Origin of the sequence: Sphingomonas sp. DC5200-1 (assembly GCF_049897245.1) — a bacterium.
Taxonomy (GTDB): domain Bacteria; phylum Pseudomonadota; class Alphaproteobacteria; order Sphingomonadales; family Sphingomonadaceae; genus Sphingomonas; species Sphingomonas aquatilis.
On record NZ_JAFCVW010000003.1, the window covers coordinates 224,599 to 279,396 of the forward strand.

The 54,798-nt window shown below is 68.1% G+C and carries 57 protein-coding genes (2 of these 57 cut by a window edge); 38 read left to right on the plus strand and 19 right to left on the minus strand.

Translation table 11 applies throughout. From position 1 onward, the window contains the following. The 3 genes in view from atpD to ACP7A3_RS07265 are tightly spaced (at most 1 nt apart) and all read left to right on the plus strand, a layout consistent with a single transcriptional unit that may run on beyond the window. On the plus strand, positions 1-874 hold the 3' portion of the coding sequence (gene atpD, locus ACP7A3_RS07255) for a F0F1 ATP synthase subunit beta (RefSeq protein ID WP_063687416.1). 608 nt of this gene lie to the left of the window's left edge; 874 of the gene's 1,482 nt are visible here — the last part of the coding sequence; its start codon lies beyond the left edge, outside the window; it ends in the stop codon at positions 872-874. Next, positions 874-1,056, plus strand: a complete 183-nt coding sequence (locus tag ACP7A3_RS07260) for a hypothetical protein (RefSeq protein WP_063687418.1) — start codon at positions 874-876, stop codon at positions 1,054-1,056. Before atpD ends, ACP7A3_RS07260 begins: the two co-directional genes overlap by 1 nt. A 1-nt stretch (position 1,057) precedes the next feature. After that, positions 1,058-1,309, plus strand: coding sequence for an ATP synthase F1 subunit epsilon (locus ACP7A3_RS07265; RefSeq protein ID WP_017977459.1), 252 nt, complete (start codon positions 1,058-1,060; stop codon positions 1,307-1,309). 275 nt (positions 1,310-1,584) lie between these two features. On the opposite strand, the gene ACP7A3_RS07270 is transcribed toward ACP7A3_RS07265, so the two are convergent. The 3 genes from ACP7A3_RS07270 to ACP7A3_RS07280 are packed head-to-tail and all read right to left on the minus strand — an operon-like array spanning position 1,585 to position 5,750. Further along, entirely contained in the window at positions 1,585-2,574 is a 990-nt protein-coding gene (locus ACP7A3_RS07270) for a N(4)-(beta-N-acetylglucosaminyl)-L-asparaginase (RefSeq protein ID WP_426256274.1), read from the minus strand. Positions 2,575-2,603: 29 nt separating this feature from the next. After that, entirely contained in the window at positions 2,604-4,775 is a 2,172-nt protein-coding gene (locus ACP7A3_RS07275) for a primosomal protein N' (RefSeq protein ID WP_426256300.1), read from the minus strand. A gap of 60 nt (positions 4,776-4,835) precedes the next feature. Further along, positions 4,836-5,750, minus strand: a complete 915-nt coding sequence (locus ACP7A3_RS07280; protein WP_426256273.1) for a DMT family transporter — start codon at positions 5,748-5,750, stop codon at positions 4,836-4,838. A 235-nt stretch (positions 5,751-5,985) separates the two neighbouring features. On the opposite strand from ACP7A3_RS07280, the gene proS reads away from it, so the two are divergent. After that, positions 5,986-7,515, plus strand: coding sequence for a proline--tRNA ligase (proS, locus tag ACP7A3_RS07285; protein ID WP_241890753.1), 1,530 nt, complete (start codon positions 5,986-5,988; stop codon positions 7,513-7,515). 139 nt (positions 7,516-7,654) lie between these two features. Here the strand turns inward: proS and ACP7A3_RS07290 are convergent, their stop codons facing one another. After that, the gene (locus tag ACP7A3_RS07290; protein ID WP_426256272.1) at positions 7,655-9,250 is read right to left on the minus strand and encodes a cisplatin damage response ATP-dependent DNA ligase; all 1,596 of its coding nucleotides are present in this window, start codon (positions 9,248-9,250) and stop codon (positions 7,655-7,657) included. A 51-nt stretch (positions 9,251-9,301) separates the two neighbouring features. Between ACP7A3_RS07290 and ACP7A3_RS07295 the strand changes: the two genes are divergently transcribed. Next, complete coding sequence (locus tag ACP7A3_RS07295) at positions 9,302-10,135, plus strand: metallophosphoesterase (RefSeq protein ID WP_426256271.1); 834 nt, start codon at positions 9,302-9,304, stop codon at positions 10,133-10,135. Positions 10,136-10,197: 62 nt separating this feature from the next. Here ACP7A3_RS07295 and ACP7A3_RS07300 read toward each other — a convergent pair whose 3' ends face one another. From ACP7A3_RS07300 to ACP7A3_RS07310, 3 genes are all read right to left on the minus strand, one after another. Then, positions 10,198-10,689 (minus strand): Dps family protein, encoded by a 492-nt coding sequence (locus tag ACP7A3_RS07300; RefSeq protein WP_017977466.1) that lies wholly within the window; start codon positions 10,687-10,689, stop codon positions 10,198-10,200. A gap of 111 nt (positions 10,690-10,800) precedes the next feature. Continuing rightward, positions 10,801-11,367, minus strand: a complete 567-nt coding sequence (locus ACP7A3_RS07305; protein ID WP_426256270.1) for a TMEM165/GDT1 family protein — start codon at positions 11,365-11,367, stop codon at positions 10,801-10,803. A 24-nt stretch (positions 11,368-11,391) separates the two neighbouring features. Then, on the minus strand, positions 11,392-11,727 hold the full coding sequence (locus ACP7A3_RS07310) for a hypothetical protein (RefSeq protein WP_043060516.1): 336 nt from the start codon (positions 11,725-11,727) through the stop codon (positions 11,392-11,394). 174 nt (positions 11,728-11,901) lie between these two features. Between ACP7A3_RS07310 and rpmG the strand changes: the two genes are divergently transcribed. Beyond that, the gene (gene rpmG / locus ACP7A3_RS07315) at positions 11,902-12,069 is read left to right on the plus strand and encodes a 50S ribosomal protein L33 (protein WP_017977469.1); all 168 of its coding nucleotides are present in this window, start codon (positions 11,902-11,904) and stop codon (positions 12,067-12,069) included. Between the two features lie 328 nt (positions 12,070-12,397). After that, entirely contained in the window at positions 12,398-13,141 is a 744-nt protein-coding gene (locus ACP7A3_RS07320; protein WP_426256269.1) for a MauE/DoxX family redox-associated membrane protein, read from the plus strand. A gap of 150 nt (positions 13,142-13,291) precedes the next feature. Here ACP7A3_RS07320 and ACP7A3_RS07325 read toward each other — a convergent pair whose 3' ends face one another. Beyond that, positions 13,292-13,654, minus strand: a complete 363-nt coding sequence (locus tag ACP7A3_RS07325) for a response regulator (protein WP_018250532.1) — start codon at positions 13,652-13,654, stop codon at positions 13,292-13,294. 39 nt (positions 13,655-13,693) lie between these two features. Between ACP7A3_RS07325 and ACP7A3_RS07330 the strand changes: the two genes are divergently transcribed. The 3 genes from ACP7A3_RS07330 (at position 13,694) to ACP7A3_RS07340 (ending at position 15,133) form a co-directional block, all read left to right on the plus strand. After that, positions 13,694-13,969 carry a DUF3572 domain-containing protein gene (locus tag ACP7A3_RS07330; protein WP_017977472.1) on the plus strand — a complete coding sequence of 92 codons (276 nt, stop codon included), beginning with the start codon at positions 13,694-13,696 and terminating at the stop codon, positions 13,967-13,969. Then, positions 13,969-14,604, plus strand: a complete 636-nt coding sequence (locus ACP7A3_RS07335) for an HAD family hydrolase (protein WP_295561645.1) — start codon at positions 13,969-13,971, stop codon at positions 14,602-14,604. Before ACP7A3_RS07330 ends, ACP7A3_RS07335 begins: the two co-directional genes overlap by 1 nt. Positions 14,605-14,668: 64 nt before the next feature. Next, positions 14,669-15,133: a RidA family protein gene (locus tag ACP7A3_RS07340; protein WP_241890759.1), complete on the plus strand. Its 465-nt coding sequence runs from the start codon at positions 14,669-14,671 to the stop codon at positions 15,131-15,133. A 12-nt stretch (positions 15,134-15,145) separates the two neighbouring features. Here the strand turns inward: ACP7A3_RS07340 and ACP7A3_RS07345 are convergent, their stop codons facing one another. After that, positions 15,146-16,798, minus strand: coding sequence for a thiamine pyrophosphate-binding protein (locus tag ACP7A3_RS07345; RefSeq protein ID WP_426256268.1), 1,653 nt, complete (start codon positions 16,796-16,798; stop codon positions 15,146-15,148). A gap of 108 nt (positions 16,799-16,906) precedes the next feature. Here ACP7A3_RS07345 and ACP7A3_RS07350 point away from each other — a divergent pair, with 108 nt between their 5' ends. Beyond that, positions 16,907-17,818 carry an SMP-30/gluconolactonase/LRE family protein gene (locus ACP7A3_RS07350; RefSeq protein WP_426256267.1) on the plus strand — a complete coding sequence of 304 codons (912 nt, stop codon included), beginning with the start codon at positions 16,907-16,909 and terminating at the stop codon, positions 17,816-17,818. 55 nt (positions 17,819-17,873) lie between these two features. On the opposite strand, the gene ACP7A3_RS07355 is transcribed toward ACP7A3_RS07350, so the two are convergent. Both ACP7A3_RS07355 and ACP7A3_RS07360 read right to left on the minus strand, forming a co-directional pair. After that, positions 17,874-18,251 carry a hypothetical protein gene (locus ACP7A3_RS07355; RefSeq protein WP_426256266.1) on the minus strand — a complete coding sequence of 126 codons (378 nt, stop codon included), beginning with the start codon at positions 18,249-18,251 and terminating at the stop codon, positions 17,874-17,876. 179 nt (positions 18,252-18,430) lie between these two features. Continuing rightward, positions 18,431-19,351 (minus strand): rhodanese-related sulfurtransferase, encoded by a 921-nt coding sequence (locus ACP7A3_RS07360; RefSeq protein WP_426256265.1) that lies wholly within the window; start codon positions 19,349-19,351, stop codon positions 18,431-18,433. 148 nt (positions 19,352-19,499) lie between these two features. On the opposite strand from ACP7A3_RS07360, the gene ACP7A3_RS07365 reads away from it, so the two are divergent. From ACP7A3_RS07365 to ACP7A3_RS07410, 10 genes are all read left to right on the plus strand, one after another. Further along, positions 19,500-21,719: a ribonuclease R family protein gene (locus ACP7A3_RS07365; protein ID WP_426256264.1), complete on the plus strand. Its 2,220-nt coding sequence runs from the start codon at positions 19,500-19,502 to the stop codon at positions 21,717-21,719. Beyond that, positions 21,716-22,054: a hypothetical protein gene (locus ACP7A3_RS07370; RefSeq protein WP_426256263.1), complete on the plus strand. Its 339-nt coding sequence runs from the start codon at positions 21,716-21,718 to the stop codon at positions 22,052-22,054. The genes ACP7A3_RS07365 and ACP7A3_RS07370 overlap by 4 nt, the downstream gene beginning before the upstream one ends. Before the next feature lie 186 nt (positions 22,055-22,240). Further along, a complete protein-coding gene (locus ACP7A3_RS07375) occupies positions 22,241-22,396 on the plus strand; it encodes a hypothetical protein (RefSeq protein WP_192929956.1) in 156 nt (51 codons plus the stop codon). After that, positions 22,389-23,750, plus strand: coding sequence for a DUF5935 domain-containing protein (locus ACP7A3_RS07380; protein ID WP_294316815.1), 1,362 nt, complete (start codon positions 22,389-22,391; stop codon positions 23,748-23,750). Before ACP7A3_RS07375 ends, ACP7A3_RS07380 begins: the two co-directional genes overlap by 8 nt. Further along, entirely contained in the window at positions 23,747-24,784 is a 1,038-nt protein-coding gene (locus ACP7A3_RS07385) for an acyltransferase family protein (protein WP_426256262.1), read from the plus strand. The genes ACP7A3_RS07380 and ACP7A3_RS07385 overlap by 4 nt, the downstream gene beginning before the upstream one ends. 55 nt (positions 24,785-24,839) lie before the next feature. Continuing rightward, entirely contained in the window at positions 24,840-25,853 is a 1,014-nt protein-coding gene (locus tag ACP7A3_RS07390) for a DNA topoisomerase IB (RefSeq protein WP_426256261.1), read from the plus strand. A gap of 7 nt (positions 25,854-25,860) precedes the next feature. Further along, positions 25,861-27,033, plus strand: a complete 1,173-nt coding sequence (locus ACP7A3_RS07395; protein WP_426256260.1) for a mechanosensitive ion channel family protein — start codon at positions 25,861-25,863, stop codon at positions 27,031-27,033. Positions 27,034-27,226: 193 nt separating this feature from the next. Then, a complete protein-coding gene (locus ACP7A3_RS07400; protein ID WP_172436207.1) occupies positions 27,227-27,661 on the plus strand; it encodes a MaoC family dehydratase in 435 nt (144 codons plus the stop codon). 61 nt (positions 27,662-27,722) lie between these two features. After that, a complete protein-coding gene (locus ACP7A3_RS07405) occupies positions 27,723-28,901 on the plus strand; it encodes an acetyl-CoA C-acyltransferase (RefSeq protein WP_043060506.1) in 1,179 nt (392 codons plus the stop codon). Between the two features lie 360 nt (positions 28,902-29,261). Next, positions 29,262-29,744, plus strand: coding sequence for a pyridoxamine 5'-phosphate oxidase family protein (locus ACP7A3_RS07410; protein ID WP_426256299.1), 483 nt, complete (start codon positions 29,262-29,264; stop codon positions 29,742-29,744). A gap of 60 nt (positions 29,745-29,804) precedes the next feature. Here the strand turns inward: ACP7A3_RS07410 and ACP7A3_RS07415 are convergent, their stop codons facing one another. Further along, positions 29,805-31,037, minus strand: a complete 1,233-nt coding sequence (locus ACP7A3_RS07415; RefSeq protein WP_295561665.1) for a polyhydroxyalkanoate depolymerase — start codon at positions 31,035-31,037, stop codon at positions 29,805-29,807. Positions 31,038-31,187: 150 nt separating this feature from the next. On the opposite strand from ACP7A3_RS07415, the gene ACP7A3_RS07420 reads away from it, so the two are divergent. From ACP7A3_RS07420 to ACP7A3_RS07440, 5 genes are all read left to right on the plus strand, one after another. After that, complete coding sequence (locus tag ACP7A3_RS07420) at positions 31,188-32,972, plus strand: ABC transporter transmembrane domain-containing protein (protein ID WP_426256259.1); 1,785 nt, start codon at positions 31,188-31,190, stop codon at positions 32,970-32,972. Positions 32,973-33,216: 244 nt separating this feature from the next. Beyond that, positions 33,217-34,365 carry a saccharopine dehydrogenase family protein gene (locus tag ACP7A3_RS07425; protein WP_426256258.1) on the plus strand — a complete coding sequence of 383 codons (1,149 nt, stop codon included), beginning with the start codon at positions 33,217-33,219 and terminating at the stop codon, positions 34,363-34,365. A gap of 48 nt (positions 34,366-34,413) precedes the next feature. Continuing rightward, positions 34,414-35,649 (plus strand): TIGR04063 family PEP-CTERM/XrtA system glycosyltransferase, encoded by a 1,236-nt coding sequence (locus ACP7A3_RS07430; protein WP_426256257.1) that lies wholly within the window; start codon positions 34,414-34,416, stop codon positions 35,647-35,649. After that, positions 35,622-36,296, plus strand: a complete 675-nt coding sequence (locus ACP7A3_RS07435; RefSeq protein ID WP_426256256.1) for a hypothetical protein — start codon at positions 35,622-35,624, stop codon at positions 36,294-36,296. The genes ACP7A3_RS07430 and ACP7A3_RS07435 overlap by 28 nt, the downstream gene beginning before the upstream one ends. Positions 36,297-36,398: 102 nt before the next feature. Next, positions 36,399-37,970, plus strand: a complete 1,572-nt coding sequence (locus ACP7A3_RS07440) for a spinster family MFS transporter (RefSeq protein ID WP_426256255.1) — start codon at positions 36,399-36,401, stop codon at positions 37,968-37,970. Between the two features lie 4 nt (positions 37,971-37,974). Here ACP7A3_RS07440 and bla read toward each other — a convergent pair whose 3' ends face one another. After that, entirely contained in the window at positions 37,975-38,826 is an 852-nt protein-coding gene (bla, locus tag ACP7A3_RS07445; RefSeq protein ID WP_426256254.1) for a subclass B3 metallo-beta-lactamase, read from the minus strand. Between the two features lie 99 nt (positions 38,827-38,925). Between bla and ACP7A3_RS07450 the strand changes: the two genes are divergently transcribed. Then, positions 38,926-39,819, plus strand: coding sequence for a LysR family transcriptional regulator (locus ACP7A3_RS07450; RefSeq protein ID WP_426256298.1), 894 nt, complete (start codon positions 38,926-38,928; stop codon positions 39,817-39,819). Here ACP7A3_RS07450 and ACP7A3_RS07455 read toward each other — a convergent pair. Genes ACP7A3_RS07455 through ACP7A3_RS07465 form a run of 3 tightly spaced genes read right to left on the minus strand, consistent with a single transcriptional unit; the run spans position 39,780 to position 41,271 of the window. Beyond that, positions 39,780-40,010, minus strand: coding sequence for a helix-turn-helix domain-containing protein (locus tag ACP7A3_RS07455; RefSeq protein ID WP_017977498.1), 231 nt, complete (start codon positions 40,008-40,010; stop codon positions 39,780-39,782). The genes ACP7A3_RS07450 and ACP7A3_RS07455 overlap by 40 nt on opposite strands. After that, a complete protein-coding gene (locus tag ACP7A3_RS07460) occupies positions 40,010-40,642 on the minus strand; it encodes a hypothetical protein (protein WP_426256253.1) in 633 nt (210 codons plus the stop codon). Before ACP7A3_RS07460 ends, ACP7A3_RS07455 begins: the two co-directional genes overlap by 1 nt. Next, positions 40,642-41,271 carry a hypothetical protein gene (locus tag ACP7A3_RS07465; protein WP_426256252.1) on the minus strand — a complete coding sequence of 210 codons (630 nt, stop codon included), beginning with the start codon at positions 41,269-41,271 and terminating at the stop codon, positions 40,642-40,644. Before ACP7A3_RS07465 ends, ACP7A3_RS07460 begins: the two co-directional genes overlap by 1 nt. 83 nt (positions 41,272-41,354) lie before the next feature. Between ACP7A3_RS07465 and ACP7A3_RS07470 the strand changes: the two genes are divergently transcribed. From ACP7A3_RS07470 to ACP7A3_RS07495, 6 genes are all read left to right on the plus strand, one after another. Beyond that, the gene (locus ACP7A3_RS07470; RefSeq protein WP_426256251.1) at positions 41,355-42,014 is read left to right on the plus strand and encodes an acyloxyacyl hydrolase; all 660 of its coding nucleotides are present in this window, start codon (positions 41,355-41,357) and stop codon (positions 42,012-42,014) included. A 678-nt stretch (positions 42,015-42,692) separates the two neighbouring features. Then, positions 42,693-43,859: a lycopene beta-cyclase CrtY gene (crtY, locus tag ACP7A3_RS07475; RefSeq protein ID WP_426256250.1), complete on the plus strand. Its 1,167-nt coding sequence runs from the start codon at positions 42,693-42,695 to the stop codon at positions 43,857-43,859. A gap of 16 nt (positions 43,860-43,875) precedes the next feature. Further along, on the plus strand, positions 43,876-45,351 hold the full coding sequence (locus ACP7A3_RS07480; RefSeq protein ID WP_426256249.1) for a phytoene desaturase: 1,476 nt from the start codon (positions 43,876-43,878) through the stop codon (positions 45,349-45,351). A 257-nt stretch (positions 45,352-45,608) separates the two neighbouring features. After that, positions 45,609-46,145: a septal ring lytic transglycosylase RlpA family protein gene (locus ACP7A3_RS07485; RefSeq protein WP_426256248.1), complete on the plus strand. Its 537-nt coding sequence runs from the start codon at positions 45,609-45,611 to the stop codon at positions 46,143-46,145. 38 nt (positions 46,146-46,183) lie between these two features. Continuing rightward, positions 46,184-46,765 carry a TIGR00730 family Rossman fold protein gene (locus tag ACP7A3_RS07490; protein WP_426256247.1) on the plus strand — a complete coding sequence of 194 codons (582 nt, stop codon included), beginning with the start codon at positions 46,184-46,186 and terminating at the stop codon, positions 46,763-46,765. Next, positions 46,755-47,699 carry a phytoene/squalene synthase family protein gene (locus ACP7A3_RS07495; protein WP_426256297.1) on the plus strand — a complete coding sequence of 315 codons (945 nt, stop codon included), beginning with the start codon at positions 46,755-46,757 and terminating at the stop codon, positions 47,697-47,699. Before ACP7A3_RS07490 ends, ACP7A3_RS07495 begins: the two co-directional genes overlap by 11 nt. A 52-nt stretch (positions 47,700-47,751) precedes the next feature. Here the strand turns inward: ACP7A3_RS07495 and ACP7A3_RS07500 are convergent, their stop codons facing one another. From ACP7A3_RS07500 to ACP7A3_RS07510, 3 genes are all read right to left on the minus strand, one after another. Next, entirely contained in the window at positions 47,752-48,336 is a 585-nt protein-coding gene (locus tag ACP7A3_RS07500; protein ID WP_426256246.1) for a GNAT family N-acetyltransferase, read from the minus strand. A 4-nt stretch (positions 48,337-48,340) separates the two neighbouring features. Continuing rightward, complete coding sequence (gene hemF / locus ACP7A3_RS07505) at positions 48,341-49,183, minus strand: oxygen-dependent coproporphyrinogen oxidase (protein ID WP_426256245.1); 843 nt, start codon at positions 49,181-49,183, stop codon at positions 48,341-48,343. A 362-nt stretch (positions 49,184-49,545) separates the two neighbouring features. Then, positions 49,546-50,010, minus strand: a complete 465-nt coding sequence (locus ACP7A3_RS07510; protein ID WP_426256244.1) for a tRNA (cytidine(34)-2'-O)-methyltransferase — start codon at positions 50,008-50,010, stop codon at positions 49,546-49,548. A 160-nt stretch (positions 50,011-50,170) separates the two neighbouring features. Here ACP7A3_RS07510 and petA point away from each other — a divergent pair, with 160 nt between their 5' ends. The 5 genes from petA to ACP7A3_RS07535 form a co-directional block, all read left to right on the plus strand. Beyond that, complete coding sequence (petA, locus tag ACP7A3_RS07515; RefSeq protein WP_017977513.1) at positions 50,171-50,752, plus strand: ubiquinol-cytochrome c reductase iron-sulfur subunit; 582 nt, start codon at positions 50,171-50,173, stop codon at positions 50,750-50,752. A gap of 16 nt (positions 50,753-50,768) precedes the next feature. Next, positions 50,769-52,055, plus strand: a complete 1,287-nt coding sequence (locus ACP7A3_RS07520; protein WP_043060285.1) for a cytochrome b — start codon at positions 50,769-50,771, stop codon at positions 52,053-52,055. Positions 52,056-52,079: 24 nt separating this feature from the next. Then, positions 52,080-52,943 (plus strand): cytochrome c1, encoded by an 864-nt coding sequence (locus ACP7A3_RS07525; protein WP_017977515.1) that lies wholly within the window; start codon positions 52,080-52,082, stop codon positions 52,941-52,943. 396 nt (positions 52,944-53,339) lie between these two features. Further along, a complete protein-coding gene (locus tag ACP7A3_RS07530) occupies positions 53,340-53,870 on the plus strand; it encodes an adenine phosphoribosyltransferase (protein ID WP_017977516.1) in 531 nt (176 codons plus the stop codon). A gap of 323 nt (positions 53,871-54,193) precedes the next feature. Then, positions 54,194-54,798: the 5' portion of a hypothetical protein gene (locus ACP7A3_RS07535; RefSeq protein ID WP_241890780.1), read on the plus strand. Its footprint extends 58 nt past the window's final position; the window shows 605 of its 663 coding nt (coding positions 1-605); its start codon is at positions 54,194-54,196; the stop codon falls past the right edge of the window.

A 54,798-nucleotide genomic window follows, 5' to 3' on the forward strand; every position in this document is an offset into this window, starting at 1 on the left:
CAACGACCTCTATCACGAATTCCTCGACGCGGGCGTCATCGCCAAGGATGCCGACGGCAATCCGATCAGCGAAGGGTCGAAGGTCGCGCTGGTGTTCGGCCAGATGAACGAGCCGCCGGGCGCCCGCGCCCGTGTCGCGCTGTCGGGCCTGACCATCGCGGAATATTTCCGCGATCAGGAAGGGCAGGACGTGCTGTTCTTCGTCGACAACATCTTCCGCTTCACGCAGGCGGGCGCGGAAGTGTCGGCGCTGCTCGGCCGCATTCCGTCGGCGGTGGGCTATCAGCCGACGCTGTCGACCGACATGGGCGCGCTGCAGGAGCGCATCACCTCGACCAACAAGGGCTCGATCACCTCGGTGCAGGCCGTCTACGTCCCCGCGGACGACTTGACCGACCCGGCGCCGGCGACCTCGTTCGCCCACCTGGACGCGACGACCGTGCTCAACCGCGCGATCTCGGAACTCGGCATCTATCCGGCGGTCGATCCGCTCGATTCGACCAGCCGCGTTCTCGAACCGCGCATCGTCGGCCAGGAGCATTACGACACGGCGCGCGCCGTCCAGTCGCTGCTTCAGCGCTACAAGTCGCTGCAGGACATCATCGCCATCCTCGGCATGGACGAACTGTCCGAAGAGGATAAGCTGACCGTCACGCGTGCGCGCAAAATCCAGCGCTTCCTCAGCCAGCCGTTCCACGTCGCCGAAGTCTTCACCGGCATCAGCGGCAAGTTCGTGCAGATCGAAGACACGATCCGTTCGTTCAAGGCGGTCGTCGACGGCGAATATGATCACCTGCCGGAAGCGGCCTTCTACATGGTCGGCGGCATCGACGAAGTCGTCGCCAAGGCCGAAAAGATGGCCGCCGAGGCCTAATGCCTGCGCTGCGCCGCGAGGACGCCGTCAACGCCATCTGTCCCTGGTCGGGTAAGCCGATCAGCGACGATGCCTTGACGGTCTATCGCGGCGCGGTGGTCGGTTTCTGCAATCCCGGCTGCCGGGACAAATTCGACGCGGCCATCACCGCGTTCGATCGCGTGATTGAAACGAGACTCTGACATGCTGCACTTCGAACTCGTCACGCCCGAAAAGCTCGTCCGCTCCGAGGACGTGTACATGGTCGTCGTGCCCGGCACCGAAGGCGACTTTGGCGTGCTGGAGGGCCATGCGCCCTTGATGTCCACCGTCCGCGACGGCGCGCTCTCGGTCTACCGCACCGAAGGTGGCCAGCCCGAAACCATCGCGATCCAGGGCGGCTTTGCGGAAGTGAACGCCCAGGGCCTCACCGTCCTCGCCGAACACGCGGCGTAATCGATCCGGGGCCGGCGGCGATGCAGACTGTTGGATCGCCCTCCCGCTAAGTCCCTGCGCGAGGGCGCACAATCAGCACCGGCTGTCCTACAGCCCGTTACCCCGATACAGCAGCCGGCAAACCCCGGCTCTTTCTCACCGCCGCTCACCCCATTCCCGTCACCCCGGCCCTGAGCCGGGGTCCCGCTTCTTCTGCTCGGGCGGGCAAAAAGCGGGACCCCGGATCAAGTCCGGGGTGACGACACCCAAATTTCCGCCAAGGTCTCCATCGTCGCTCACGCAGCGAACAGCGACCGCCCCTTGCGCATCACGGTCCGCCCCGCCGCATCGGTCACCGCATAGGTAAAGCCCGGCAACAGGCAGAACGCTCCCACCTCGCCCTGCGGCGACAGCGCCAGAAAGCCTACCTGCACGCCCTTGATCGCATCGCCACGCAGCTTGGCGATATGCTTCACCACCTCCTCGCACGCCGCCTGCGGCGACAGCCCCGCGCGCATCGACGCGACGACGCGGGCGGTGCCGGCGATCCGCGTCACCTCCTCGCCCAGCCCGGTGGAGGTCGCGCCACCGACGCCCGCCTCGACGTACAATCCGCTACCGACCTGCGGCGAATCGCCCACCCGCCCGCGCATCTTGAACGCCATGCCCGACGTGGTGCAGGCCCCCGCCATCCGCCCCGAGGCGTCGCGCGCCAGCAACCCGATCGTGTCGTGATCCAGCGCACCACCCAAAGGCGCGCGGCGGTTCTCGATATTGGCGACCGGCTTGTACTGCGAGGTCTTCAGCCACTCGCGCCACGCCTTCTCCGCCGGCGGCGTCAGCAGATCGACCTTGGGAAACCCCTGGTCGCGCGCGAACCGCGTCGCGCCCTCGCCGACGAGGAACGTGTGCGGCGTCTTCTCCATCACCCGCCGCGCGACCGAGATGGCGTGGACGGTATCCTCCAGCGCCGCGACCGCGCCGACGCCGCCGGCATCGTCCATAATCACCGCATCGAGCGTCACATGCCCGTCGCGATCGGGATAGCCGCCATAGCCGACCGAATGGTTCTCCGGGTCCGCCTCCGGCACCATCGCCCCCGCCTCGACCGCGTCGAGCAACGTGCCCCCCGCCTTCATCCGCGCAAACGCCGCATCGTTCGCCGCCGCACCGAAATCCCAGGTGGAGACGATCAGCGCGCGATCAGGCGCCGCTGCGACCGCGGGTAGCGCCGCCGCTCCGCTTGCCGCCGCCATGCCACCCAGAAACCCGCGCCGCGTCGTCATGCCGTCATCCTTTGGACCGGTATTGGTCCTTACAGGAAGTTATACGGATCGACGTCCACCGTCACGCGCGCTTTCGCCGGCCAGTCGAGCCCGCCCAGCCAGTCGCGGATCACGTCCTGCACGTCGAGCGCGCGCCGGGCATGCACCAGTAATCGATAGCGATGCCGCCCGCGCAGCATAGCGAGCGGGGCAGGGGCGGGGCCATAGACCGCCATGCCGTCGACGCGCGGCGCACTCTGCGCCACCGCCCGCGCCACCTCATGCGCACACGCCTGCTCCTCCGACGACACGACGATCGCGGCATAGCGGCCAAAGGGCGGGGCGCCGGCATCGCGCCGCGCTTCGGTCTCCGCTTCGTAGAAGGCCTCGGCATCGCCGGTGATCAGCGCCTGCATCACCTGCGCCGACGGACTGTGCGTCTGGATGAACACATGCCCCGGCTTGGCTCCCCGCCCCGCACGCCCCGACACCTGCCGAATCTGCTGGAACGTCCGCTCCGCCGCCCGCAGGTCGCCACCCTCCAGCCCCAGATCGGCATCGATTACGCCGACCAATGTCAGATTGGGAAAGTGATAGCCCTTGGTCACGAGCTGCGTGCCGACGACGATGTCGATGTCGCCCGCCTCCATCCGCCCCACGAATTCGGCGGCCTTGGCCGGCGACCAGATCGTGTCGCTGGTGACGACTGCGGTCTTCGCCTCGGGGAACAAAGTCGCCACCTCGTCCGCGATCCGCTCGACGCCGGGACCGCAGGCGACCAGGCTGTCCTCCGCCTTGCACTCCGGGCAGGCCCGCGGCGTCGGCATCACATGGCCGCAATGGTGGCAGGCCAGCCGGCGGGTGAGGCGATGCTCGACCATCCAGGCGGTGCAATTGGGGCATTGGAAGCGATGCCCGCAATTGCGGCACAGCGTCAGCGGCGCATAGCCGCGGCGGTTGAGGAACAGCAGCGACTGCTCGCCCTTTTCGAACGTCTCGCGCAGCGCCGTCACCAGCTTTGGCGCGATCCACGTGCCGCGTTCGGGTGGGTGCTGGATCAGATCGATCGCCTCGATCGTCGGCATTTCGGCGGGGCCGTAGCGTCCCGGCAGCTTCAGTTCGGCATAGCGGCCCAGTGCCACCTGCTGGCGCGTCTCGATCGCCGGGGTGGCGCTGGCCAGGATCACCGGGCAGCCTTCGAACTTGCCGCGCATCACCGCGACGTCGCGGGCATGGTAATGGACGCCCTCTTTCTGCTTGAAGCTCGTCTCATGCGCCTCGTCGACGACGATCAGGCCGAGGTTGCGATAGGGCAGGAACAAAGCGGACCGCGCGCCCACCGTCACCAGCGCCTCGCCGCTCGCGATCGCGCGCCACGCCCGCCGCCGCTGGGTGGAGCGCAGCCCCGAATGCCACGCCACCGGCTCGCAGCCGAAGCGGTCGTGGAAGCGCTTCAGGAACGGTTCGGTCAGCGCGATCTCGGGCAGCAGCACCAATGTCTGCCGCCCCTGCCGGATCGCTTCGGCCACCGCTTCGAAATACACCTCGGTCTTGCCCGATCCGGTGACGCCGTCCAGCAGCGTCGGGCGGAAGTCATGCGCCGCAACCCCGGCGACCAGCTCGTCCGCGGCGACCTGCTGCGCCTCGGCCAGCGTCGGCGGACCGAAGGCCGGGTCGGGGCGCGGATAGGGGCTGTCGATATCGACGCTCACCGCCTCCAGCGCGCCCGCCTTCACCAGCCCGCGGACCACCGCGTCGGACACGTCGGCGAGGGTTGCGAGCTCGCGGATCAGTCCCTGCCGGTCACCGATTCGCTCCAGCGCCTGTTCGCGCTGTGGGGTGAGGCGCGGCGGCACGGTGCCGGTGGCGCGGTACTCGGTGACGGTCCGCGCCCCCTCGAGCGCCGAGGTGGAGGCAAGCGCCATCCGCACCACGGCGGCCGGCGGCGCGAGGTAATAGTCGGCGGTCCACTCGATCAGCCGGCGCAACGGCGCGGCGAGCGGCGGCACGTCGACCACGCCGAGCAGCGGCCGCAGCCGGTTGTCGCCGACCTCGGCGTCCGACGGCATGCGCTCGGGCTCCCACACCACGCCGAGCAACTGGCGCGGCCCCAGCGGCGCTATGACCACCGATCCCGGCTCGACATGCGAGCCCGCCGGCACGCGATAGTCGAGCGGGCCGAGCGCGGAATTGAGGACGAGAACGCGGGCGCGCGACGACATGGCGTCCATATGGGGGCTGATCGACTCGACGGGAAGCGCCGGATTGCGTCGCTCCGACGGCTAGGCGACGTCGTCGGCGCTCGCCGCGATCGTTTCCTGCCGCTGGCGCACCCGCTCGCGCCACACGATGATCAGGCCGCTCGCGATGATCACCGGGGCACCGATCCAGGTCGCGCTGGCTGGCAAGGTGTCGAAGATCAGCCACCCGAGCGCGGTCGCCCACAACAGGCTAGAATAGTCCATCGGCACCACCACCGACACGGGGCCGAGCTTCAACGAATTGGTCATCGCGATCTGCGCGCATCCGCCCAGAACGCCGACCGCGGCCAGGCACGCCCAGCCGAACGCGCTATGCCCTTGCGCGACGGGCACGTAGAACAGCGTCAGCGGCACCAGCGACAGCGTCGAAAACCAGAAGACGGTGGTCAGCGCCGCCTCGGTCCGCCCGATCTGGCGCAGTAAGATGGTGACGCACGCCGTCCCGAACGCCCCGCCCAGCGCAAAGGCCGCGCCGCCCAGCGGCAGATGCCCGTCGTTGGCGGCAAGGCCCGGCGCCGCGACGATCAGCACGCCGGCGAACCCCGCCACCACCGCGCCCCAGCGCCAAACCCCGGTCGGCTCGCGCAGCACCAGCGCGCCGAGGATCGTCGTGATCAGCGGCACGGTGAAGCCGATCGTCGTCGCCTCGGCGAGCGGCAGCAGCACGATGCCGTGGAAGGTCAACGCCATCGCGCTCAGTCCCACCACCGCCCTCGCAACATGCGCCGGCAGCCGCTGTGTCGCGACGCTCGTCATGCCGGGGCCACTCGCGATGACGGCCGACACCAGCAGCGCCGCGCCGAACTGGCGAAAGAACAGGATCTCGACGACGCTCGCACCGGCATGTTCGGCCAGCTTGATGCTTGCGTTCATCGCGGCAAAGAACACGACCGACAGCAGGCGCAGGCCGATCGCGGGCAGGATGCGGTCGTTCATGCCGCGGGCTGTAGCGGGATTGGGAGCGAGGGCGCGACCTAAATTCCTCCCCCGCCAGGGGGAGGGGGACCGTTCGGCGCCAGCCGAATGGTGGAGGGGGAGGTAAACGGCGCACCGCCCTGTCACGCGTGCCGCTTACCTCCCCCTCCGTCACCGCTGCGCGGTGCCACCTCCCCCTGGCGGGGGAGGACTTGCGGGGTGACGGAAACGTCCGTCGGAGATAAGAGCCACCACCATGAAGCACGCTCTCCCCGTCACCCGCGACGCCGATTTCGCCGCCTGGTATCAATCCGTCATCACCGAGGCCGACCTCGCCGAGGAATCGGGCGTGCGCGGCTGCATGGTCATCCGGCCGTGGGGCTATGGAATCTGGGAACGCATCCAGCGCCTGCTCGACGATCGGATCAAGGCGACGGGGCATGAGAATTGCTACTTCCCGCTTTTCATCCCGCTGTCCTATTTCGAAAAAGAGGCCGAGCATGTCGAGGGCTTCGCCAAGGAAATGGCGGTCGTCACGCACCATCGCCTGATCCCCGACGGTCACGGCGGCCTGAAGCCCGATCCCGCCGCCAAGCTGGAAGAGCCGCTGGTCGTGCGCCCGACGTCGGAGACGGTGATCGGCACGGCCTTCGCCCGCTGGGTACAGTCGTGGCGCGACCTGCCGGTGCTCATCAACCAATGGGCCAATGTCGTGCGCTGGGAGATGCGGACGCGCATGTTCCTGCGCACCAGCGAATTCCTGTGGCAGGAGGGGCATACCGCCCACGCGACCGCCGACGAGGCGCGCGAAGAGACGCGCAAGATGCTCGAAGTCTATCGCGATTTCGCCGAAACCTGCCTGGCGCTGCCGGTCGTCGCGGGTGAGAAGCCGGAGAACGAGCGCTTCCCCGGCGCGGTCGCGACCTACAGCATCGAAGCGATGATGCAGGATGGCAAGGCGCTGCAGGCGGGAACCAGCCACTTCCTCGGCACCAATTTCGCGCACGCCCAGAACATCCGCTTCCAGAATGCCAGCGGCGAGCTGGAGCTGGCGAACACGACCAGCTGGGGTGTCAGCACCCGCATGATCGGCGGCGTCATCATGGTGCATGGCGACGACGACGGCCTGCGCGTGCCGCCGCGCATCGCGCCGTGGCAGATCGTGATCGTGCCGATGCTGCGCGACCAGCCCGAGGACGAGGCGCTGATCGCCTACGCCAAGGATATCCAGTCGAACCTCGCCGGCCTGACCGCGCTGGGCGAGCCGGTGCGCGCTTTGCTCGACCTCAAGCCCGCCAAGGCCGCGACGAAGCGCTGGGGCTGGGTGAAGAAGGGCGCGCCGATCGTGATCGAGATCGGCGGCCGCGACATGGCGGGCGGCAACGTCTCGGTGATCCGCCGCGACCGGCTGTATCGCGAGGACGGCAAGCTCGACGCGGCAGTGATGCCGCGCGGCGATTTCGAGGCGGATGCGCCCGCCTTGCTCGCCGCGATCCAGCAGGCGCTGCACGAGCAGGCGACCGCGCGGATGCAGGCTGCGATCGTGCCGGCGGCGGACTTCGCCGCGGTCGAGGCGCATTTCGCCGAAGGGCAGAAGAACCCTGGCTGGGTCGAGGTGCAATGGTCGCGCCCCACCGGCGCGGCGCTCGATCAGGTGGTCGAGCGGCTGAAGGCGCTGAAGCTGACGATCCGCAACGCGCCGGGCGATCAGGCCCCGGCGGACGGCGCCTGCGTCTTCACCGGCGCGCCGGCCGTCGAACGCGTGCTGCTTGCCCGGGCGTATTGATCGACAGGCGCGCCCCGGAAACGTCGCCCCAGCGAAGGCTGGGGCCTCGAACGGCTTTTGCTGGGTGCGACAACAGGGAGAGCGCTGCGTTCGCTGGGACGACGTCGCGTAGGGGGGGAGCCTGTACGTCGCTCCCGCCTTACGTCACCAGCCGCCGCAGCGTTTCGACCCGATCCGCCTCCGCTGCGGGCTTGTCGGTGCGGATGCGTGCGATGCGAGGGAAGCGCATCGCGACGCCCGACTTGTGCCGCGTGGACGTGTGAATCGAATCGAACGCGATCTCCAGCACCAGCGTTTTCTCCACTTCGCGCACCGGGCCGAAGCGCTTCACCGTATGGCGGCGGACGAAGCTGTCGAGCATGCGCAATTCCTCGTCGGTGATCCCTGAATAGGCCTTGCCGACCGGCAGCAGCTCGCCCTCTTCGGTCCAGCAGCCGAAGGTATAGTCGCTGTAATAGGACGATCGGCGCCCGTTGCCGCGCTGCGCGTACATCATCACGCAATCGGCGGTCAGCGGATCGCGCTTCCATTTGTACCACAGGCCGGCGCGCCGCCCGCCGACATAGGGGCTGTCGCGGCGTTTCAGCATCACGCCCTCGATCGCCGCATCGCGCGCGCCGACGCGGATCGCCTCCAATTCGGTAAAGCTGTCGGCCGCGATCACCTGGCTGAGATCGAAGCGATCGGGATCGAGCCGCGGCACGAACGCCTCCAGCCGGTCGCGCCGCTCCGTCCAAGGTAGCGCCCGCAAATCCTCGGGCCCGTCGAACAGGATGTCGTAGAGGCGGACGAACGCGGGATAGTCGGCCAGCATCTTCGCCGACACCTGCTTGCGTCCCAGCCGCTGTTGCAGCGCGTTGAAGCTCGCTGCCCCACCACCGTCGTCCAGCGCACCGCCCTGGAATTCGCCCTTCACCAGCAGCTCGCCATCGACCGTGCCGGGGGTGGTAAAGGCCGCGGCGACGTCGGGAAAGCTGCCGGTCACGTCGTCGCCGGTGCGGCTGTACAGGCGCGTCTGGCCCGCGACATGGACGATCTGGACGCGAATGCCGTCCCATTTCCACTCGGCGGCATAATCGGCGAGGTCGACCTGCGCATCTTCCAGCCCGTGTGCGAGCATGAAGGGGCGGAAGACCGGCACGTCCGCCGGGGTGGGTTGCGCGCCCTTTCCCTCCGCCCAGGCGAACAGGCTGGCGTAGGGCGGCGACAGGCCGTGCCACACCTCCTCCACCGCATCGACATCCAGCCCGAACGCCTGCGCCAGCGCGGTCTTGGCGAGCCGCGCCGACACGCCGATACGCAGCCCCCCGGTCGCCATCTTGAGCAGCGCGAACCGCTCCTCCGCATCCAGCCGGTCGAGCATGCCGGCCAGCACCGCGGGCGCATCGGAGCGCGACAGGTGGCGCAGCGCGTCGACCGCAGCGGTGATCGACAGCGGACCGGTATCGGGCGGCGGCACCACCGGCGCCGGCCATAGCAGCGCGACCGTCTCCGCCGTGTCACCGACATAGTCGCGGCTCATCCGGAACAGCACGGGATCGACCCGCGCCTCGATCAGCGCCCGGATCTGCGCGGGCTTCACGCCGGGCAGGTCGAGGTCGCCGGTCAGCGCCGCCATCGCCCACCCGCGATCGGGATCGGGCGTCGCGTGCAGATAATCGACGATCAGCTTGAGCTTCGCGTTGCGCCCCCGCGTGTAGATCAGCGAATCGAGAAGCGCGGCAAAGGCTTGCATGCACACACGAACGCATGGCGCCGCCGAAGCGCTCCCGCTAGGAGCCGCATCGTGAAACGTCCGCTTCTCACTGCCGCGCTGATCGTCGCCCTTATCGCCGGCGCCGTCTTCCTCATCGGCTATCTCAATGCTCGCGCCGATCCGGTCGTTCGCCGCGTGACGATGGCGCTGCCCGACTGGCCGGTCGGCAAGCCCCCGATCACCATCGCGCTGATGAGCGATATCCACATGGAAAGCATGGCGATGGACGAGGGGCGGCTTGCCCGCATCGTCGGGCAAGTGAATGCGCTCCACCCCGATCTGGTCGTGCTGGCCGGCGATTTCATCGAGGGGCGCGGCGCCGGCGAGGCGGAGCGGGCGATCCCGCTTCTGGCGCGCCCGCTGTCGCAATTGAAGGCCCCGCTGGGGGTCGTCGCGGTGCTCGGCAATCACGATCACTGGACAGATCCCGCACCGATCGCGGCGATGCTGCGGCGGATCGGCGTGGTCGTGCTGGTCAATCAGGGCGAGGGGCTCGGGCCACTCGCTCTGGGCGGCCTCGACGATCCGGCGACGCATCACGATCGCATCGCCTCGACCCAGGCGGCGCTGGCGACCCTGGCGGGCGCCGGCGTGATGGTCGCGCATTCGCCCGATGTCGCGGTGAAGCTGTCGCGGCGCACGACATTGCTGCTCGCCGGCCACACGCATTGCGGGCAGGTCGTGCTGCCGCTGTTCGGCGCGCCGGTCGAGGTGACCAATCCGCGCTATCGCTGCGGCATCGTGCGCGATCCGCATCGGCTGACGGTGGTGACGGCGGGGCTGGGCACCAGCAACCTGCCGATCCGCTTCGGTGCACCGCCCGACCTGTGGCTGGTGCGCGTCGGCCCGATCCCCTCCCGCTGACGGCCGGTCGCAGCCGTCGAACCGTCACCCCGGATCGGGTCCGGGGCGACGGACAAACCGGGTCAGCCCTTGCGGCTGGCTTCGAACAGGAACCAGGCGCGCTCTTCGGCTTGGTCGGTCCAATCGTCGACGATGCCGCTGGTCGCATTGTCCTTGGCCGCTTCGGCCGCGTCCTTCACCGCGCGGAAGCTTTCGACCAGCTTCAGATTGTCCTCGCGCAGTTCGGCCAGCATCGCGCCGGCTTCGACGAAGTCCTTGTCATTGTCGGCGATCGTCTGGCGACGGCTGATGTCGCCGATCGAGCGCAGCGTCACGTTGCCGGTCTTGCGCACGCGTTCGGCGATCGCGTCGGTCACGCCGAGAATCTGCGCGGCCTGATCGTCGAGCAGCAGGTGATAGTCCCGGAAATGCGGGCCGCTGACGTGCCAGTGGAAGTTCTTGGTCTTCAGATACAGCGCATAGCAATCGGCGAGCGAGGCATTGAGGGCGTCGGCGACCGAGCGCGTGTTCGACAGATCGGTGGGCGTGTTGAGCGCCGGATTGACGTCGGCCATGGGGAAGCTCCTGACAGAAATGGGTTCGTTGCGGAAACGATCCGATAGCGCAAACGCTCCCGGTCGGACCGGGATTTTGCATCAGGAATCATGGTCAGATTGATCGGGCGGCTAGATCAGACGCAGCGCCCCCACACCCAGCCAGAGCCCCGCGATCAGGAACAGGATGCCGATCCCGATCCGCAGCGACCGCAGCGGCAGCGCACGCCATCCCGCTTCGCCAAGCAGCGCCGCCGGCGCGATCACGGCAAGCGATCCCAGCGTCGCGCCCAGTGGCGCGAGCCACACCAGCTCCGCCCGAGCGCTCAGGGTCAGGACGATGAACTGCACGCCGTCGCCGAAGGCGAGGATGAACAGCCCGAGCATGCTGGTCGCCGCAGCGCCGAGCCGCCAGCGTTCGAGCCGGTCGGGGGCCTTGGCCGGGAACAGCGCGCCGGCGCCCTGCAGCACCAGCGCCAGCGCCAGGAACAGCTGCTTCGCCTCGGGCGTCAGCTGCGGGGCGATCAGGCCCCCCGCCGCGCCCGCCAATCCCGCGGACGCGGCAAGCGCGATGGCCGCCATCGCGATGACGAGGCCCGGTGCGCGGTAGCGATCGGCCAGGATCGCGGCGAGCCAGGCGGGGCGGTCGCCCACCTGTGCCAGCGCGGCGGCGACCAGCGCCGCCATCAGTGCATCCATGCCGTCCCGTCCCGTCGTCGGTGTTCAGCTTGCGAGGCGCACCGAACAGGCCGCCGCAAACGTGTCGCACGCCCGTACATCCTGCCGGTCGCAGGCGACCGCGTCACCCAGCATCGACAGCCAGCCATGCACCAGAGCGCCATGTTCGCCACGCGACAGTGCCGAATCGACGAAATGCGCGACCGTCACCGCGGGGTTCAGGCCATGACGATGCGCGATCAGGCGGATCTGGTTGATATCGGGCTTCAGGTCGCGTGCGCAGGTATAAGGCGCCTTCACGTCGATCGCGGCGATTCGCGCCGCCAGATCGGCGCGCACTGCGTCCAGCGCCATGTCGTTGATATGCCCCTGATGCCCCATGTCCTGCTCCCGTCATGTCATGTGGCATTCATGCGCCCGCACCGGTAACGTGGTGGTTAACGATGGGGTGGGGGCATCCGCGGTTGACTTTCCTCGCCGTCTGGCCCATGCGCCGCGACTGATCGAGCGGCGGCGTTGGTGCTGCCGCTCTCCTTGTTTTCAGGATTAGGGCTCATGGCCAAGCCGACTACCGTCAAGATCAAGCTCGTCAGCACCGCCGACACCGGCTTCTTCTACGTCACGAAGAAGAACCCGCGCACCAAGACCGAGAAGCTGAGCTTCAGCAAGTACGATCCCGTCGTGCGCAAGCACGTCGAGTTCAAGGAAGCCAAGATCAAGTAAGCCGCTGCCGGGGCGCCGCCGCCCCGCGTTGCTTGCCGAATCGAATCGCGAAGAGCCGCCGGTGCCCCGCGCATCGGCGGCTCTTCGCGTGCGTGCCTGCGTAGGGAAAGCGACGTGCGGGCAACCTATGCGTTTTCGTGACGAAGCCATGGTGGGGGCTAGGTTCGGCCACATTGCGTTCATGTTCGGTCGGCATAGCGGACCGTGGTGGCCGGACGATCCGGCCGCCCTGTATCGCGTCACTACGGGCTAAGGGCGGTCCTCTCGAATCGAGGGGGCCGCCCTTGGTTTATGCGGGGTGCTGGCGGCCTGACGGTCGTGTCCCCACATGTCGGTCATGTCGAAGCGCGCCGTCCTCTACCGCATGGTCATGCCGACCCACATCTGTCCCTATGGCCTGAAGGCACGCGATCTGCTGCGTCGCAAAGGCTATGCGGTCGACGATCGGCACCTGACGACTCGTGCCGAAACCGATGCGTTCAAGGCCGAACATGACGTGAAGACCACGCCGCAGACGTTCATCGATGGCGCGCGGATCGGCGGCTACGACGACCTGCGCCGCTATTTCGGACTGTCGGTGCCGGACCCCAAGGCGGTCAGCTATCGTCCGGTTCTGGCCGTATTCGCGATGACCGCGCTGATGGCGATGGCCGCCAGTCTCGCCGCCTTCGGATCGCCGGTCACGGTCCGCGCGGGCGAATGGTTCATCGCCTTCAGCATGGTCGTGCTGGCGATCCTCAAGCTCCAGAACGTCGATCGATTCGCGACGATGTTCCTGGGCTATGACCTGCTCGCGCAACGCTGGGTGCCCTATGCCACGCTCTACCCGTATCTGGAGGGGTCGGCGGGCGTGTTGATGATCGCCGGTGTGGCGACATGGCTGTCGGTGCCCGTCGCGCTCGTTATCGGCGGTGTCGGCGCGGTGTCGGTCTACAAGGCGGTGTATGTCGATCGGCGCGAACTCACATGCGCCTGCGTCGGCGGTGACAGCAACGTGCCGCTGGGTTTCGTGTCGCTGACCGAAAACCTGATGATGGTCGCGATGGCCGTGTGGATGATGCTGGCGGGATGACGCTGGGAACCGCGTTGAGAAATCATCGTTTTATCCACAGCTCGCAGCTCCCGCGCCCTTTTCGGGGGGTAAGGGCGCTGAGAGCGCGCGGCACCCTGTCGCGGCCCGATCGCCGCGGCAGGGTGCCTTTTTCGTGTCGCGTCGCTCCGGTCAGACCAGCGCGTTCACCGCATCCATGAATCGCGCGAGACTGATCGGCTTCGAGACATAGGATCGCGCGCCTGCCGCCCGGATCCGCTCCTCGTCGTCACGTCCCGCATAGGCGGTGACCGCCATCACCGGGATATCGCGCAGCTGTTCGTCCGCCATCAGCTCCAGGATCAGTTCATATCCCGTCACATGCGGCATCTGGATATCCATGATGATCAGGTCCGGCATCACCTCGCGCGCGCGGGCCACGGCCTCGCGTCCGTCGCGCACCGGTTCGGCGACGAACTCGTGCGCCCGCAGCAGGTCGCAGAACAGCTTCAGATTGAGTTCGTTGTCCTCGACAACGAGCACCCGTTTCGCCACGTGGGTCACCGATCCTTTCCAGTCAGCGGACGATAGGCAATGCGCGGTCGCGATACAAACACCCCCGATGCGGAATTGCTGGGGCTTCAGGCACTGGCCTGGACGCTCGGCGAACAGGCGCGTGCCGATCGCCTGATCGCGACGACCGGCCTCTACCCCGACGATCTGCGCGCCCGTGCCGGCGAACCCGCCGTGCTCGCCGCGGTGCTGGCCTATCTCGAGGCGTATGAACCCGATCTCATCGCCTGCGCCGATGCGCTGGGCGTCACCCCGTCGGCGCTGGTCGCCGCACACCAGATGCTGGAGGCTCGCTGATGACCCAGACACCCCGATTCTTGCTGATCACCGATTGCGACGAAGTGCTGCTGCATATGGTCAAGCATTTCGGCACATGGGTGCGCGAGACGCACGATATCGACTTCACGCCCGATGGCGCCGATTTCGCCAATTCGATGCGCCGCCGCTCGACGGGCGAAACGCCGACCCAGGCCGAGATGTGGTCGATGCTCGGCGGCTTCTTCCCCTCCGAAATGCACCGCCAGACCCTGGTCCCCCACGCGGCCGAGGCGCTCGCGCAATTGAGCGAGGTGGCCGACATCGTCGTCCTCACCAATCTGCTCGACAGCTGCCGCACCGCGCGCATCGACCAGCTCGCCGCCTTCGGCATTCATCACCGCGTCGAATGCAACCAGGGCGGGAAGGGCGATCCCGTATCGCGGCTGGTCGAGGAGCATGGCAATCCGGTGACGGTGTTTGTCGACGATCTGGCCGTCCACCACGAATCGGTGTCGCGCCATGCGCCGCAGGTCCACCGGCTGCACATGGTCTCCGAACCCAGCCTCGCGCCCAGCGTCGCTCCCGCGCCGCATGCCCATGCGCGCATCGATGACTGGCGCGAGGCGGCGGACTGGATCGCCGCGCGCTTCGCCGCGGGGCAACCCGCCGCCTGACGGTTTACCGCCCGCTGCGCCATCGGCTAGACGCGCGGGCAACGCATCATCGAAGGATACTGCCATGACCACGCACGTCGATCGCAAGCTCGAGGAACTCGGCCTCTCCCTGCCTGAGGCGGCGGCGCCGGTCGCGGCCTATGTCCCAGTGGTCGAGGCGGGCGGCATGCTCCACCTGTCGGGCCAGCTGCCCTTCAAGGACGGCCAGCTCGTCACCGGCCGTCTGGGCGACGGCGTGTCGCTGGAACAGGGGCAGGAGGCCGCGCGCCTATGCGGCCTTATGATCGTCGCGCAGGTCAAGAAGCACCTCGGCGGCGACCTGTCGCGCATCAAGCGCGTCGTGAAGCTGGGCGTGTTCGTCAACAGCCACGGCGACTTCACCGATCAGCCCAAGGTCGCGAACGGCGCCTCCGAGCTGATGGTCGCGCTGTTCGGCGACGCCGGCAAGCACGCCCGCAGTGCCGTCGGCGTCCCCGTCCTGCCGCTGGGCGCGGCGGTCGAGGTCGATGCGATCATCGAACTGGCGTAACGCGGCGCGGCGTCACCCCCGCCGCGCCACCGCGCTCAGCGTGGTGCCGGCGGTGATGACCTCGATATCGGTGCGGATATGCAACAGGCGCACCCCGCGTTGCGCCTGTGCCCGCGCGAGGGCCGGCGCGAAATCCTCGGTCCGCGTCACCGTCTCCGCCCAGCAGCCATAGGCCCGGCCGAGCGCGGCGAAATCGGGATTGGCCAGCGCCGTGCCCGAGACGCGACCCGGAAATTCGCGCTCCTGGTGCATGCGGATCGTGCCATATCCGCCATTGTCGATCACCAGCACCAGCAGCTGCACGTCATATTGCACCGCGGTCGCCAGTTCCTGCCCGTTCATCAGGAAACAGCCGTCGCCGGCGAGCGCCACCACCTGCCGCCCCGGATGACGTAGCGCCGCAGCAACGGCGGCGGGCAGGCCATAGCCCATCGCCCCCGCCGTCGGCGCCAGCTGCGTGCCCGGCGCGGCATAGGGCCAATAGCGGTGCCACCAGCCGCTGTAATTGCCCGCGCCGTTGCAGATGATCGTATCCGCGGGCAGCGCCTCACGCATCGCCGCGACGCAGGGCCCCAGGTCCATCGCCACGCCGTCGCGCGCCGCGGGCGTAGACCACGCCTGCCAATCGGCATGTGCCGCGGCACCACCGGCGTTCGGCGGTCCGTCGATCGCGTTCAAGCCTTCCGCAAACTCCGCCATGCCCGCGCAGATCGCGAGGTCGGTGCGGTACGTCATGCCCAGCTCGTCGGCGTCCGGGTGGACGTGGATCAGGCGCTGGCCCGGATGCTCCGGGGTGATCAGCGCATAGCCATCGGTCGTCGCCTCTCCCAGTCGCGGGCCCACGACCAGCAGCAGATCGGCGGCCTTGATCCGCGCGACGAGCTTCGGGTTCGGGCCATAGCCCAGGTTCCCGGCATAGGCCGGGCAGGCGTTGGGGATGGCATCCTGCCGGCGAAAGGCGGCGGCGACGGGCACCCCGGTGCGATCCGCCCAGGCGGCGAAATCCTGCGCCGCGATCCCATCCCATCCCGCACCGCCGACGATCGCGACGGGGCGTTCGGCGGTGGCGAGCAGATCGGCAAGCTGCGCCATCGCGCCCTCGTCGCACCCCTGCGCCGCGCGCTCGACACGCGGCCGGTCGACCGCCTCGACTGCATCGAGCAGCATGTCTTCGGGCAGCGCCAGCACCACCGGCCCCGGCCGCCCGTTCATCGCCACCGCATAGGCGCGCGCGACATATTCGGGGATGCGGGCCGCATCGTCGATCCGCGCCGCCCATTTGGCGAGCGGCCCGAACATCGCGACGAAATCGACCTCCTGAAACGCTTCGCGGTCGCGGGTGCCGCGGTCGACGTCGCCGATGAACAGGATCATCGGCTGCGAATCCTGCCGCGCGACATGCACGCCGATCGAGGCGTTGGTCGCGCCCGGCCCGCGCGTCACGAAGGCGATGCCCGGCCGGTGCGTCAGCGTGCCGTCGGCGCACGCCATAAAGGCCGCGCCGCCTTCCTGCCGGCACACCACCGTTTCAATCTGCGGCGTATCGTGCAGCGCATCGAGCACCGCGAGGAAGCTTTCGCCCGGCACGGTGAAGATGCGTTCGCAGCCTTGCGCGAGCAATTGGTCGACGAGGATGCGGCCGCCGGTTCGGGTCTGTCTCTCCATGCGCGCGACTGTGCCCCGCGGCGGCGACGATGTCGAGGAAGGGACTTGCCAGCGCCACCGCCCCTGGCGATGCTGCGGCAGCATCGACGACGTGGGAGAGGCGCGCGGATGACGTGGCGGACGGTGGCGCGGGGCCTGCGCTTTCCCGAAGGACCGGTGGCGATGCCCGACGGCAGCGTCATCCTGGTCGAGATCGCGGCCGGGCGGATCACCCGCATCGATGCGGAGGGCCGGATCGACGTGGTCGCAGAGCCGGGCGGCGGACCCAATGGCCTGGCGATGGGTCCCGACGGCAAGCTGTATTGCTGCAACAACGGCGGGTTCAACTGGCATGAGGCGGGCGGCTTTCTGGCGCCGCACGGGCAGGCCGACGATTATAGCGGCGGGCGCATCGAACGCATCGACCCGCTGCGGGGGACGGTCGAGGTGCTGTACGCCGATGGCGATTTCGGCTGTTCGCTGCGTGGCCCCAACGACATCGTGTTCGACGCGCATGGCGGCTTCTGGTTCACCGACCACGGCAAGACGCGCCCCCGGGAGCGCGACGTCACCGGCATCTTCTACGCCAAGGCGGACGGCAGCTTCCTGGAAGAGGTGGTGTTCCCGTCGGAAAACCCGAACGGCATCGGCCTGTCACCCGACGGCAGCCGCCTCTACGCGGCAGAGACCTACACATGTCGGCTGATGGCATTCGACGTGACCGCACCCGGCAAGGTCGCGCCCGGCGGCGGCCCGGGCGGGCCCGGCATCCCGGTCTATCGACCGGCGGGGTATAAATTCTTCGATTCGCTGGGTGTCGAGGCCAGCGGGAACATCTGCGTCGCGACCATCGGCGAAAGCGGGATCAGCGTCGTGTCCCCGACGGGCGACCTCGTCGAATTCGTCGCGACCGACGACGTGTTCACGACCAACATCTGCTGGGGCGGGGACGATCTGCACGACGCGTATGTCACGCTGTCGGGCAGCGGCCGGCTGGTGACGATGCGCTGGCCGCGGCCCGGATTGCGCCTGGCCTATTGATCGAAAGGCGCGCCCGGCGATCGGTCCGCCGACGCACACGCGCCTTATCGTCCGCTTACACTCGCGAACGCGGACCGAAGTCGAACCAGCCCGGACGCTGGCCTGCCGGATAGGCCGGACGGGCAGCGGTCTGACGGCGGCCGGTCAGGCGTTCGCCGATCGTCGGCGCCGTGGTGGTGACCGGCGCCGCGACCGGGCGGGTCTGCGCCGCTTCGGTCAGCCGCGCATTCTCGCGCTCCAGTTCGGCGACGCGCGCATTCGCGGCAGCCAGGCTGGTGTCGCCCTGTTTGCGATAGGTGCCATGCGCCTCGCGCTCTGCGGCATAGCGCGCCTTCCACTTCTTGCCGCCGCTGCTGCTCGCCAATCCGAAGAACCAGCCTGCGATCAGGCATAGCGCCAGCGCGGCGAATTGCGTGGTGGTGGTGAACAGCATCCGTCGAGCCTCCTGTTACGGCAGCATAACGACGATGCCGGGGGTTGGTTCATCCGACAGGCGCCGCGCTTCCTTCGACCCTCACCCTATCGACGGCTTCGCCGTCTCTTCCCTCTCCCATCGGGAGAGGGAGGGAGGCGCGCCAGCGCCGGAAGGGTGAGGGCGGGTGCGCGCCGCGCTCAATCCTCAAACCGCCGCCCGACATGCGCCTCGCCGCGCGCCTCCGCCAGCTGCGCCTGCCGATGCCGCTCCGCATAACGCGCCCGATCCGCCGCATCGCGCGCGTCATGGCAGCGCGGGCAGCTCACGCCCTCCTCATACAGCGGCGACGCGCGATCCGCTTCCGACACCGGCATCCGGCACGCCCGGCACAGGCCATGGCTACCCGGCGCCAGGCCGTGCCCCACCGCAACCCGTTCGTCGAACACGAAACATTCGCCCCGCCACGCGCTCTGCTCGGCGGGCACCTCTTCCAGATATTTGAGGATGCCGCCCTTCAGGTGGAACACGTCCGGCACGCCCTCCGCCTTCAGGAACGCCGTCGCTTTTTCGCAGCGGATGCCGCCGGTGCAGAACATCGCGACCCGCTTCGTACCGGCGAGCAATTCGTCGCGATGCGCCCGAAACCAGCCCGGAAATTCGCGGAACGACCGCGTCTCGGGATCGACCGCGCCATCGAACGTGCCGACCGCCACCTCGTAATCGTTGCGCGTATCGATCAGCACCGTGTCCGGATCGGCGATCAGCGCATTCCAGTCGGCGGGATCGACATAGGTGCCGGGATCGGTCGGGTCGACCAGCGGCTCGCCCATCGTCACGATCTCGCGCTTCAGCCGCACCTTGGTACGGTGGAAGGGCATCGTGTCCGCCGCGGAAAACTTCACCTCCAGCCCCGCACAGCCCGGCAGGCCACGAATATGCGCCAGCACCGCGTCGATCCCTGTGGCCGGTCCGGCGATCGTGCCGTTGATGCCTTCCCCCGCCAGCAGCAGCGTGCCGCGCACGCCCTGCGCCTCGCATAAGGCGAGCAGCGGGCCCTGCAGCACGGCAGGATCGGCGAAACGGGTGAAGTGATACAGTGCGGCGACGGTGACGGACATGGGTAGGCCTTTAGTCGGTTCACGCAAAGACGCGAAGCCGCGAAGAACGCAGGATGGCCTCGCTCATCCGCAACCTCTTCGCGTCTTAGCGTCTTCGCGTGAACAAACATGCGGTGACGAACCCGCCCGCGCGCCCTATCTCCGCTAAGTGGCAAAGAAACCCAGACCCGGCCTGCCGACGCAGGCGCAGATCCTCGACTTCATCACGCAATCGGAGGTTCCCGCCGGCAAACGCGAGATCGCCAAGGCGTTCGGCCTGACCGCGCAGGAAAAGATCGCGCTGAAGGCGATGCTGAAGGACATGGCCGACGAAGGCCTGATCGACAGCGCCCCCGGCCGCGCCTTCCACAAGATGGGTGGCCTGCCCAAGGTGACCGTGCTGCGCATCGCCGACGTCGACGATGGCGGCAATGTCTGGGCGGTGCCCGATCGCTGGGAGGCGGACGGCCCCGTACCGCGGCTGCGCGTCCGCGAACGCAAGCGTGGCGCGCTCGCCATCGGCGAGCGCATCCTCGCGCGCACCGAAGAGGCGGGCAACGGCTGGATCGCGCATCCGATGAAGGTGCTCGCCCGTGCCTCCGAACAGATCCTCGGCGTGCTGCGGCAAGAGGGCGAGCGCTTCTGGCTGACCGGCGTCGAGAAGAAGGAACGGCGCGAATTTCCCGTCTCCGACACCTGCGGCGCGGCGGCCGGCGACCTCGTCATGGCGGAAATGGGCGGGCGACCGCCGCGCATCACCGTCCGTGTCGTCCAGCGCCTGGGCGATCCGTTCGCACCGCGCAGCTTCTCGCTGATCGCGATCCACAAGCTCGGCATTCCGGACGTCTTTTCGGGCGATACGCTGGACGAGGCAAAGCGCGTGTCGGAACTGCCGCTCGGCGAAGACCGCGAAGACCTCACGCACCTGCCGATCGTGGCGATCGACCCGGTGGATGCGCGCGATCATGACGATGCCGTATGGGCTGCGCCACATGAGGACGGCGGCTGGCAGGCGGTCGTCGCGATCGCCGACGTCAGTTTCTACGTCCGCCCCGGCTCGGAGCTCGACCGCGAGGCGCGGCGGCGCGGCAATTCGGTCTATTTCCCCGATCGCGTCGTGCCGATGCTGCCCGAAATCCTGTCGGCGGAGGTGTGTTCGCTGAAGGAAGGCGAGGACCGCGCAGCCTTGGTCTGCCACCTCCACATCTCGAAATCGGGCAAGCTGGACAGCTGGCGCTTCGCTCGCGCCCGCGTCCGCATCGCGGCGAACCTCGCTTATGAAGAGGCACAGGCGACGATCGACGCCGATGCCGGTGCGATGATCGACGTGCTGCGTCCGCTCTGGGCCTGCTGGCGCGCGCTGGCGAAGGCGCGCGATGCGCGCGAGCCGCTCGACCTCGACCTGCCCGAACGCCGCGTCGTGCTCGACGAGCAGGGCCGGATCATGTCGGTCGCCCCGCGCGAGCGGCTCGATGCGCACCGGCTGATCGAGGATTATATGATCGCCGCCAACGTCGCCGCCGCCAAGGCGCTGGAAGCGAAGAAGGCGCCGGTGATGTACCGCGTTCACGAACCGCCCAGCCGCGAAAAGCTCGTCGCGCTGAAGGACTATCTCGAAACCTTCGACGTGCCCTTCGCGCTCGGCCAGGTGATCCGCCCGGCGACGTTCAACCACATCCTCGACCGGATCGGCGACGCGGATTTCCGCCCGCAGGTGATGGAGCAGGTGCTGCGGACGCAGACCCAGGCCTATTACGCGCCCGCCAACCAGGGGCATTTCGGCCTGTCATTGGGTAGCTACGCGCACTTCACCTCGCCGATCCGCCGCTATGCCGACCTCGTCGTCCACCGTGCATTGGTCGCGGCCTATGGTCTGGGCGAGGGCGGGCTCACCAAGGCGGATGCCGAGGCGATGGAGCAGATCGGCACGACGATCAGCGCGCTCGAACGCCGCGCGATGGAGGCGGAGCGCGACACGATCGACCGCTACGTCGCCGCCTTCCTCGCCGAGCGCGTCGGCGAGACGGTGTCGGCGCGGATCACCGGCGTGCAGAATTACGGCTTCTTCGCCACCGTCGAGGGGATCGGCGGCGACGGCCTGATGTCGGTTCGCGACCTGGGCGGCGAATATTTCCGCTTCGACGAGGCGGCACGCACGCTGACCGGCGAGGACAGCGGCGAGGAATATGCGCTGGGGCAACGGCTGGAACTCCGCCTCGCGGAGGCCAATCCGGTGTCGGGCGCGCTGCGCTTCGAACTGCCGGGCGGCAAGGGTGCCGCGCCGGGGCCGCGGCATCTCGGCAAGGGCATCAAGGGTGGCCGCAAGGATCGCGTCGTCACGCGTCGTGGTCGGCCCGGCAACATCCGCCACAACGGCAAGCGGCGGTGAGCGGCCGGCTGACGCACGTCGCGACATCCGGCCCGCGCGGCACGGTGCGCGACCGCTACCTCGTCCACGGCACGATCGTCCCGCGCTTCGTCGCCGCGCATGCGGTGATTGCCGACGACGCGATGCCCTTCACCCCCGCCGACGCGCGCGAGGCGAAGGCCTTCGCCGCGATGATCGCCGACGGATCGATCCGCGCCGTGGGGCAGGGCCGCTTCTGGTTCGACATGCATGCCTACGAAACCGCCGCCGCGGCGCGCCGGGCGAAGCGCGTGCCGGTGCTGCTGATGGTCGCGCTGCTGATCGCCGCGGTCGCGGTGGCTTTCTACCGCATCTAGTCCCACTCGTCATTCCGGCGGACGCCGGAATCCATGGACACGCGGGGTCCGTGGCGGTCACACCATCAGCGGCATCGCGACCATGGATCCCGGCGTCCGCCGGAATGACGAAGCGAGTAATCCCTTAACGCCGCATCAACCCGAACCCCCTACACCCGCCGCCTGGACAAGGAGCGCTCGCACGCGATGATCGACAATCTGTCGCTGGCGCTGACGCACGGCCTGATGCTGCTCGCCGCCTGGCGCCTGCTGCGCCGCCCCGATCTCGATTCCGAAGCGCCGCCGCCGCGCCACTGGCGCGCCCGCCGCAGCGCGCCGCCGGAGCCGCCCGCCGGTGCGTGATCTCGTCTTCGTCGCCTTCCTCGCCGCGCTCTTCGGAATGGGCCTCCGCCGTCCGTTCCTGCTGGTGTGCGCCTATGTCTATATCGACATCGTCTCGCCGCAGCGGCTGACGTACATCCTGCTCAACGCCGTGCCAATTTCGCTGATCGCGGTGGTGCTGGCGGTCGGCGGCTGGCTGCTGATGGACGACAAGAGCGACAGCCGCTTCGCGCCGCGGCAGGGCCTCATCATCCTGCTGCTGCTCTATTGCGGGATCACGACGATGGGCGCGGACTTTCCCGTCGACGCGCGCGACAAATGGGACTGGGTATGGAAGTGTCTGGCCTTCGCCGCCTTCCTGCCGCTGACGCTGCGCACGCGCCTGCGCATCGAATCGCTGCTATTGTTCATGATCCTGTCGGCGGCGACGATCATCATCGTCGGCGGCATCAAGACCGCGGCGGGCGGCGGCGGCTATGGCCAGCTCGACCTGATGGTGACCAACAATTCGGGCCTGTACGAAGGGTCGACCATCTCCACCGTCGCGATCGCGATCGTGCCGCTGATCGCCTGGTTCATGCGCTGGGGCACGATCTTCCCGCCCGACTGGAAGGTGAAGGGCTTCTGCCTGTGCCTGATCTTCGCCTGCCTGCTGATCCCGATCGGCACCTCGACGCGCACCGGCACGCTCTGCACCATCCTCGTCGCGCTGCTCTCGCTGCGCAACACCAAGCGCAAGTTCACCTATCTCGCCATGATCGGCGCGGCGGGGCTGCTCGCGGTGCCGTTCCTGCCCGCGAGCTTCACCGAGCGGATGAGCACGATCAAGAGCCATGATGCCGACGAATCCGCCTCCACCCGCATCGCCGTGTGGCAGTGGACGATCGACTATGCCAAGGCGCACCCCTTCGGCGGCGGGTTCGAGGCGTTCCGCGGCAACCACATCCGCTACGAGATCAAGAAGACGACCGCGGCGCAGGGCGATGCCGCCGCGACCGTCGCCGATCAGGCGGTGACCGACAAGGCGCGCGGCTATCACAGCGCCTATTTCGAAATGCTGGGCGAACAGGGCTATCCCGGCCTGGCCCTGTGGCTGGCGATCAGCCTGATCGGCCTCGTCCGCATGGAAGTGCTGCGCCGCCGCTATCGCGATCCCGCCGGCCCCTTCGGCTGGGCGGGCCCGCTCGCCGCCGCGCTTCAGACCGCGCACCTCGTCTATCTGCTCGGCGCGGCGTTCATCGCCATCGCCTTCCAGCCATTCATCTACATGCTATTGGGCGCGCAGATCGGCCTCGACACCTATCTCGCCCGCCGCCGCAGCGAAGAGGGCCAGGCGCCGCTGCGCAAGCCACGGGGCGACGCCATTCCAGCATGAGCGAACTGCGCGCCCTCACCTCGGCCCGCGGCATCGCCGCGTGGCTGGTCGTCCTCTACCATATCCGCGCCAGCATCGCGGGCCTGCCGCACGGCGTCGAGGCGGTGCTCGCCAAGGGCTATCTCGCCGTCGACTTCTTCTTCCTCCTGTCTGGTTTCGTCATCTGGCTGACCTGGCACGGCCGGCTGCGCGGGCAGGGCGCCGCCGGCATCGCCCGCTTCCTGCAAAAGCGCGTCGCGCGCATCTGGCCGCTGCATGCGGTCATGCTGGCCTTCGCGGTCGCCCTGGCGCTCGCGTTGCGGGCGACCGGGCGCAGCGACCCGGCCTTTCCGTTCGCCGAACTGCCGCTGCATGTGCTGCTGGTGCAGAATTGGGGCGTCACCGATGCGCTGCACTGGAACGATCCGGCCTGGTCGATCAGCTGCGAACTCGCCGCCTATCTGCTGTTCCCGCTGCTGATCCTGACGATCGACTGGCGCCGTCTGCCCGGCATCGCGCTGGTGGCCATAGCGGCGGCGATCCTCGTCGCGCTGCACATCGCGATGCAGGGCGCGCCGACGCTGGGCTGGGACATCCCGCGCTACGGCCTCATTCGCTGTCTCGCCGAATTTGCCACCGGCACGATTCTCGCCGCGCTGTTCCTGCGCCGCCCGTCGCTCGCCTGGCCGCTCGGCGTCGCCGCGATCGGCGCGGCGGCCTGGGCACTGGGCTGCCCCGAGACGCTCGCCGCGCCCGTCACGTTCGCCGCACTGCTGCTCGCGCTGGCGCTCAGCGCCGGCACGCCGCACCATCCGCTCGAGGGGCGCTGGCTCCACGCGCTCGGCGACATCAGCTACGCGACCTATCTGTCGCATTTCCTGTTGTGGAAGGCCTTCAAGCTCGTCGCCGTCCGCGATGCCGCGTCGGTGCCCTCGCCCGTCATCGCGCTCTATCTAGCGCTGGTCCTCGCCGCGTCTGTTGTCCTCTACCGCTGGGTCGAACGGCCCGCGCAACGCTGGGTCAACGCGCTCGGGCGGCCGCGCGCCGCGGGGTAGCGCTCGGAACCGCCTGCGTGGCCTGGGCATTTCCTACTAGGAAGGGAGTGCCCAATTGGCCGCACGCATAGTCTATTGCGATGATTCCAAGCCCGGCATCACGCGCCGCAAGGTTCGCAATGGCTGGGCCTATTATGCGCCCGACGGCGACCGGATCACCGATCGTGACGAGATCGACCGGCTGAACGCGGTCGGCCTGCCCCCCGCCTATCGCGACGCCTGGTTTTGCCCCAAGCCCAACGGCCATATCCAGGCGGTCGGCTGGGACGAAAAGGGGCGCAAGCAATATCGCTATCACACCGGCTTCCGCGAGGCGCAGGAGGCGGCGAAATACGAAAAATGCGCCGATTTCGGCCATTGCCTGCCCAAGCTGCGCGCCCGCGTCGAGGCGGATCTGTCCGCACGCGGACTGCCGCGCGATCGCGCCATCGCCGCGGTCGTGCGCCTGCTCGACATCGGTCACCTGCGCGTCGGCAACGAAGCCTATGCCGAAACGAACAAGAGCTACGGCGCCACGACACTGCGCAAGCGCCACGGCACCGTCCGCGGCAACACGCTGAAGCTGCGCTACAAGGGCAAATCCGGCAAGGAACGCGACGTCGCGATCACCGACAAGCGGCTCGCCGCGACGGTGCGCAAGATGCAGGATCTCGACGAACAGCATTTGTTCGCCTGGGTGGACGACGATGGAGAGGCGCACCCCGTCACCTCGTCCGACGTAAACGACTATATCAAGCGCGCGACCGGCGGCGATTTCACCGCCAAGCATTTCCGCACCTGGGGCGCCAGCGTCGCCGCGTTCGAGGCGCTGGCCCGCGCCGAGGCGGACCTCAGCCTGAAGGCGCTGCTCGAACCCGTCGTCGCCCGCCTGGGCAATACGCCCGCCATCGCGCGCAAGAGCTACGTCCACCCGTCCCTCATCGCCTTGGTGAAGACGGGGCAGGGCGCCTTCCGCCGCGCGTTGCGCCTGCCGCGCTCCGCCCGTCATCTCAGCCGCGAAGAACGGGGGCTCATCGCCTTCCTCGAAGCCGGCACGCCCAGCACGGCGCCGCTGAAAGCCGCGGCCTGATCTCCTTATGTCCAAAACCACGACCACTACCGCTTCGCCGATCTTCGACAGCAACGGCGTCCAGGACCAATTGACCGGCCTGTACACCGCCAGCGAAGTCTGGCTGCACACGCACTGGCTGCAAATCCTCATCGCGCTTGCCGTCGGCGTGGTGATCGTCGTCGCCCTGCACGGCCTGCGCCGGCTGGGCGAGCGCCTGTGCCGACGCAGGGATGTTGGCGGCGTCGCCGAGACGCTCGTCCGCCGCGGCTGGGGCGCGATCGTCGGCCGGGCGATCGCGCGCACCAACAACTTCTTCATCGTCATGCTCGCCGCCAAACTGGTCGCGGGCTATGCCGGCGCGCCGAGCCAGGTATCGACGACGATCAACTTCCTGTGGACCGTCGCCTCGGTATTCCAGGCGGCGATCTGGGCGCGCGAGCTGATCCTCGGCGCGATCGAGCACCGCACCAGCAGCGAGCATTATTCGGGCGAAGCGCTGCTCAGCGCGATGGGCCTCATCCGCCTGCTCGTCACCGTCGCGCTGTTCGCTGTCGCGCTGGTCGTCGTGCTCGACAATCTCGGCGTCAACGTCACCGGACTGATCGCCGGCCTGGGCGTCGGCGGTATCGCCATCGGCCTCGCCGCACAGGGCATTTTCGGCGACCTCTTCGCCGCGCTCGCGATCATCTTCGACCGTCCGTTCCGCCGCGGTGACAAGATCAGCTACGGCACGACCAACGGCGTCATTGAATCAATCGGCCTGAAGAGCACGCGCATCCGCGCCTTCACCGGCGAATTGCGCGTGATCAGCAACAAGCAACTGCTCGACAAGGAAATCCAGAACATCAGCGTGCGCGACCATATCCGGCTCGCCTTCACGATCGGCGTCACCTACGAAACGCCGCCCGACACGCTCGCCCGCGTGCCGCAGATCATGCGCGAGATCGTCGAGGGCGAGGGCGGCAAGGTCGCGCGGTCCAGCTTCGAAACCTTCGGCGCCTCCAGCCTCGATTTCGTGCTGCAATTCGACATCCCCGGTGACGATTGGGCGACCGCGCACCCGATGCGCGACCGCATCATGGTGTCGTTGATCCGCCGCTTTGCCGCGGAAGGGATCGGCATCGCCTATCCGACGCAGACGACCTACACCGCCGGCCCGGACGGCAAGCTCGTGATGCCCTACGCCCCCACGCCCTAGGCGTTTTCGAACATCGGGTCCGCCGCGTTTGGCGCGGTTCGTCGTGTATGGCTGCCGGGGTTCAAGCTTTCGGTCGGGAGAGGGGCTTGCGGAACGCCCCCGGCTCCGCCTACAGGATGGCGCGACGCGGAACGCCATCCGCGCGCCGCAATCGGGAGGGCGATTCTTCGTGACGACGATCACCGCGCAGGCGATGAAGGACAGGGTCGGCACCGAAACCGTGTCCGACTGGGTCGAGGTGACGCAGGCGATGATCGATCGCTTCGCCGAAGCGACCGGCGACCATCAGTTCATCCATATCGATCCCGTCGCGGCGGCGCAGACACCCTTTGGTGGCACGATCGCGCATGGCTTTCTCACGCTGTCGCTGATGCCGCTGCTCAGTAGCAAGGTGCCCGACGCGCCGCAGATCGAAGGCGCGCGGATGGGCGTCAACTATGGCGGCAACAAGGTCCGCTTCCTCACCCCTGTCCGTTCGGGATCGCGCGTGCGCGGCCGCTTCACCCTGCTCGCCTTCGATGAAAAGCGGCCGGGCCAGTTCCAGCAGACCACCAATTTCGTCGTCGAGATCGAAGGGCAGGACAAGCCTGCCCTGATCGCCGAATGGATCAGCCAGATTTTCGTCTGACGCCAACCCTATAGTCACCGAACCCGCGCGCCGCGTCGCGCCCCATCAAGGAAGCCAGCCCATGCGCTCCGCCGTCATCGTCTCCACCGCCCGCACGCCGATCGGCCGCGCCTATCGCGGCGCCTTCAACAACACGACGCCGCAGGCGCTGGCCGGCCATGCGATCGAACATGCCGTCAAGCGCGCCGGCATCGACGGCGCCGAAGTGGAGGACGTGGTGTTCGGCGCCGCGCTCCAGCAGGGGCATCAAGCAGGCAATATCGCGCGCCAGGCGGCGTTGCGCGCCGGCCTGCCGATCACCGTGTCGGGCATGTCGCTCGATCGCCAGTGTGCCAGCGGCCTGATGGCGATCGCCACGGCGGCCAAGCAGATCGTGATCGACGGCATGGACGTCGCGATCGGCGGCGGCGTCGAAAGCATCAGCATGGTCCAGACCCCGCAGATGCGCGTCGCCCCCGACAAGCAGCTGCTCGCGATGCACAACGACATCTACATGCCGATGCTGCAGACCGCCGAAACGGTGGCCAAGCGCTACGGCATCGGCCGCGAGGCGCAGGACGCCTACGGCCTCCAGTCGCAGCAGCGCACCGCCGCGGCGCAGGCGGCGGGCAAGTTCGATGACGAGATCGTGCCGATGGCGGCGACGATGAACGTCGTCGACAAGGTGACCAAAGAGGTCAGCACCAAGGACGTCACGCTGTCGAAGGACGAGGGCAATCGCGCCGACACGACGCTGGAAGGCTTGCAGGCGTTGCAGCCGGTCGTCGGGCCGGACGGCGTCATTACCGCGGGCAATGCCAGCCAGCTGTCGGACGGCGCCTCGGCATCGGTGCTGATGGAGGAAAAGGTCGCGGCCGCGAAGGGGCTGACCCCGCTCGGCCGCTACGTCGGCATGGCGGTGGCGGGCACCAAGCCCGACGAAATGGGCATCGGCCCGGTCTTCGCGATCCCCAAGCTGCTCGAAAAGAACGGCCTGACGATGAAGGACATCGGCCTGTGGGAACTGAACGAGGCGTTCGCCGTCCAGGTCCTCTACTGCCGCGACACGCTCGGCATTCCCGACGAATTGCTCAATGTGAACGGCGGCGCCATCTCGATTGGACATCCCTACGGCATGTCCGGCGCCCGCATGACCGGTCACGCGCTGATCGAGGGCAAGCGCCGCGGTGCGAAGTATGTCGTCGTCACGATGTGCGTCGGTGGCGGCATGGGCGCGGCAGGGTTGTTCGAGGTTCTGTAAGTTGAAAGTTAGGCCCGGAAAGGGTATGTAGCGACTCGGACATTGTCATTGGTGTCCTCCTTGTGTGGGCCTCGACCGCTGCTACGGTCGAGGCCCAAAACGTTTGGGGCTCGAGCTGCTACCCGAGCCCCGCCCGTGTGCTTTACCTGTTACGACTATCGACGATCTTCACGGCCAAGGCCGCAAAGGCGATGATGACGCCCAGGATCTGGCACAAGTCGGCCACCGTCATTGCAGTGTCTCCTTGTGGTGACGTCAGGATTGCCGCCGCCGGCGATCGTGGCCGATGCGGTCTTTCCGCGCAACCAACCCCCGATGCGCTCGTTCTTCCGGCCGAACCCCCGGTACAGGAGACGATGCATGGCCGATCAAGACAGCCCGCAGGAAGTGGCCGCCAAGTTCCTTGACAAGCTGAAGTCTAGCCCGTTCGTGATGATCGGCCTGATGGACGGCGAGCATTCCGAGCCGATGACCGCGCAGATCGACGACGATCAGCCCAATACACTGTTTTTCTTCGCCGGCCGCGACAACCGCATTGCCAAGGGCGGCGACGCCATGGCGCAGTTCGTCGGCAAGGGGCATGACTTCTTCGCGTGCCTAGCGGGCACCGTCAGCCGTGACGAGGATCGCACGCAGATCGACAAGCTCTGGAATAACCAAGTCGAAGCGTGGTTCCCGGGCGGGAAGGAAGACCCCAATCTCACGCTGCTGCGTTTCGACATCGACAGCGCCGAGCTGTGGGAAACCGATATCTCGATCGGCGGCCGGCTGAAAATGCTGTTCGGCGGCACGATCCGCAGCGACGAATCGAGCAGCCACGCCGTGGTCGGTTCGGTCGCCTGAGGCGTCTGGCCTTATAAACGACGAGAGGGGCGGTTCCGACGGGAGCCGCCCCTTCGCATATCAGGCATGTGCCGCCATCCATTCCTCGACGATCGGTGCGACCTTGTTGCGCCAGCGCGAGCCATTGAAGATGCCGTAATGGCCGGCACCCTCGGCCATGTAATAGCGCTTCTGCTCGGCCGGCAGGTTGGTAGCGAGCGTCAGCGCCGCCTTGGTCTGACCCAACCCCGAAATGTCGTCGCGCTCGCCCTCGATCGCCAGCACCGCGACGTCGGTGATCGCACCCGGATCGACGCGGCGCCCGCGATGCAGCATCTCGCCACGCGGCAGGGCATGCGTCTGGAAGACCAGATCGACCGTCTGCAAGTAGAATTCCGCGGTCATGTCGCAGACCGCGCGATATTCCTCATAGAAGTTCTTGGTGGCCTGCGCGCTTTCGCCGTCGCCCTGGACCAGATGCTTGAACATCTCCCAATGGCTCATCATGTGATTGCCGAGGTTCATCGACATGAAGCCGGCGAGCTGCAAGAAGCCGGGATACACCTTCCGCCCCGCGCCCGGATACATCATCGGCACGGTCACGACGACATTCTGTTCGAACCAGGCGTGCGGGCGTTCGGTGGCCAGCGTGTTGACCGCGGTCGGCGCCTCGCGCGTGTCGATCGGCCCGCCCATCATCGTCAGCGTCTTGGGCCGGCAGGGGTGCTTGTCCGCGCTCATCAGCGCGACCGCGGCATAGCAGGGCACCGACGGCTGGCAGACCGCGAGCATATGCGTGCCGCCCTGGCCCTCGTTCGGCCCGATCGCTTCCAGGAAGGCGATCAGATAGTCGATATAATCGTCGAGGTCGAAATGGCCGTCCTTCAACGGCACCAGCTTCGCATCGCGCCAGTCGGTGATGTAGACGTCGGCGCTCGGCAGCATTCGCTCGACCGTGCCGCGCAGCAGCGTGGCGTAATGGCCCGACATCGGCGCAACGATCAGCAGCTTCGGCCCGCCCTCCACGCCATCGCGGCGGAAGCGCTTGAGCTGGCCGAACGGCTTCTGCAGCACGATCTCCTCATGCACCGCGACCTCTTGGCCGTCGATGACGGTGTGATCGAGGCCGAAGGCCGGCTTGCCGCGCGTCGCGGAGGCATGGGCGAACACCTCCAGCGCGGAGCTGACCAGTTGGCCGCCGCCGACATAGGACCAGGGGTTGGCCGGATTGCGCATCCAGTCCGCGCCGAAGGTTGCCATGGCGCTGGCCCCGGCTAGCATCGAGCGCTGCATTTCATAGGCGTCGTAGAGCATGATCGTGTCGTAGCCTGTATTGGTTGCCGTATACGTAACGGCATTCGCGCTTGCCGCAATCGTCTGAACGCCCGAGACGCGCGATAAGCGCCAGACCGAGTACGCGCCGCCGGCGTTGAGCCGTGTCCCCCCGGCTGCTAGGCGCGACCGATGGCGCGTTCCCCCGTTTCCCCCACTCCCGCCGCCGGCAAGGGCCGGCTCGGCGACCTTCGCCTCGTGTGGGAGATCGCGCTGCGCTATCCCCGCCACATCGCCATCGCGCTGACCGCGCTCGCCACCACCTCGGCGGCGACGATCGGCATCCCCTATGGCTTCAAGCGGGTGATCGACCGCGGCTTCGTCACAGGCGGGCAGGGGACGGTGGATGCCTCTTTCCACTATCTGCTGATGATCGTCGCGGTACTCGCGGTGGCGACCGCGATTCGCTTCTACCATGTGTCGTGGCTGGGCGAGCGCGTCGTCGCGGACCTGCGGCTGAAGGTGCAGGCGCATTTGCTGGCGCTGACGCCGCGCTTTTTCGAGGAAAACCGCCCGTCGGAAATTGCCTCGCGCCTCACGTCCGATACGACGCTCATCGAGACGGTCGTCGGCACCACCGTGTCGATCGCGCTGCGCAACACCGCGACGGGCATCGGCGGCATGGTCTATCTGTTCGTGCTGTCGCCCAAGCTTGCGGGCATGCTGCTGCTCGGCATCCCGCTGGTCGTGCTGCCCGTCACCATCTTCGGTCGCCGCATCCGCGCGCATTCGCGCACCTCGCAGGACCGGATCGCCGATGTCGGCGCGTTGGTGACCGAGACGCTGGGCGCGATGAAGATCGTGCAGGCGTTCGGTCAGGAATCGCGCGAGGCGGCGCGCTTCGGTGCGGCGGTCGACGCGACCTTCGCCGCCGCGAAGCGCCGCATCGCGTTGCGCGCCGTGATGACCGCAATCATGATCGGCCTCGTCTTCGGGTCGATCGTGCTGGTGGTGTGGGAAGGCGTTGCCGACGTCACCGCCGGGCGCCTGTCGGGCGGCGGCATGTTCGCCTTCGTCGTCACGGGCGGCATCGTCGCAGGCGCATTCGGCGCGCTGACCGAGGTGTATGGCGACCTGCTGCGCGGTGCGGGCGCGGCAAGCCGCATCGCCGAACTGCTGCGCGAAACGCCCGAGATCGCCCGGCCCGCCGCACCGATCCCCTTGCCCGTGCCGGTGGCGGGCGCACTCGCGTTCGAAGGTGTGCGCTTCCATTATCCCACCCGCCCCGATGCGGCGGCGATTGACGACCTGACGCTCACCATCCGCCCCGGCGAAACGGTCGCGGTGGTCGGCCCCTCGGGCGCGGGCAAGTCGACGCTGTTCCAGCTCGCCGAACGCTTCTACGATCCCGCCGTGGGCCGCGTGCTGCTCGACGGCGTCGACCTGCGCGAAGCCGATCCCGCCGCGGTGCGCGCGCAGATGGCGATGGTGCCGCAGGATGCGGTGATCTTCGGCGCCAGCGCGCGCGACAATCTGCGCTACGGCCGGTGGGAGGCGAGCGACGACGATCTGTGGGCCGCGGCAGAGGCGGCCAATGCCGCCGAATTCCTGCGCACGCTGCCGCAGGGGCTCGATACGCATCTGGGCGAGGGCGGCGCGCGCCTGTCGGGCGGCCAGCGCCAGCGTGTGACGATCGCCCGTGCGCTGCTGCGCGATGCGCCGATCCTGCTGCTCGACGAGGCGACCAGCGCGCTCGACGCCGCCAGCGAGCGGCTGGTGCAGCAGGCGCTCGAACGGCTGATGCAGAACCGCACGACGCTGGTCATCGCCCACCGGCTGGCGACGGTCCGCGCCGCGCAGCGGATCGTGGTGATGGACCAGGGCCGGATCGTCGAGGACGGCACCCACGCCAGCCTGATCGAACGCGGCGGCCTGTACGCGCGACTCGCCCGGTTGCAGTTCAACGAAGCGGCGTAAGGGCCACCCGTTACCCCAGTTACGCCGTCATTCCCGCGAAGGCGGGAATCCAGACGCGCAGGTCCCGCTTGAGCCGCACCGGTAGCGGTTCTGGATTCCCGCCTCCGCGGGAATGACGGGAGGGGGGCAGTCACCACCCTTATTCGTCATCCCGGCGTGCGCCGGCATGACGGGGAAAAGGCAGGCCTTGCCCCCACCGCCCCCAAAGCGCATGACGTTTGCGTAAAGCAAACGGGAGAGGGCAATGCGCGACTTCGACATCATCGTCTACGGCGCCACCGGCTTCACCGGGCGTCTCGTCGCCGAATATCTCAGTCAACAGGGCGTCACCCGCTGGGCGATGGCGGGCCGCAGCCGCGCCAAGCTGGAGGAGGTGCGCGACCTCATTGGCGCGCCGGCCGATACGCCGCTGGTCGTTGCCGATGCCGACGATCCCGCCTCGTTGAAGGCGATGGCCGAATCGACGCAGGTCGTGCTGACCACCGTCGGCCCGTACCAGCTCTACGGCGCACCGTTGATCGCCGCCTGTGTCGCCGCGGGCACCGCTTACGTCGACCTGTGCGGCGAGCCGGCGTGGATGCGCCACATGATCGACGCGCACCATGCCGAGGCGCAGCGCACCGGCGCGCGCATCGTCTTTTCCTGCGGCTTCGATTCGATCCCCTTCGACCTCGGCGTGTTGACGCTGCAGGAATGCGCACGTGCCAAATACGGCATGCCCGCGCCGCGGGTGAAGGGCCGGGTGCGTGCGATGAAGGGCGGCTTTTCGGGTGGCACCGCCGCCAGCCTGAAGGCGACGCTCGCTGCGGCGGCACGCGACCCCTCGATCGTCGGGCTGCTCGCCAGCCCGTTCGCGCTGACCCCCGGCTTCAACGGCCCGCATCAGCCGACCGGCATGCTCCCCGAATTCGACGCGACGCTCAACACCTGGGTCGCGCCGTTCATCATGGCGGCGATCAACACCAAGAACGTCCACCGCACCAACTATCTGCTCGGCCACCGCTACGGCACCGACTTCGTCTATGACGAGATGATGGTTGCCGGGCTGGGCGACATGGGCAAGGCCGCCGCCGAGGCGATCGCCAAGCTCAATCCGCTCGCCGGTGACAAGGGCCCCAAGCCCGGCGAAGGCCCCAGCAAGGAGGAGCGCGACAGCGGCCATTACGACCTGCTGTTCGTCGGCCTGATGCCCGATGGCGCGCGCTTCGACGCGGTGGTGACCGGCGACCGCGACCCCGGTTACGGTTCGACCAGCAAGATGATCGCCGAAACCGCGCGCTGCCTGATCGAGACGGAGGGGGCGGGCGGCATCTGGACGCCGGGCGCGTTGCTCGGCACGGGATTGCGCGATCGCTTGCAGGACAAGGCGGGGCTGACCTTTACCGCGGGCTAGGCTGCGGTTGACGCGGCATTAAGCACTGCGGGTGCAAGGGCTTGGGCCATGCGGATTCTCCATGTCCTCGACCACGGACTGCCCCTGCAAAGCGGCTACACCTTCCGCACGCGCGCGATCCTGAAGGCGCAGGAGGCGCGCGGCTGGCAGGTCGCTGCCGTCACCGGCCCGCGCCACGGCGTTGCGCCGGACGCGGTCGAATCGGTCGATGGCCTGACCTTTTATCGCACCCAGGCGACGCGAAAGGGTGGCGTGCTGGGCGAGGTCGGTGGTCTCGCCGCCTTTGCCCGGCGGATCGACGCGGCGGTCGACGCCTTTCGCCCCGACATCCTCCACGCCCATTCGCCCGTGCTCGATGCGATCGCGGCGCTGCGTGTCGCGCGCGCACGGCGCCTGCCGCTGGTCTACGAAATCCGCGCCTTCTGGGAGGATGCGGCGGTCGGCAACGGCACGGGCACCGAAGGGTCGGCCAAATATCGCGTCACCCGGGCGATGGAGAGCTGGGCGGTGCAGCGCACCGATGCGGTGGCGGTGATCTGCGAGGGCTTGCGCGGCGACCTGATCGCGCGCGGCGTGGCGGCGGACAAGATCGTCGTGTCGCCCAATGGCGTCGACCTGACGCTGTTCGGCGAACCGGTCGCGCACGATCCCGCGCTTGCCGCATCCTTGGGGCTGGACGATGCCGAGACGATCGGCTTCATCGGCAGCTTCTACGATTACGAGGGGCTGGACGATCTGATCGCCGCCATGCCCGCACTCGTCACGGCCCGGCCCAAGGCGCGGCTGCTACTGGTCGGCGGCGGCCCGATGGAGGCGGCGTTGCGCGCGCAGGCGGCGGCGTCACCGGCGGCGGACGCGATCCGCTTCGTCGGCCGCGTGCCGCATACCGAGGTCGAGCGTTATTACGCGCTGGTCGATGTGCTCGCCTATCCGCGCAAGCGCATGCGTCTCACCGATCTCGTCACCCCGCTGAAGCCATTGGAGGCGATGGCGCAGGGCAAATTGGTCGCCGCCTCCGACGTCGGCGGCCATCGCGAACTGATCCGCGACGGCGACACCGGCACGCTCTTCGCCCCCGACGATCCCGCCGCCATCGCGATGGCGCTCGCCGGCCTGCTCGCCGACCGCAGCGGCTGGGACGCGCGACGCGCCCGTGCGCGCGCGTTCGTCGAGGCGGAGCGTAACTGGTCGTCAAACATTCGTCGTTACGATCCCGTTTACCAGCGGCTCACGTCGGCCGCGCTGATGGACACAGCATGCCAGCATTCCCCGGCCAGCCTATGACCCAGACCATGCCGTCGCGCGCCGCGATGATGCGCTGGATCGCCCCGGTGGGTGGCGCGGTGGCGGCGCTGGCCGTCGTCCTGCTGTTCGTCGTCTTGCCCGCCACCGTGCTGGAGGATTGGGTATGGCGCAGCGGCCTGCCGTCGCTGATCGGCGCGGCGGAACCGCCGTTGGGCACGACCGCGCGCGCCGTGCTGGCGCTGGCCGGTGGGGCGCTGGCCGGTGCGGTCACCTGGTCGGCGCTGTTCCTGCTGTTCGGCCCGGGTGGCCTGCTCGCCCCCCGCGCCGCCTCCAGCGATGGCGTCCCCGTCCTGCGCCGCGCCGATGCGCACCCTGACGCGCCTGCGCGTCGTCCGCTGTCGGCTGCGGATCTGGAGGATGACGACGACACGATGTTTGCGCGCCCCGTCACCGGCGCGTCACCCCCACCGCCGCCGGTCGAACAGCCCATTCCGGCGGACCTCGACCTGCCGCTCGCCGCCTTCCACCCCGGTGCGCTGCCCCCCGTACCGCTGACCCCGGTGCGCCCCGTGCCGCCGCTGCGCGTGCCCGCCAAGCCGGCCGCTGAGGAGCCCGCCGCCCCGCCAACGATCGAATCGCTGATCGATCGGCTGGAGCGTGTCACGCGTCGTCGTCCGAAGCGGTGAAGCGTACGCCGCCAAACACACTTTAGAATATCGGGTATCGCTTTTGGGGTTATCGGGCCCCGGAACCTCTGTTAGCCTTCGAAAAAATCGAAGGAGAGGTCGATGGCTGGTCCCACCGCGTCCGGGGGCGTGGCGGCGCAGGCGCCCGCGCCGCGCTATGCCTGGTATGTGCTGGGCATCCTGTTCGTCGTCTACGTTCTCAACTTCGTCGACCGGCAGGTGATCTCGATCCTGGCCGAAGACATCAAGCGCGACTTGAACCTGAAGGACGAAGACCTCGGCTTCCTCTACGGCACCGCCTTCGGTGTGTTCTACGCGCTGTTCGGCATCCCGCTCGGCCGCCTCGCGGACAGCTGGCATCGCGTGCGATTGATGACCGTCGGCCTCGCGCTCTGGTCGACGATGACCGCATTGTCCGGCTTTTCGCGCACCGGTGGACAGCTCGCTGCGGCGCGCATCGGCGTCGGCATCGGCGAGGCGACCGCGAGTCCCGCCGCTTATTCGCTGATCTCCGATTATTTCCCCAAGCGGCTGCGCGCGACGGCCTTGTCGATCTATTCGGCGGGCCTGTACGTCGGCGGTGGCGTGTCGCTGTTCATCGGCGGGTTGATCGTCCAGGGTTGGAACCGCGCCTATCCCGACGGCGGGCCTTTCGGTCTCGTCGGGTGGCAGGCGGCGTTCCTCGCGGTCGGCATCCCCGGCCTCATCGTCGCGCTATGGGTCGCGACGATCCGCGAACCGATCCGCGGGTTGGTCGAGGGGCTGCCCGAACCGGACAAGCATCCCGCGCCCTTCCGCGCCTTCTTCGAGGAACTGCTGACGATCATCCCCCCGCTGACGCTGATCGGTGCGGCGCGCGGCGGTACGCGGGCATTGCTCATCAACCTTACCGGCCTTGCCGCGGTGGTCGCGGTCGTCGCCTTCCTGATCGGCATCGGCGAACCCAAGCCGCAATGGCTGGCGATCGGCATCGGCGTCTATGCGGTCTTCTCCTGGGCCTGTGCGCTCAAGCGCCGCGATCCCGCCACCTTCGCGCTGATTGTCGGCACGCCGGCCTTCCTCTGCACCGTCGTCGCCTACGGCCTCAACTCGTTCCTCAGCTACGCCGCCAGCTTCTGGGCCGCGCCTTATGTGTTGCGTACATTGGGCGAGACGCCGGCGCGCGCCGGCCTGTTGCTGGGCAGCAGCGGCGCGCTCGCCGGGTTCCTGGGGCTGACGATCGGCGGCATCGTCGCCGACCGTCTGCGCCGCACCGACCCCGCCGGGCGGCTGATCGTCGTGATCTTCGGCGCGACGGTGCCGATCCCGTTCCTGATCGGTGCCTTCACGGCCTCCAGCGTCTGGGTCTTCTACCCCTGCCTGTTCCTGTCCGGCCTCACCGCCAGCGGCGCGCTGGGGTCGGCGGCGGCGACGACGCAGGACCTGGTGCTGCCCCGCATGCGTGGCACCGCGACCGCGACCTTCTTCATCGGCACGACGCTGATGGGCCTCGCGATGGGGCCGTATCTGGCGGGCCGCATCTCGACGCTGTCGGGCAGTCTGTCGGTCGGCATGCTGTCGCTGCTCGCGATCATGCCGGTGACGCTGACCTGCGCGATCGCCGCCTATCGCCTCGTCCCCGCCGCCGAAGCGTCACGCGAAGCGCGCGCGCGGGCGGCGGGGGAGCCGATCTGATCGCCTAGCGCGACCGCTCCTCGCGCAACCGCGTCGCGACCTTCACCGCCGACGCGCGCGCATAGGCCCGGCACGCGCCGGGCGCCGTGCGGAAGCGATCGGTCGCATCGTCCTGATCGGCATGCGCAGTGATCAGCAGGTCGCACGGCAGCGCCTCCATCGCCGCCTGACCCCGGCGAAAGGCCGCGAGCACCGGGCGCGCGGCGGGCGCGCTGAACCGATAGCCGGGCGCGGATACGGGGTTGAGGCTGCTTGCGAAGACGATCGCCTTGCACGTCCGCCCCTCGCACGCGCGCCAGCTCCAGCTCATGCTGCCCATCGTGTGCCCGGGCGTCGCCCGCGCGGTGACGACCGTATCGCCCAGCCGCAGCGTCTCGCCATCGCGGATCGTGCGCACCGCCCGCACCGCGGGAAAGCGACTGTCATAGCCGCGCTGCGGATCGTCGGCGGCCAGCCGCCCCGAGCGCAGCCCCTCCGCCCCGCGTACGCTGGCGACCACCGTCGCGCCGGTATCGCGCGCCAGTGCGGCGAGGCCACCGGCATGGTCGAAATGCGGTTCGGTGCTGAGGATGTAGCGGATGCGCCGCGGGTCGAACCCCAGTTTGCGGATGTTGGCGAGGATCGCCGGCTCGGCCTGCGGCAATGCCCCGTCGATCAGGATCAGGCCGTCGCCGGTATCGATCAGCGCGACGCTGAGCCCGCCGAAGCCCACAAGATAGGTCTTGCCGAACACCTTCATCGGCGGGGCGGGGCGCAGCCAGTCCTTCGCCTGTTCGACCGCGATCGGACGGGTCAGCGGATCGTCTGCGGTCGGGGAAACGGCGGCAAGCATGGTTGCAAACAGGGTAACGAGCATCGGCGGATCTCCTTCGCTGCGCAGAATGCCTCGATGCAGATACCGCCGACAAAGCATCTTCTCTCGACACAGGCATGAACTCCCCTCATGCCTGGGCGCATGGATCGCGCCCAATTGCCCCTCAATGCGCTACGTGCCTTCGAAGCGGCTGCGCGGCATCTCAACTTCACCCGCGCAGCGATCGAACTGTGCGTCAGCCAGGGCGCGGTCAGCCATCAGGTTGCGCAGCTCGAACGCCGGCTCGGCACGCGGCTGTTCCACCGGTTGCCGCGCGGGCTCGCGCTGACCGACGACGGCCATGCCTTGGTGCCGGTACTCGCCGAAACGTTCGACCGGATCGGTGCGACGCTGGACGGCTATGCCGACGGCCGCTTCCGTCACCCACTGCACGTCGGCGTCGTCGGCACCTTCGCGACGGGCTGGCTGATCGAGCGGATCGACGATTTCGACGCGACGCATCCGCACATCGACCTGCGCCTCGCGATCAATAACAATCGCGTCGATCTGGCAGGTGAGGGGCTGGATTACGCGATCCGCTTCGGTGACGGCGCATGGCACGGTACGGCGGCGGAGGCGGTTCTCGACGCGCCGCTGACCCCGCTGTGCGCGCCCGCGGTCGCGGCGCGACTGACCGCCCCGGCCGATCTGGCGCGCGAACGGCTGCTGCGCTCCTACCGCCCCAGCGAATGGAGCCTGTGGTTCGCCGCCGCCGGGGCTGACGCACCACCCTTGCGCGGGCCGATGTTCGACAGTTCGGCGCTGATGGCGGGCGCGGCGGCGGCGGGCCAGGGCGTCGCGCTCGCCCCGCGCGCGATGTGCCTGCGCGATCTCGCCAGCGAACGACTGGTCCAGCCCTTCGCCATCGAGGTCGACGCCGGCCGCTACTGGCTGACCCGCCTGCTGTCGCGCAAGGAAAGCCCGGCGATGCAGGCGTTCCGCCGCTGGCTGCTCGATCAGTCCGCCGCCTTCAGGTCGTCGTCGGACGGTTCGTAGCCCAGGATGTCGCCCGGCTCGCACTCCAGATAGCGGCAGATCGCGGCGAGCGTGCCGAAGCGCACACCCTTCACCCGACCCGATTTCAGCAGCGACAGGTTCGATTCGGTGATGCCGATCGCCTCGGCAAGCTCCTTCGACCGCACCTTGCGGCGCGCGAGCATGACGTCGAGGTTGACGATGACCGGCATCAGACGAAATCGTCCAGATCGCGCTGCGCCTGCAACCCCGATTCGAGCGCCCAGACCGCGGCGTAGGCGGCAAGGCCGAGCAGCAGTGGCATCGCCATCGCGTTGAAATCGAGGGCGATCAGCCAATGCGGTCCCCAGGAGGTGCCGCGATAGAGCAGCATCTGGCGCAGGCTGTCCGACAGCGGCTGCGCGATCGCCCAGAGGATCGCGGCGATCGTCGCGCGCCGCAGCCACGGCAACGCCTGCGCGAAGGCATCGCGGGGCGGCCCTCCTAGTCGGCGCAGCGCGATTCCGACCGCGACGAGCAGGACGACCAGCGGCCCGACGTCGATCGCTTCGATCCCGGCAAGGGCGAGGCGGACCAGCGGCCGCTGCACATAGACCTTGAGGCGCTGGATATCGGCGGGCGCGGCGCGCAGCTTTTCGGCATCCTGCTCGTCGAACAGCGTGACGGGGTCGGAGGACCAGGTGCAGCCCTGATCGCCGCAATGCGATCGGGGCGCTGGCCACAGGCCGGCGAGCGGGACCGTCGCCGCGACGAGCGCCGCGATCAGCAGGAACAGCAGGCCGGCGATACGGCAGCGGCGCGCTTTGCGCGCGATTCGAGTACGGGGGGCGAGCGGCGGGCGCATCAGACGAAATCGTCCAGATCGCGTTGTGCGCGCAACCCCGCTTCGATTGCCCAGATTGCGCAATAGGCGGCGATGGCGAGCAGCAAGCCGGTCGCGATGTCGGCGAGGTAAATGTTCGTGTACAGGGTCGGTCCGGCCGGCGTGCCCGGCGACAGCCACGATTCGAGCGCGGTCTGATACACCGCATGGGCGAGCGTCCAGACGATCGCGGCGATCGAGGCGCGGCGCAGCCACGGCAATGCCCGCTGCAACGGATCGGCACCGCGTCCACCGAGGCGGCGGAGGGCCACGCCGACGCTGAACAGCAACGCGGCAAAGGGCAAAGCGTTGATCGCCTCGATCCCCGCAAGGCCCAAGCGCACCCGGCCCTGCGCGGCAAAGGCGTTCAACGCCTTCAGCGCGGCGGGCGACGCCTCCACGCGCAGTCGCTCGTCGCTGTCGATCAGCGTGACCGGCCGCGCCTCCCACACGCAGCCGTAGCCGCCGCCGCATCCCGGCGACGCGCCCGGGGTTAGCCCGGCAAAGACGATCACCGGCAGCATCACCGCGGCGCCGATCAGAAACACCAGCCCTGCAAGCCGACACAGCCACGCCTTGCGCGGCGGCAGCCAATATCCGTCCTTCATCATATTCTTTCTGTTTGACAGAAATTCCTTGTCTTCATACACCAAAGACGTCGGCTGGTCGACAGCCGTGGAAGGGGATACACGTCATGAAGACCGGGTTGATGCGCCTGTTGGGCGCCACGATGCTGCTTGGCCCGACGCCGGCGATGGCGCAGGATTTGGTGACGCATGCGCCCGAAGTGGCGGTGGGCGTGCTGCGGCACGGCGCGAACTTCCACCCGTTGGGCAGCCAACTGACCTTCCCGACACTGCCGCCGGGGCAGGTGTATGAGGGCATGGAAGAGGACGGCACCACCGACGTCCAGCTCGTCTATCGTACCAAGATGCTGCCGATCCGCTGGGCGCTGAAACCGCGGCTGACCGCGAAGGTGCAGGTCAGCACCGCGGGCAAGACGAGCTTCGCCAGCTTCGGCGCGGAATGGCGGCAGCATGCCTTCAAGGGCCGCGTTTATGCGCAGGTCGGCATCGGCGTGACGATCCACGACGGCTATCGCTATTTGCCGAACCCCTTCCTGCCCGGCTTGGACAGTGCCGAGGCCTGGCGCCGGTACGAAATCTACCAGACCCGCACCGGCTTCGGATCGCGCGTGCTGTTCAACCCCAATGCCGCGATCGGCGTGCGGATCGATCGCCGCTGGGCGGTCGAGGCAACCTGGGAGCATTTCAGCCACCGCCAGCTGTTCTCGGACGTCAATCCGGGCATCGACAACGTCGGCATCCGGCTGGTGCGGGCGCTGGGCCGGTGATCGCCCTGGCGCTGCTGCTGGCGGTGTAGGCGGTGACGCCTGTCGCGGAGCTGTCGGCGGAGGACATCGTCGTGACGGCGCGACGACGCGCGGCGCGGCGCCTGCGGATCGTGACCAAGACCGATCGCCGCACCGGCGACATACGCTGCGTCTTCAAACGGCGCAGCGGCGATGCCGCACTAGATGCGGGATGTGCGCAGGCCTGCTCGCCTGCGCGCCGGTGGCGCGGACCAGCGCCCAGGTGACGGCGTGCATGACGCCGGTATGGAAGCGGCTGATCGATGGCGAGGCGGCGCCTGCGGGGTGATGCGCAGGCCTGTCGTTCTGCCCCCCGTCACCCCGGACTCGGTCCGGGGTGACGGGGGGACGGCAAGAGCCTCTGACCATCCCCCTCGCCGCAGAGTGGACCCCGGACCAAGTCCGGGGTGACGGCGTGGGTGAGGCCATGGTCGCCTTCCGCCTCTCATCGTCATTCCCGCGAAGGCGGGAATCCAGACGCGCTACCGTCACGCCTCGGGCCGGAACGTCAGAGGGTATGGATTCCCGCCTTCTCGGGCATGACGAACCGGAGGGTGGCAAGACTCCCCGCGCGCGGTCCGATCGCGCGCCTCAACGAACCGACGGTTACGCCTCGAACCCGGGTTCTCTCCCCCCCGTCTTTCGGCTACGCGCCCCTCCATGGGCACGACGATCCGTTGCGACCTGGCGATCGTCGGGGGTGGGCTGGCCGGTGGCCTGATCGCGCTGGCGGTCAAGGCGCGCGCGCCCTCTTGCGACGTGCGCATTGTCGAGAGCGGCACGACGCTGGGCGGCGAGCACGTCTGGTCGTTCTTCGGCAGCGATGTCGCCCAGGCCCATCGCGGGCTGGTGCAGGACATGGTGGTGCATGGCTGGCGCGGCTATGACGTCGTCTTCCCCAACCTGACGCGCGATGTCGACGCGACCTATTATTCGATCACCAGCGAACGGTTCGACGCCGTGCTCCGCGCCAAGCTGCCGCCCGAGGCGATCATGACCGGCCGGCGCGTGCTGGCGCTGTCGGCGACCGCGGTGGTGCTGGGCGACGGCGACCGGATCGAGGCGGGCGGCGTCATCGACTGTCGCGGCCCCGGCGACCTCGATACGCTGGAGCTTGGTTGGCAGAAGTTCGTCGGCCACGAACTGGCGTTGCCGACGCCGCACGGCATCGAGCGGCCGCGGGTGATGGACGCGACCGTCGACCAGATCGACGGCTATCGCTTCGTTTATTGCCTGCCCTTCGCGCCCGACCGGATGTTCGTCGAGGACACCTATTACAGCGACACGCCCGGCCTCGACGTGCCGGCGATCCGCGCGCGCATCGCTGATTATGCGCAGGCGCGGGGCTGGGCGGGCGCACAGGTCGTGCGGCGCGAGGCGGGGTCGCTGCCGATCACCTTGGGTGGCGATTTCGACGCCTATTGGCGCTCGACCGGCAAGGGCATCGCTAAGGCCGGCATGCGCGCAGGCCTGTTCCAGCCGGCGACCGGCTATTCGCTGCCCGACGCGGTGCGCTTCGCCATCGCGCTGGCGGACAGCGGCGACTGGTCCGGCGCAAGCCTCGCCACCTTCGCCTATGATCACGCGCGCGAGCACTGGCGACGCGGCGCATTCTACCGCATGCTCAACACGATGATGTTCCGCGCGGGCGATCCGGCGGAACGCTGGCGCATCATCGAACGCTTCTACCGTCTGGACCCGGCGCTCATCACCCGTTTCTATGCGGGGCGGTCGAGCATCGGGGACAAGGCTCGCATCGTAACAGGGAAACCGCCGGTGCCGGTCGGTCGCGCGCTGCATGCGCTGCGGACGACGGCATGGCGGTAGGACAGGGATAGAAGACATGAAGTCGGCGATCGTCATCGGATCGGGATTCGGCGGGCTGGCGCTGGCGATCCGGCTGCAATCGGCGGGCGTCGCGACGACGATCGTCGAAGCGCGCGACCGGCCGGGCGGCCGGGCCTATTATTGGGAAAAGGACGGCTTCACCTTCGACGCCGGGCCGACCGTCATTACCGATCCGGCGTGCCTGCAGGAATTGTGGGCGCTGACCGGGGCCGACATGGCGCGCGACGTCACGCTGGAGCCGGTGACGCCCTTCTACCGCCTCAATTGGCCCGACGGCACGAACTTCGATTACACGAACGATGAAGCGGCGTTGCAGCGTGAGATCGGCAAGCTCGATCCCGCCGACATCGCCGGCTACCACCGCTTCCTCGAATATGCCGAGGGCGTGTACCGCGAAGGCTATGAAAAGCTCGGCCATGTCGCCTTCCTCGACTTTGCGTCGATGGTGAAGGCGGCGCCGGCGCTGGCGAAATACCAGGCGTGGCGCTCGGTCTATTCGATCGTGTCGAAGTTCGTGAAGAACGAGAAACTGCGCGAGGCGCTGTCGTTCCACACCTTGCTGGTCGGCGGCAATCCGATGACGACCAGCGCCATCTACGCGCTGATCCACAAATTGGAGCGCGACGGCGGCGTCTGGTTCGCGCGCGGCGGCACCAACCGTCTCGTCGCCGGCATGGTCGCGCATTTCGAACGGATCGGCGGCACGTTGCGCCTCGGCGATCCCGTCACCGCGATCGAGACCTTGGGCGACCGCGTGACGGGCGTCACCTGCCAGAGCGGCTGGACGATGCAGGCCGATGCCGTCGCCGCGAACAGCGACATCATGCACACCTATCGCGACCTGCTGAAGACCTCGCGCAGCGGCCAGCGCACCAAGGCGAGCCTCGAAAAGAAGCGCTATTCGCCGTCGCTCTTCGTCGTCCACTTCGGCATCAAGGGCGCATGGCCCGGCATCCCGCACCACATGATCCTGTTCGGCCCGCGCTATAAGGGGCTGCTCGAGGACATTTACGACCACGGCGTGCTCGCCCAGGATTTCTCGCTCTACCTCCACCACCCGACCGTCACGGACCCGAGCCTCGCGCCGGGGGGGCACTCGACCTTCTACGCGCTCGCCCCCGTGCCGCACATGGGCAAGTTCCCGGTGGACTGGAACGAGATCGGCCCGATCCTCGAAAAGCGCATCCTCGACGAGGTCGGCCGCCGCCTGATTCCCGATATCCACGATCGGATCGTGACCAAGTTCAGCTACGCGCCGAGCGACTTCGCCGCCGATCTCAACGCGCATCTGGGCAGCGCCTTCAGCCTCGAACCGATCCTGACGCAGAGCGCCTATTTCCGCGTTCACAACCGCGACGACCATATCCCGAACCTGTATTTCGTCGGCGCCGGCACGCACCCGGGCGCGGGCATCCCCGGCGTGGTCGGCAGCGCCAAGGCCACCGCGGCGCTGATGCTGTCGGGGCGGTGAGCCTTCCTTCGTCATCCCGGCGCACGCCGGGATCCATGGATAGGGGCGACAAGCGGATTCGCGCGATACGCCTTTCGCCGGGCCCATGGATCCCGGCGTGCGCCGGGATGACGAAAGGAGACACGAGAGGGCCTCTGCCCCAATTCGTCCATCATCGTCATTCCCGCGGAGGCGGGAATCCAGACGCGCGACGGGTAGCGATTGCGCCGAAGCGGCAGAGGTTCTGGATTCCCGCCTGCGCGGGAATGACGAAATGGATGGGGTGGACGTCCACACTGCTCCTCGCCCTTTCTCTCACCGCGTGCGGTGGCCGGGCGGTCACCGACGTGCCGGTCAAGATTGGCCGCCCCTACACCGTCCGCGGCGTTACCTACGTTCCCGCCCCCGCGCCCGGATATGACGCGCTCGGCTATGCCGGCTGGTACGGCGGCGAATCGGGCAACGTCACCGCGCGCGGCGAGCGGTTCCGCGCGAAGGCGATCAGCGGCGCGCACACCACCCTGCCGCTCCCGAGCTATGTCGAGGTGACCGCGCTCGACACCGGCCGCACCATCCTGCTGCGCATCAACGATCGCGGCCCCTTCGTGCGCGGGCGGATCATCGACCTGTCGCGCGGCGCGGCCGATCTGCTCGGCATCCGGGCGAACGGCACCGCGGCGGTGCGCGTCCGGCTGGTCGACCCGCCCGAACGCGACCGCGCCCGGCTGCGCGCGGGCAAGCCCGCCAGCCCGCGCCCCGATGCGTCGCCCGATACGCTCGCCGCACTCCGCCAGCGCTGGATGGAGACGCGCTGAGCTTGCCGCTGGGCCCGCATCGGCGTAGCGGCAGCGCCATGAAACGTCTCGCTATCTACTGCGGCTCGGCGACGCCCGCCGATCCCGTCTATATCGAATCCGCCCGTACGATCGGGCGGACGCTCGCCGAGCGCGGCATCGGCGTCGTCTATGGCGGCGGCCGGCTGGGGCTGATGGGCGCGATCGCCGACAGCGCGCTCAGCGCGGGCGGCGAGGTGATCGGCGTGATCCCGCAGGCGCTGGTCGACGCCGAGGTCGCGCATCGCGGCCTCACCGAACTGCACGTCGTCAGCGGCATGCACGCGCGCAAGGCGGCCTTCACCGACCTTGCCGACGGTTTCGTCACCATCCCCGGCGGCACCGGCACGATGGACGAATTGTGGGAAGCGCTGAGCTGGGCGCAGCTGGGCTATCACGCCGATCCGGTCGGCCTGCTCAACGTCGCGGGCTATTACGATCACCTGATCGCCTTCTGGGAGAAGTCCGCCGAAGTCGGCTTCCTGCGCCCGCAGCACCGCGACCTGCTGATCGTCGACACGACGCTGGACGGCCTGCTCGACAAGATGGCGGCGCACGTGCCGACGCAGCCGATCGTACGGATGAAGACGTCTGACCTCTGAGGCGCAGCCCAGCCGCGACGCCATCGTCGCGACCGCGCACGAATCGATCGCGAAGGGGTCGAAGAGCTTCGCGGCGGCGAGCCTGCTGTTCGATCCGGCGACGCGCGAACGGGCGTGGCTGCTCTATGCCTGGTGCCGCGCGTGCGACGATATCGCCGACGGCCAGGACCACGGCCACGACCTGCGCCCGGTCGAGGATGCGCCGCGCCGCATCGCCGAGATGGCGGCGCTCACTGACGCCGCGCTCGCTGGCGAGGTGGTGGGGGTGCCAGCCTTCGACGCGCTGCGCATCGTCGCCGCCGAAACGCGCCTGCCGCGCCGCTTCGCGCATGATCTGATCCAGGGGTTCCGCCTCGACGGCGACGGCTGGCGCCCGCGGACCGAGGACGATTTGCTCACCTATTGCTATCATGTCGCCGGCGTCGTCGGGTGCATGATGGCGGTCATCATGGGCGTCGATCCGGGCGACGATGCGGTGCTGGACCGCGCCTGCGACCTGGGCCTCGCCTTCCAGCTTGCCAATATCGCCCGCGACATCGACGAAGATGCGCGCGGGGGACGCTGCTATCTGCCGTCCGACTGGCTGGCGGAGAAGGGGATCGCCCCCGACGCCATCCTCGCCCCCGAACACCGCCCGGCGCTGGCGGACCTCGCCCGAAGGCTGACCGACCGCGCCGCGGCGTTCGAAGCGAGCGCCCGCGTTGGCACGCGCGCGCTGTCGTTCCGCTCGGCCTGGGCGGTACTGGCGGCGGCGCGCATCTACGGCACGATCGGCCGCAAGGTCGCCGCGCTTGGCTCGGCGGCGTGGGATGCGCGCGTGACGACGTCGAAGGGCGAAAAGATCGCCTTCATCATCCAGTCGGCGATCGAGGCGCGCGGCCGGCACGATATCCCCGATACGCCCCGCACCGGGCTATGGACGCGCCCGCGCTAGACGCGGCAATGGTCGTCATCCCAGTCTGCGCTGGGGAGACGGTTGCGTCAGGTCACGCCAGATACGGAACGTGTGCCCCCATATCGACCGGCAGCAGCCCCAGTCGCCGCGGGTCGGGAAAGGTCTCGATCGTCCGCTTGACCGCCACGAACCCCTGCTTCCGGTAGAAGCCCAGCGCCGCCGGGTGATCGAGCGTGCAGGTATGCACCCACACCCGCGTCACCCCCGGCCGCCAGCAGCGCGCCATCGCCTCCGCCATCAGCCAACCGCCATGGCCGCGCCCCGCCAGCTCCGGCACCAGACCGAAATAGGACAGCTCGCATGCCCCCGCATGGCGCAGGTCGAGTTCGAGCAACCCCACCTCGATCCCCGCGCGATCGGTGACGGCATAGACCTCCACACCCGAATCGTGGACGATCGCGGTCAGCGCGGCATCGTCAATCGCCAGCCGCGAATACCATAGCCACGGTCCCCCGACGCGGCGGAACAGCATCCGGTATTTTTCCGGCTCAGGCGTCGCCCAGCGCACCAGCCGCAGCGGCGAGGCGGGCAGGGGCCGCAACGGTGGCCGGCGCGTCATCTCCAGCGTGGTGACGATCGTCGCCAGATCGCCGTCGTCGACCGGGATCAGCGCCATCGCGTCAGGCCCAGTTCGCGCGCGGCGGCAGGCTCATCAGGATCGCATCGATATTGCCGCCGGTCTTCAGGCCGAACAACGTGCCGCGGTCATAGACCAGGTTGAACTCGGCATAGCGCCCGCGCCATTCCAGCATCTGCGCCTCGTCCGCCGCGTCGAAGGCATCGTGCATCCGTCGCCGCACGATGCGCGGATAGACGTCGAGGAACGCCTCGCCCACGGCGCGCGTGAAGGCGAAGTCGGCGTCGAAATCGCCCTCCAGATGATCGTAGAAGATACCGCCGACGCCGCGATGCACTTTCCGGTGCGGGATATAGAAATAGTCGTCCGCCCAAGCCTTGAAGCGCTCGTAATAGTCGGCCCCGTGCGCATCGCACGCCGCCTGCAACGTCGCGTGAAACTCCGCTGTGTCGCCCTCGACCGGCAGCGGCGGGTTGAGATCGGCACCGCCGCCGAACCACTGCTTGGTCGTGCGCAGGAAGCGCGTGTTCATATGCACCGCGGGGACGTGCGGGTTGGCCATGTGCGCGACCAGGCTGATGCCGGTCGCGAAGAAGCGCGGATCCTCGCCAGCGCCGTGGATCGTCTTGCCGAACTCGCCTTCGAACGTGCCGCCGACGGTCGAGACGTTGACGCCGACCTTCTCGAACACCTTCCCCTTCATCACGCCCCGCACGCCGCCACCGCCCGGCTCGCCCGACGGATCGACGCGGTCCCACGGCGTATAGTCGAAGGCCGCATCCGACCCCGCCTCGCGCTCGATCGCCTCGAACGCCGCGCAGATGCGGTCCCGCAGCGATTCGAACCAGTGGCGGGCGGCGGTCTGTTGGTCGTCGAGCGTCAGCATGGGCAACGGCTTAGCGGCGCGGGGGAGGGGGTGTCGATGGGGCGGATTGTCTCAGGCGGATGAGATTGCAGGTGTAATCGGATCGTATACCCTGCCTGAATGGATGATAGCCGTTACAAAGGGGTTGGTACCCGCGGCGGTAGATGGGGCTGCGGCCTAGCTGCCTTGTGCGGTACTCCAGTGGCTCTGTTCGCCACCCTTATCGCGACCTTGGGCGACTGTATGCCGGACGAGCAATGTCATCCGGGATTTCTGCCCGCGGTGGTCGCTCCTACGCTTCTCATCGCAGTACCTATTGGATTGGGCGTGCGATGGTTGGTGAATCGGTACTTTCCGGGCCGAGATTGATCACCAAGTTGACCCTACGCGCCCGGCCACCCGCCCGTCTGCCGCAGCGCTTCCGCCGCGACGATCGCCGCGGACACCGACAGGTTCATCGACCTGAGCCCCGGCGCCATCGGGATCACCACCCGCGCGTCCGCCCGCGCATGCACCTCCTCCGGCACGCCCGCGCTTTCGCGGCCGAACAGCAGCACATCGTCCGCCCGGAACGCAAAGTCATGCAGCGGCGTCGCGCCGCGCGTCGTCAGCAGCACCAGCCGGCCGGTCGCCTGCCCCTGGAACGTCTCCCAGTCCGCATGCCGCGTCAACGACACATGGTCGATATAGTCCATTGCCGCCCGCGCGACGCGCTTGTCGTCCCACTGGAATCCCATTGGCTCGATCAGGTCGAGCGCCACGCCCAGGCACGCGGCTGTGCGCATCACCGCGCCGACATTGCCGGCGATATCGGGCTGGTAGAGGGCGATGCGCAGGGGGCTGGTCATGGCTCGCGTCCTTAGCGGCGGGCTGGCAAAGCGCAAAATGCTGTTGGCAAAGCGCGCGGCCGCCGTCTATCAGGCCATAAGCCCGCCGTGGGGACGGCAGGGTTCGGTGGGGCTGCACTCCGGCACTTCCGCAAGAACATAGACGCAAGGGCAGAGACGAATGGCGATTGACGACAACGTACCTCCCGGTGAATCGCCGGCGCCGTTCCACGAGGAAGTCCACGATCCCCGCCGTCGCGATTTCATCAATATCGCCGCCGTGTCGTTCGCCGGCGTCGGTGCGCTCGCGATCGTGCTGCCGCTGATCAACCAGATGAACCCGTCGGCGGACGTGCTGGCGCTGTCGACCACCGAGGTCGATCTGTCGAAGATCCAGCCGGGCCAGGCGATCAAGGCGCAGTTCCGCAAGCAGCCGCTCTTCGTGCGCAACCTGACGCCGAAGGAAATCGCCGAGGCGAATGCGGTCGACATCAAGACGCTGCGCGATCCCCAGACGCTCGCCGAACGCACCAAGCCGGGCAAGGAAAACTGGCTGATCACGCTTGGCGTCTGTACGCACCTCGGCTGTGTGCCGCTCGGCGCGGGCGAGGGCGAGAACAAGGGGCCGTTCGGCGGCTATTTCTGCCCGTGCCACGGCTCGGCCTACGATACCGCGGCGCGCATCCGCCAGGGGCCGGCGCCGAAGAATCTGCACGTGCCCGATTATGCGTTCAACTCCGACACCGTCGTGACGGTCGGTTAAGGGAAAGGTAGACCACATGAGCTTTCCCTGGGCCAAGCATTACGAACCCAAGCAGCCGCTGATGCGCTGGCTGGACGAGAAGCTGCCGCTGCCGCGCCTCGTCTACAATGCCGTCGGCGCGGGCTATCCGGTGCCGCGTAATCTCAACTATTTCTGGAACTTCGGCGTCCTCGCCGGCGCCGCGCTCGCGATCCAGATCATCACCGGCGTCGTGCTGGCGATGCATTATGCCGCCAATGCCGGCGTCGCCTTCGGCTCGGTCGAAAGCATCATGCGCGACGTCAATGCCGGCTGGTTCCTGCGCTATGCGCACGCCAACGGCGCGTCGATGTTCCTCGCCGTCGTCTACATCCACATCGGCCGCGGCCTCTATTATGGCTCGTACAAGGCGCCGCGCGAGATGGTGTGGCTGCTCGGCGTCGTCATCTTCCTGCTGATGATGGCGACCGCGTTCATGGGCTATGTGCTCCCCTGGGGGCAGATGAGCTTCTGGGGCGCGCAGGTCATCACCGGCTTCTTCTCGGCAATTCCGCTGGTGGGCGAGACGATCCGCGTCTGGCTGCTCGGCGGCTATGCGCCGGATAACGCCACGCTCAACCGCTTCTTCTCGCTCCACTATCTGCTGCCGTTCGTGATTGCGGGCGTCATCATCCTGCACATCTGGGCGCTGCACATTCCGGGGTCGAACAACCCGACCGGCGTCGAGGTGAAGGGTGAACAGGACACGGTGCCGTTCCACCCCTATTACACGGCGAAGGACGGCGTCGGCGTCGGCGTGTTCATGCTGATCTTCGCGCTGCTGATCTTCTTCAGCCCGAACCTGCTCGGCCACCCGGACAATTATATCGAGGCGAACCCGCTCTCGACGCCGGCGCACATCGTGCCCGAATGGTACTTCCTGCCCTTCTACGCGATCCTGAAGAGCTTCACCGCCAACTTTATCCTCGATGCGAAGCTGTGGGGCGTGCTGGCGATGTTCGGCTCGATCCTGCTGCTGTTCTTCCTGCCCTGGCTCGACACGTCGCCGGTGCGCTCGGCGAACTATCGTCCGAAGTACCGCATTTTCCTCGGCATCTTGCTGCTCGACGTGCTGGTGCTCGGCTATGTCGGCGGGGCGGAAGCGAATGCGCGCAACGTGATCCTGGGGCAGATCGCCTCGGCCTATTATTTCGCGCACTTCCTCATCATCCTGCCCTGGGTCGCCCGGTCGGAGCGTCCGCGCCCGCTGCCCAATTCGATCACCGAAGCGGTGCTGGCAAAGCACGGTGGCACCAGCCTCGCGCACAGCGCGGCGCAAGCCTGAACCGACTGGGGGACAATCAGAACCATGCCTCGCATCATCGCCTCCCTGGTCGGCGCCGCCTTCATCTTCGTCCTCGGACTCGCGCTCTTCGGCACCGCCAAGACTGCGATCGAGGATCCGGCGAAGGAAACCGTCGAACAGCTCTTCCACATGCACCCCGAGAATATCGGGCTGTCGTCGAACGGCTTCTTCGGCAAATATGACAATCAGCAGCTGCAGCGCGGCTTCCAAGTCTACAAGGAAGTCTGCTCGGCCTGCCACAGCCTGAAGTACGTCGCCTTCCGCGACCTGCAGAAGATCGGCTATACCGAGGCCGAGGTGAAGGCGATCGCCAACCAGTGGGTGATCGAACAGCCGACCGTGAACCCGGAAACGGGCGAAGCCTCGACGCGCAAGAACGTCGCCAGCGATCGTTTCCCGTCGCCCTTCGCCAACGAAGTCGCCGCACGCGCCGCGAACAACAATGCGTTGCCGCCCGACCTGTCGCTGATGACCAAGGCGCGCCATGACGGTTCGAACTACGTCCACGCGCTGCTGATGGGCTATCGCAACCAGGCCGGGTATAAGAACGAGAAGGGCGAAGAGCTCCTCAAGATGTTCCCGGATGCGAAGACGCCGCAGGGCCTGCACTTCAATCCGTGGTTCGCGAACCTGAACATCGCGATGCCGCCGCCCCTGACGCAGGACGGTCAGGTCACCTATTCGGACGGCACCAAGGCGACCAAGGACCAGATGGCGCGCGACATCGCCGCCTTCTTGACCTGGACCGCCGAACCCAACCTCGACACCCGCCATGGTGCGGGCCTCGCGGCGGCGCTGTTCCTGCTGGTGTTCTGCTTCCTCGCCTGGGGCGCCTATCAGAACGTCTGGCGCGACATTAAGCACTGATCCCGATCGCCTGACCGGCGGTTCGGAGCGAAGGGGCGGGCGGTGCGACACGGCACCGCCCGCCCTTTTCGTGTGCAGGGGGGCAGAGGAAAGACCGCGCCCCACTCTCCCCGTCATTCCCGCGAAGGCGGGAATCCAGACGCGCTACCGTCGCGCTTCCTGCCGGGACGTCAGAGGGTATGGATTCCCGCCTTCGCGGGAATGACGGTGGTGTGCAGGCACGGGGGGCATATCTCCCTTCGTCATCCCGGCGCACGCCGGGATCCATGGACGCGATGAGGCAGCATTGGCGCGGCGCGCGGGCCGCCCGCAACCATGGATCCCGGCGTCCGCCACGATGACGACGGGAGTCCTCCACCATTGACCCCGCATGCGTCCCAAGCGACACACGCCCCCATGAACGACGACCTGAAAGCGCTGATCCGCACGATCCCGGACTTCCCCAAGCCCGGCATCCAGTTCCGCGACATCACCACGCTGCTGCTCGATCCCGCCGGCCTCGCCGCGACGATCGACCGCATGGTCGCCGCCACCACCGGTCCCGTCGATCTGATCGCCGGGATCGAAGCCCGCGGCTTCCTGTTCGCGGCCGCGCTCGCCGTGCCCCTGAAGGCGGGCGTGCTGCTGATCCGCAAGGACGGCAAACTCCCCGGCGCGACGATCGCCGAGGATTATGCGCTCGAATACGGGCAGGACCGGATCGCGATGCACGAAGATGCGCTGGTGCCCGGCCAGCGCGTGCTGCTGGTCGACGATCTGATCGCCACCGGTGGCACCGCGCGCGCTGCGGTGCGGCTGCTGCGCAAGGCGGGCGCCATCGTCGAGCAGGCGCAGTTCGTGATCGACCTGCCCGACCTCGGCGGCGCGGACGCGTTGCGCGCCGATGGCGTGCAGGCCGATGCCCTCTTCGCGTTCGAGGGGCATTGAGGCGCCGGAACGGCGCCAGCCCGACCGTCGCGGCCGCTCCAATCCCCCAACCGTCACCAATACCGTTGGTCCTGAGCCTGTCGAAGGGCAGGGCGCCTCAAGCGGTCGGTTTGCGTGCGGAACGCTGTGCTTCGACAGGCTCAGCGCGAGCGGAGGACGCGTAGGCGCCGCACGATGGCACCACGCGGGTCTTGCCCCCATTGCCCGCTCATCACCCATTCAGCCGGAACCCGCGACGATCCGCCCTCGTTGAACGACAATAGGTTGCGTCCCCGATTCGCCAATCCGACTCGCCGGCGCCCTTCGATGATGGGAGAGCATCCATGATCTTCAAGCGTTTGGCATTGGTCGGCCTGTTGTTCGGCACCGGTGTCGCGACCAGCGCCTGCACCGACGGCTATGGCTATAGCGGCGTGTCCGTCGGCTACGGCACCGGCGGCTATGGCTATTACGACGACGGTTTCGCCGATCCCTATTACGGCGGCTACGGCTATGGCGGCTATCCCAGCTACTTCGGCTGGTATGGCGACTATTATTATCCGGGCACTGGCATCTACGTCTACGATCAGTACCGCCGGCCCTATCGGTGGAACGACGGCCAGCGCCGCTATTGGGAGCAGCGCCGCAACCAATGGCGCGGCGACCGCAACTTCCGCAACGACTGGAACGGGTTTGACCGTCGCCCCGGCTGGCGCGGCGATCGGCCGGGTGGCCCCGGCGGCCCGGGGGTGGGCAATCCCGGCCGCCCGGACTGGGGCAATCGCGGCAATTGGCGCGGCAACCGCCAGAATTTCTCGGGCCAACCCGCGCCTGCGCCCCAGCCGCCGGCCGGCGCGGCCCCCGCGCCCAATCCGCAGCCCAATTGGCAGGGCCAGCGCAACTGGAACGGCAACCGCAATTGGGGCGGCAACCGCAACTGGAACGGCAA

Coding starts and splice junctions, on each gene's coding strand:
- ACP7A3_RS07260 (WP_063687418.1), top strand. CDS start 874: ATGCCTGCGCTGCGCCGCGAGGACGCCGTCAACGCCATCTGTCCCTGG.
- ACP7A3_RS07265 (WP_017977459.1), top strand. CDS start 1,058: ATGCTGCACTTCGAACTCGTCACGCCCGAAAAGCTCGTCCGCTCCGAG.
- ACP7A3_RS07270 (WP_426256274.1), bottom strand. CDS start 2,574: ATGACGACGCGGCGCGGGTTTCTGGGTGGCATGGCGGCGGCAAGCGGA.
- ACP7A3_RS07275 (WP_426256300.1), bottom strand. CDS start 4,775: ATGTCGTCGCGCGCCCGCGTTCTCGTCCTCAATTCCGCGCTCGGCCCG.
- ACP7A3_RS07280 (WP_426256273.1), bottom strand. CDS start 5,750: ATGAACGACCGCATCCTGCCCGCGATCGGCCTGCGCCTGCTGTCGGTC.
- proS (WP_241890753.1), top strand. CDS start 5,986: ATGAAGCACGCTCTCCCCGTCACCCGCGACGCCGATTTCGCCGCCTGG.
- ACP7A3_RS07290 (WP_426256272.1), bottom strand. CDS start 9,250: ATGCAAGCCTTTGCCGCGCTTCTCGATTCGCTGATCTACACGCGGGGG.
- ACP7A3_RS07300 (WP_017977466.1), bottom strand. CDS start 10,689: ATGGCCGACGTCAATCCGGCGCTCAACACGCCCACCGATCTGTCGAAC.
- ACP7A3_RS07305 (WP_426256270.1), bottom strand. CDS start 11,367: ATGGATGCACTGATGGCGGCGCTGGTCGCCGCCGCGCTGGCACAGGTG.
- ACP7A3_RS07310 (WP_043060516.1), bottom strand. CDS start 11,727: ATGGGGCATCAGGGGCATATCAACGACATGGCGCTGGACGCAGTGCGC.
- rpmG (WP_017977469.1), top strand. CDS start 11,902: ATGGCCAAGCCGACTACCGTCAAGATCAAGCTCGTCAGCACCGCCGAC.
- ACP7A3_RS07320 (WP_426256269.1), top strand. CDS start 12,398: ATGTCGGTCATGTCGAAGCGCGCCGTCCTCTACCGCATGGTCATGCCG.
- ACP7A3_RS07330 (WP_017977472.1), top strand. CDS start 13,694: ATGCGCGGTCGCGATACAAACACCCCCGATGCGGAATTGCTGGGGCTT.
- ACP7A3_RS07335 (WP_295561645.1), top strand. CDS start 13,969: ATGACCCAGACACCCCGATTCTTGCTGATCACCGATTGCGACGAAGTG.
- ACP7A3_RS07340 (WP_241890759.1), top strand. CDS start 14,669: ATGACCACGCACGTCGATCGCAAGCTCGAGGAACTCGGCCTCTCCCTG.
- ACP7A3_RS07345 (WP_426256268.1), bottom strand. CDS start 16,798: ATGGAGAGACAGACCCGAACCGGCGGCCGCATCCTCGTCGACCAATTG.
- ACP7A3_RS07350 (WP_426256267.1), top strand. CDS start 16,907: ATGACGTGGCGGACGGTGGCGCGGGGCCTGCGCTTTCCCGAAGGACCG.
- ACP7A3_RS07355 (WP_426256266.1), bottom strand. CDS start 18,251: ATGCTGTTCACCACCACCACGCAATTCGCCGCGCTGGCGCTATGCCTG.
- ACP7A3_RS07360 (WP_426256265.1), bottom strand. CDS start 19,351: ATGTCCGTCACCGTCGCCGCACTGTATCACTTCACCCGTTTCGCCGAT.
- ACP7A3_RS07375 (WP_192929956.1), top strand. CDS start 22,241: ATGATCGACAATCTGTCGCTGGCGCTGACGCACGGCCTGATGCTGCTC.
- ACP7A3_RS07385 (WP_426256262.1), top strand. CDS start 23,747: ATGAGCGAACTGCGCGCCCTCACCTCGGCCCGCGGCATCGCCGCGTGG.
- ACP7A3_RS07395 (WP_426256260.1), top strand. CDS start 25,861: ATGTCCAAAACCACGACCACTACCGCTTCGCCGATCTTCGACAGCAAC.
- ACP7A3_RS07400 (WP_172436207.1), top strand. CDS start 27,227: ATGAAGGACAGGGTCGGCACCGAAACCGTGTCCGACTGGGTCGAGGTG.
- ACP7A3_RS07405 (WP_043060506.1), top strand. CDS start 27,723: ATGCGCTCCGCCGTCATCGTCTCCACCGCCCGCACGCCGATCGGCCGC.
- ACP7A3_RS07410 (WP_426256299.1), top strand. CDS start 29,262: ATGGCCGATCAAGACAGCCCGCAGGAAGTGGCCGCCAAGTTCCTTGAC.
- ACP7A3_RS07415 (WP_295561665.1), bottom strand. CDS start 31,037: ATGCTCTACGACGCCTATGAAATGCAGCGCTCGATGCTAGCCGGGGCC.
- ACP7A3_RS07420 (WP_426256259.1), top strand. CDS start 31,188: ATGGCGCGTTCCCCCGTTTCCCCCACTCCCGCCGCCGGCAAGGGCCGG.
- ACP7A3_RS07425 (WP_426256258.1), top strand. CDS start 33,217: ATGCGCGACTTCGACATCATCGTCTACGGCGCCACCGGCTTCACCGGG.
- ACP7A3_RS07430 (WP_426256257.1), top strand. CDS start 34,414: ATGCGGATTCTCCATGTCCTCGACCACGGACTGCCCCTGCAAAGCGGC.
- ACP7A3_RS07435 (WP_426256256.1), top strand. CDS start 35,622: ATGCCAGCATTCCCCGGCCAGCCTATGACCCAGACCATGCCGTCGCGC.
- ACP7A3_RS07440 (WP_426256255.1), top strand. CDS start 36,399: ATGGCTGGTCCCACCGCGTCCGGGGGCGTGGCGGCGCAGGCGCCCGCG.
- bla (WP_426256254.1), bottom strand. CDS start 38,826: ATGCTCGTTACCCTGTTTGCAACCATGCTTGCCGCCGTTTCCCCGACC.
- ACP7A3_RS07450 (WP_426256298.1), top strand. CDS start 38,926: ATGGATCGCGCCCAATTGCCCCTCAATGCGCTACGTGCCTTCGAAGCG.
- ACP7A3_RS07455 (WP_017977498.1), bottom strand. CDS start 40,010: ATGCCGGTCATCGTCAACCTCGACGTCATGCTCGCGCGCCGCAAGGTG.
- ACP7A3_RS07460 (WP_426256253.1), bottom strand. CDS start 40,642: ATGCGCCCGCCGCTCGCCCCCCGTACTCGAATCGCGCGCAAAGCGCGC.
- ACP7A3_RS07465 (WP_426256252.1), bottom strand. CDS start 41,271: ATGATGAAGGACGGATATTGGCTGCCGCCGCGCAAGGCGTGGCTGTGT.
- ACP7A3_RS07470 (WP_426256251.1), top strand. CDS start 41,355: ATGAAGACCGGGTTGATGCGCCTGTTGGGCGCCACGATGCTGCTTGGC.
- crtY (WP_426256250.1), top strand. CDS start 42,693: ATGGGCACGACGATCCGTTGCGACCTGGCGATCGTCGGGGGTGGGCTG.
- ACP7A3_RS07480 (WP_426256249.1), top strand. CDS start 43,876: ATGAAGTCGGCGATCGTCATCGGATCGGGATTCGGCGGGCTGGCGCTG.
- ACP7A3_RS07485 (WP_426256248.1), top strand. CDS start 45,609: ATGGGGTGGACGTCCACACTGCTCCTCGCCCTTTCTCTCACCGCGTGC.
- ACP7A3_RS07490 (WP_426256247.1), top strand. CDS start 46,184: ATGAAACGTCTCGCTATCTACTGCGGCTCGGCGACGCCCGCCGATCCC.
- ACP7A3_RS07500 (WP_426256246.1), bottom strand. CDS start 48,336: ATGGCGCTGATCCCGGTCGACGACGGCGATCTGGCGACGATCGTCACC.
- hemF (WP_426256245.1), bottom strand. CDS start 49,183: ATGCTGACGCTCGACGACCAACAGACCGCCGCCCGCCACTGGTTCGAA.
- ACP7A3_RS07510 (WP_426256244.1), bottom strand. CDS start 50,010: ATGACCAGCCCCCTGCGCATCGCCCTCTACCAGCCCGATATCGCCGGC.
- petA (WP_017977513.1), top strand. CDS start 50,171: ATGGCGATTGACGACAACGTACCTCCCGGTGAATCGCCGGCGCCGTTC.
- ACP7A3_RS07520 (WP_043060285.1), top strand. CDS start 50,769: ATGAGCTTTCCCTGGGCCAAGCATTACGAACCCAAGCAGCCGCTGATG.
- ACP7A3_RS07525 (WP_017977515.1), top strand. CDS start 52,080: ATGCCTCGCATCATCGCCTCCCTGGTCGGCGCCGCCTTCATCTTCGTC.
- ACP7A3_RS07530 (WP_017977516.1), top strand. CDS start 53,340: ATGAACGACGACCTGAAAGCGCTGATCCGCACGATCCCGGACTTCCCC.